Genomic DNA, 57,671 nt, shown 5'->3' with positions numbered 1-57,671 from the left:
TCGCTTCACGCAGATCTTTTGCGCCTTCCAGCTCCAGTCTTAAATCAGATTGCAACATCTCCTCGACATCTTCACCGATGCCCAGTCTTCCGAGATCCTGCAGATTGGGAATGCCTTCGAGAAACAAAATCCGCTCGATGTATTTATCGGCGTGTTTCATTTCATCGATGGACTCATGATATTCAACATCATTGAGGCGCATCAGGCCCCAGTTTTTGAACATCCTGGCATGAAGAAAGTACTGATTTATTGCGACAAGCTCATTTCCCAATAATTTATTGAGATAACTTATGATTTTGACATCACCTTTCATTATATAGTCCCTCCGCTTCCACTTATTGAAGCGTAGTTCGGGCTATATAGATGTCAAAGAAAACCCGGAGCGCTTAAGCGATCTCCTGGTACTCAGGCATGCGGGTTAATTCATCTTCCATAATCTCGCGGGCGGCACGGACACACTTACCGCATTGATTTCCCACAGGAATGAATTTGCGCAGTTGCTGAAAAGATTGAGGATGAAATTGACGTACGGCCTGACGAATTTTTTTATCGTTTACACCATTACACAAACAAACGTACATACCGACTCCCGTTCAATTTATGATCAAAAGTGTAAATGAGAATAGTTATAATTACAATAGACTATTGGTGAAATACCGGCAGTGAAGCACGTTTTAATCAAGCGACAACATTGCTGTCGTCGTAAATGGCAGGCAGCAAAAAGGGCGCCTGAGCGCCCTTTTTAATTCAGAACTAATAAATTAGCCCAGAACTTTAGCTACAACGCCCGCACCAACAGTACGGCCGCCTTCACGGATTGCGAAACGCAGACCATCGTCCATCGCGATCGGGTGAATCAGGGTAACAACCATTTTGATGTTGTCGCCCGGCATTACCATCTCTACGCCTTCCGGCAGTTCGATGGTACCAGTCACGTCAGTTGTACGGAAGTAGAACTGCGGACGGTAGCCTTTGAAGAACGGAGTATGACGGCCGCCTTCATCTTTGGACAGGATGTACACTTCAGATTCGAATTTGGTGTGCGGCTTGATGGAACCCGGCTTAGCCAGTACCTGACCACGTTCGATTTCTTCACGTTTGATACCACGCAGCAGAACACCAACGTTCTCACCAGCACGGCCTTCGTCCAGCAGTTTGCGGAACATTTCTACGCCAGTACAGGTAGACTTAGCAGTCTCTTTGATACCAACGATTTCAACTTCTTCGCCAACTTTAACGATACCGCGCTCTACACGACCGGTAACAACAGTACCACGGCCGGAGATGGAGAATACGTCTTCGATCGGCAGCAGGAACGGCTTGTCAATCGCACGCTCTGGTTCCGGGATGTAAGAATCCAGGTAGCCAGCCAGCTCAACGATCTTAGCTTCCCACTCTGCTTCGCCTTCCAGCGCTTTCAGAGCAGAACCACGGATGATCGGAGTGTCGTCGCCCGGGAAGTCGTACTGAGACAGCAGCTCACGCACTTCCATCTCAACCAGTTCCAGCAGCTCTTCGTCATCAACCATGTCGCATTTGTTCAGGAACACGATGATGTAAGGAACGCCTACCTGACGACCCAGCAGGATGTGCTCACGAGTCTGCGGCATCGGGCCGTCAGTCGCAGCAACAACCAGGATCGCGCCGTCCATCTGAGCAGCACCGGTGATCATGTTTTTAACATAGTCGGCGTGGCCCGGGCAGTCTACGTGTGCGTAGTGGCGAGTCGGGGTGTCATATTCAACGTGGGAAGTGTTGATGGTGATACCACGAGCTTTTTCTTCTGGTGCGTTATCGATCTGGTCGAATGCACGAGCAGAACCACCGTAGGTTTTAGCCAGAACGGTAGTGATTGCAGCGGTCAGAGTAGTTTTACCATGGTCAACGTGGCCGATAGTACCGACGTTGACGTGCGGTTTTGTACGTTCAAATTTTTCTTTAGACACGGCTATATTCCTTACTATAGTGCTCTCCCCATCAGGAGAGAGCACGGGATTTTGGTTTTAACCCTACGGCTTATTTACCACGGGCTTCAATTACGGCCTGAGCAACGTTGTTCGGCGCGTCATCATACTTCAGGAACTCCATGGAGTAAGAAGCACGACCTTTGGTCAGAGAACGCAGCTGAGTTGCATATCCGAACATTTCAGACAGCGGAACTTCAGCATGAATCTGTACGCCAGTAGCGTTAGATTCCTGGCCTTTCAGCTGACCACGACGACGGCTAAGGTCACCGATGACATCACCAGTGTTCTCTTCCGGAGTCTCTACTTCAACCTTCATGATTGGCTCAAGCAGAACTGGTTTCGCTTTCTTAAAGCCATCTTTAAAGGCAATAGAAGCAGCCAGTTTAAACGCCAGCTCAGAGGAGTCAACGTCATGGTAAGAACCGAAGTGCAGACGCACACCGAGATCAACTACCGGGTAACCTGCCAGCGGACCAGCTTTCAGCTGTTCCTGGATGCCTTTATCAACGGCCGGGATGTATTCGCCAGGAATTACACCACCTTTGATGTCGTTGATGAACTCGTATCCTTTCGGATTTGAGCCCGGCTCCAGTGGGTACATGTCGATCACAACGTGACCATACTGACCGCGACCACCAGACTGCTTAGCATGTTTACCTTCGATATCGGTAACTTTAGAGCGAATCGCTTCGCGGTAAGCAACCTGAGGTTTACCGACGTTCGCTTCAACGTTGAATTCACGCTTCATACGGTCAACGATGATGTCGAGGTGCAGTTCACCCATACCGGCGATAATGGTCTGGTTAGATTCTTCGTCAGTCCATACGCGGAATGACGGGTCTTCTTTAGCCAGACGACCCAGAGCCAGACCCATTTTTTCCTGGTCAGCTTTGGTTTTCGGTTCAACAGCGATGGAGATTACCGGTTCCGGGAATTCCATACGCTCCAGAATGATCGGCGCATCTGGGTTACACAGGGTGTCACCAGTAGTTACGTCTTTCAGACCGATAGCTGCGGCGATATCGCCCGCGCGAACTTCTTTGATCTCTTCACGTTTGTTAGCGTGCATCTGTACGATACGACCGAAACGCTCACGTGCGGATTTCACGGAGTTCAGGATGGTATCACCAGAGTTAACCACACCGGAGTACACACGGAAGAAGGTCAGGTTACCCACGAACGGGTCGGTAGCAATTTTAAATGCCAGAGCAGCAAACGGCTCGTCATCGCTAGCGTGACGCTCAGCCGGAGTGTCTTTACCGTCGTCCAGAATACCGTTGATCGCAGGTACATCAACCGGGGATGGCAGGTAATCAATTACCGCATCCAGCATCGCCTGAACACCTTTGTTCTTGAACGCAGAACCACAGGTTACCAGGATGATTTCGTTGTTCAGAACGCGCTGACGCAGAGCTTTCTTGATCTCTTCTTCAGTCAGTTCTTCACCACCCAGGTATTTCTCCATCAGCTCTTCTGAAGCTTCTGCAGCGGACTCGATCAGGTTCTGGTGCCATTCATCAGCCAGATCCTGCATGTCAGCCGGAATATCTTCATAAGTGAAGGTAACGCCTGCGTCTTCTTCGTTCCAGTTGATGGCTTTCATTTTCACCAGGTCAACAACACCGGTGAAACCTTCTTCAGCACCAATTGCCAGCTGCAGCGGAACCGGAGTCGCGCCCAGACGGGATTTGATCTGACCAACAACTTTCAGGAAGTTCGCGCCCATGCGGTCCATTTTGTTAACGAACGCAATACGCGGAACTTTATATTTGTTTGCCTGACGCCATACGGTTTCAGACTGTGGCTGAACACCACCAACTGCGCAGTAAACCATTACTGCACCATCAAGCACACGCATGGAACGTTCTACTTCGATGGTGAAGTCAACGTGCCCCGGGGTGTCGATGATGTTAACGCGATGCGGTTCATACTGCTTAGCCATACCAGACCAGAATGCAGTAGTCGCTGCGGAGGTGATAGTAATACCACGCTCCTGCTCCTGCTCCATCCAGTCCATGGTTGCTGCGCCGTCATGAACTTCACCGATTTTGTGGTTTACACCGGTGTAGAACAGAATACGTTCGGTAGTAGTGGTTTTACCGGCGTCGATGTGCGCACTGATACCGATGTTACGGTAGCGTGCGATGGGTGTTGTACGAGCCATTTGATTCCTCGTTTGTTTCTTTAGGCGTTCAGTTAAGTTATCCAGTACGGGCGACTTACCTGAAGCGCCCGCCTGGTGACTATGACTCCGAAGGGATTACCAACGGTAGTGTGCGAACGCCTTGTTGGCTTCTGCCATACGGTGAACGTCTTCACGTTTCTTAACTGCAGTACCTTTGTTGTCTGCAGCGTCAGAAAGTTCGTTCGCCAGACGCAGAGCCATGGATTTATCACCACGTTTACGAGCAGCTTCTACGATCCAACGCATTGCCAGGGCATTACGACGAACCGGACGGACTTCAACTGGAACCTGATAAGTAGAACCACCTACGCGGCGGGACTTAACTTCGACGGTCGGACGGACGTTGTCCAGAGCGACTTCGAAAGCTTCCAGTTCATTTTTACCAGAACGCTGAGCCAGGGTCTCCAGCGCGCTGTATACGATTGCTTCTGCAGTAGATTTTTTACCATCTACCATCAGGATGTTGACAAATTTTGCCAGCAGTTCTGATCCGAACTTAGGATCTGGAAGGATTTTACGCTGACCAATGACGCGACGACGTGGCATGGAAATACTCCGTTGTTAATTCAGGATTGTCCAAAACTCAAAGAGTTTAGTTTGACATTAATATAAAACGTTTGGCCTTACTTAACGGAGAACCATTAAGCCTTAGGACGCTTCACGCCATACTTGGAGCGAGCTTGCTTACGGTCTTTAACGCCGGAGCAGTCAAGCGCACCACGAACGGTGTGGTAACGAACACCCGGAAGGTCTTTAACACGACCGCCACGGATCAGGATCACGGAGTGTTCCTGCAGGTTGTGACCTTCACCACCGATGTAGGAGGTGACTTCGAAACCGTTAGTCAGACGAACACGGCAAACTTTACGCAGTGCGGAGTTCGGTTTTTTAGGAGTGGTGGTATATACACGAGTACATACGCCACGTTTCTGCGGGCAGGCTTCCAGTGCAGGCACGTTGCTCTTTGCAACTTTGCGTGCGCGTGGTTTGCGTACCAGCTGGTTAATTGTTGCCATTAAATAGCTCCTGGTTTTAGCTTTTGCTTCGTAAACACGTAATAAATCGCCTCATATAATATGAGGACGCAGAATTTTAGGGCGGTGCCGAAAAGGTGTCAAGAAATATACAACAATCCCGTCATTACCAGGCCAATTGCCCGGGATGTTTGATCGACATTCTGACGAAATCAGTATAGCCAACCCTGACGACACTGTCTGAAATTTGACCAGTCAGCCCGCGGGCATCGATGTCATCTTGCAGAACATGAATGGTTATGGGGGCAGACTGCAACATTTCAAGGAAGCGGCTACCGGCGATGGCGGCAGTGACGCCATCCGATAACAGCAGCAGGTCATCCCCGGCGTTCATCAGACGGAGCATGGTGGCGATATCGGCATGCCAGGGAGAAACGCTTAAGGTGTGGAGCATCAGAACCTCAAAACCGCAGAATCACGTTGAAATCATCGAGCCGGGCGCGTAGCGCCTCGGGTTCCAGCCATTCAACATCGACAATCCACGGTGTAGCTGCATCAAGACCACGGTCACGGACGGAAGCCGCACATATCCAGCAGGCGTCGATGTCATACAAAGACAGCAGCTTAAAGGTGGCGATATAGTCGCGGGCAAGCACCGCTGACGGGGTTTGCCCCGGCAACAGCTGAAAGACACCGTCGCCAACAAAGAAAACGCCCAGCTCATCGGTGAGTGCAGAGGTCGCCAGCAGTGCATCCAGACCTTCCCTGCCGGAAGCCGTGCCGTGCGGCGCGGAAGAAAAAACAAAGGCCACGCGTTTCATCAGAACTGCACCATCCGATCGCAGGTTAAAGACGCTTCGGCCAGCGCGCCCAGGCCGCTCAACGTAAACCCTGGCTGCAGATTATGGCCCGGCAAGCCAAGCTGCTGAGCTTCCCGCTCATCGGTTACGCCACGGCGCAGTGCAGCCGCAACACAAATGTGCAAAGCAACCGCATGTTCGTCATGCAGGCGTTGCCACGCGCGCACCAGGTCAAACTCATCGCTGGCAGGCGCCGTCAGCTGGTTAGCGTTATAGACACCTTCACGATAGAAAAAAATGCAGGCCAGTTCATGACCCTCTTGCAGAACCGCCTGAGCAAACTGCCAGGCACTGCTAGCCTGTTGTGTACCGTAGGCCGGGCCTGTCACCGTAATGGCAAAACGCATTACTTATCCAGCCCCTGGAAATCGCCACTCTTAAACTGGCGAATGTAGAGGTAGACCGTATGTTTGGAAATATTGAGCCGATCGGCGACCTGGTTAATGGCATCTTTGATATCAAAGATCCCTTTCTCGTAGAGGTTCAGGACAATCTGGCGGTTTTTGGCATTGTTGGACACATTGCGGTCCGCATTGACTTCCTCAATCGTGAACTCAAGCGTTTGTGCGACCAGGTCATCAACAGACGATGCAAAGTTCACCTGCGAGTTCACCTCCGGCGTTTCCGGCGGAATAAAGGTGCTCATGATTTGGGAGAACGGAACATCGAGGTTCATGTTGATGCACAGCAGACCAATGACCCGATGCTCGCGGTTGCGGATAGCAATCGTGACCGACTTCATCAGGACGCCGCTTTTGGCCCGCGTAAAGTAACATTTGGAAACGCTGCTGTCGGCACCCGTCATATCGTGCAGCATCCGCAGCGCGAGGTCGGTAATAGGCGAGCCGATTTGGCGACCGGTATGTTCACCGTTGGCGATGCGGATAGCGGAGCATTTCAAATCCTGTAGGGAATGCAGCACGATCTCACAATGGGAACCAATGAGCATCGCTAACCCGTCCACCACCGCTTCATAGGATTTGAGGATATCGAAGTCGGTCTGGTCGAAAGGACGTTGATCCAGCAGGTCAAGCTCACTGGTTTCGTTGGTTAAAAGCGACCTGGACATGAAAAAAAGCACTCCTTTTCAGGAGCCTGTCATTTTTTACACCAAATCATTCAAGGTGCGTTGCGGCACAAGTCCAGGACAAATTCATCAGCAACGAATTTGACCAGCCAGAAGCTGGCTCAGTAAGAGGCACGACGTCTCTTATGATTCCCGGAGCTGACTCCGATGGTCACCGATATTAGCGGGTGCGGCCAACGTAGATGCAGCTTGAAGGATGAAGTGTAGCTCGTCAGGGCAGGCTCATCATCATTATTAAGCTATCTAAAGTAATACAGCGCTTGAGGCACTTTCCAGTTTTAATTATATCCGCCCCAAATAAAAAAGCCGCCGCCTTTGAGGGCGGCGGCTTAAACCAGATTACTTCTTGGCGTCTGCAGCCGGTGCTGCTGCTGCTGCGTCAGCCGCTGCTTCAGGCTTGGCATCGGCTTTCGGTGCTGGCTTGATATCCAGCAGTTCTACGTCAAATACCAGGGTGGAGTTGGCCGGAATACCCGGTACGCCTGTTTTGCCGTAAGCCAGATCCGGTGGGATGACCAGCTGGATTTTACCGCCTTTCTTGATATTTTTCAGGCCTTCAGTCCAGCCCGGGATCACGCCGTCCAGACGGAAGGAGAGCGGCTCACCACGGGTGTAAGAGTTATCGAACTCTTTACCGTCGATCAGCGTACCTTTGTAGTTCACGACAACGGTGTCGCTGTCTTTCGGTGCGTCACCGGTACCTTCTTTCTCAACTTTGTACAGCAGGCCAGATTTAGAGGTTTTTACACCCTTCTCTTTGGCGAAGGTGTCACGATAGGCTTTGCCTTTCGCGTCGTTTTCAGTCGCGTCTTTTTCCATTTTCTGCTGTGCAGCAGTTTTTACGCGAGTTTCGAAAGTCTGCAGTGTCTGCTCGATCTCTTGATCGGACAGTTTACTCTTGTTGGCAAACGCATCCTGAACACCGGCGATCAGCTGATCTTTATCCAGCTTGATGCCCAGTTTTTCTTGTTCTTTCAGGGAGTTTTCCATGTAACGTCCCAGCGATGCACCCAGCGCATAAGCAGATTTTTGATCGTCATTTTTAAATGCCGCTTTGCTTTCCGTCGCAGGTGCCGCCTTCGCAGCAGTATCAGCCGCAAAGGTCAGCGGTGCATTCAGGGCGACAGCCATTGTGGTCGCCAGCAGCGTTACTTTAAACAGTGATTTCATCCATTTCTCCAGGGCCGGGGCATCTCACCCCAGGGTTATCGTAAAATGCAAAAGGGGTACTATAGAACGTTGCAGGATAAATCTACATACAGTCGTTCCTGAATATCACCCGTTTTAAGACTATTTTTGTATAAATTAGTTTCCTGCCTTACGCCAGGTTGCTGCACAACTGATGAAAATTCAGTAGAATCCGCCCGCGAAATCCGACAAAAGGGGTAACTCATGCACGATAATACACTGGAGACTCGCCTGGCGGAGTTGGAAAGCCGGCTGGCATTTCAGGAAATCACCCTTGAAGACCTCAACAAGACCGTTACCGCCCATGAGATCGAGATGGCGAAAATGCGCGAGCATATGCGTCTGATGGTCGAAAAACTGAAAGCCACCCAGTCATCGCACATCGCGTCACAGGCCGAAGAAACGCCTCCTCCACATTATTGAGACGTAAAAAAAGCGGGTTTCCCCGCTTTCTGTATCCGGTAGCAGCTATGCTACCGGATTGAATACCTTTAGAATTTCAAGCCACTATCTCGCGACATAGCGGTAACCTGAGAACACCCGACGTACCGGCGTTAACAGCGCGCCTGCGCTTGAAAGACGTCAGGTATTAGTGGCAGCCGCAACCACCGTTACCGCAACCACCTTTGCCATGTTCATGACCGTGGTCGTGGCCGTGACCGCCGCAGCAACCATCATGATCGTGGTCATGATCGTGGCCGTGAGCACCGTGTACGTGACCGTGTTCCAGCTCTTCCGCCGTCGCTTCGCGAATCGCAACCACTTCAACGTTGAACTTCAGGTTCTGACCCGCCAGCATGTGGTTACCATCAACCACAACGTGCTCGTCATCAACTTCGGTGATTTCAACCGGTACCGGACCCTGGTCGGTTTCAGCCAGGAAACGCATGCCGACCTGCAGTTCATCAACGCCCATGAAGACGTCTTTAGGAACACGCTGAACCAGGTTTTCGTCGTACTGGCCGTACGCGTCGTTCGCGCCGACTTCTACGTCAAATTTGTCGCCCACTTCATGACCATCCAGCGCATTTTCCAGGCCGGAGATCAGGGAACCGTGACCATGCAGGTAGTCCAGCGGCGCGCTCACCGGAGACTCATCAACCAACACACCGTCTTCTGTACGTACCTGATAGGCCAGGCTGACCACCAGGTCTTTTGCTACTTTCATGATTGCTCCTGAGCATGGGAAGAATAGTGGCGCAGATTGTAACGGAATTCTGCAGCCGTGTACCCTCTAGCTTAAAAAAAGGCGAGCGATAACGCTAGTCCGGATGAAAAATGCCAATCACTTGTTCATCTTTGCGGACATGCTCTTTTGCCTCTTTATCCGCCTCACGCATCTGGTGCCCACACTTAACACACTCAACAATATCGACATTATTTTCACGCCACATCGCCAGTGAATCCTGAGCCTGGCACGTCGGACATTTTGCGCCAGCAATAAAACGTTTACGTACCGCCATCTTTTTATGACCCTTTATTCAAACTCATCCCAGCCATCAAGCTGTCTGCTCTCTTTCTGCATCTCGCGCTGGAAAATCTCCTCCAGCTCCCGGCGCGCTTCCCGCACGCGTGATATCTGCAGCGTATCAGTATTTACCGGCATTAACTCGCGCAGCATTCGCATATCCAGACGACGAAAGTGCAGTTGCGCACGTTGTGCCTGGTGCGGGTGCATGCCGACGGTAATCAGCGCTTTGCGCCCCAACTCCAGGGCGCTGGAAAAAGTCTCACGCGAAAACTGCACCACGCCGGCCTGCAGCAATTCATGGGCCTCAACGCGGCCCCGCGCCCGCGCCAGGATATTGAGATGCGGGAAATGCTGCTGGCACATCTCCACCAGCTTCATAGTATCTTCCGGCTCATTGCAGGTGATCACGATCGATTGTGCCGCCTCGGCCCCTGCCGAGCGCAGCAACTCCAGCTGAGTAGCATCACCAAAATAGACCTTGTACCCATATTTGCGCATCAGATTAACCGCGCTGATATCGCGCTCCAGTACGGTAATACGCATTTTATTGGCCATCAGTAAGCGGCCGATCACCTGCCCGAAACGGCCAAAGCCGACGATAATGACCTGCGGTTTATCATCCTCAACCCACGGCGCCTCATCTTCTTCTTCCGACTGATTAAAACGCCGGGAGAGCACGCTATCTATCAGGGTCATCAGGAGCGGCGTGGTCATCATCGACAATGTAACCGTCACCAGCAGCAGCGCCATCTGATCGTTTTCAAACAGTCGGAGTGAAGCCGGCAGCGAGAACAGTACAAAAGCAAACTCTCCACCCTGGCTCAGCACCCCGGCAAACTGCATTCGTTCCGAGCTGCGCAAGCCATACACTCTTGCCAGGATATACAGCACCAGGCTTTTTACCGCCACCAGCACCGCGACGCTTGCCGCCACCCACAGCAAATGGGTGTACAGCACGCCAAGATTCAGCGCCATCCCCACGGAGATAAAAAACAGACCGAGCAGAAGTCCCTTAAACGGCTCGATAGCAATCTCCAGCTCGTGGCGATATTCGCTTTCGGCCAGCAGCACGCCGGCAATAAAGGTACCGAGCGCCATCGACAGGCCAAGGGCGTCCATAAACAGAGCCGACCCCAGCACCAGCAACAGCGTTGCAGCGGTGAATACTTCGCGCACACCGGAGCCGGCGATAAAGCGGAAAACCGGCCTCAGCAAAAAGCGGCCGCCAATCAGCATGCCGCCGAAAGCCAGCACCTTCATCCCGATCGTGACCCAGTCAAAATGGTCATCGCCGGGACCCGCCAGCAGCGGTACCAGGGCCAGCGCCGGGATCACCGCCAGATCCTGAAACAGCAGGACGGAAAACCCCAGTTGCCCGGATTCGCTCCGGCTCATTCCCTTCTCACGCATCAACTGTAGCGCCATCGCCGTGGACGACATCGCCAGCCCAATACCGCCGACCACCGCCGCCTGCCAGGAGAAGCCGGTCAGCACCAGCAGGCCGCCGAGAATACCCGCGCTGAGCAGCACCTGCGCCGCCCCCACGCCAAAGATCGAACTGCGCAAGCGCCACAGCTTAGACGGATTCAGTTCCAGCCCGATGATAAACATCAGGAACACCACGCCCAGCTCGGAGAAATGGAGGATCTCATCGACATCACTGATGAATCCCAGCCCCCACGGGCCAATCGCAATTCCGGCCAGCAGATAGCCTAAGACTGCACCGATACCGAGCCTGGCGGCCAGCGGTACCGCAACCACGGCAGCAAACAGAAATAAGACGCCGGCTAACAGCAGATCAGCTCCCGCCATAAATTCCTCCTGCCGTAATGGGATTGGCCAGCCAGTCACGGTAGGCGCGGGCATGACTTTTCAGATCGTCGGGCGATTGCCGGCGAGCCCAGTAGACAATAATCGGACTCATCCAGTGCATGCGACACATGCCGGCCGTCAGCTCAAAGGGCCGCAGAATATCGTTCATCGGATAGCGGTTTGCATCACGTCGGTAGGCACTTTCTGGCTCACCGGTGGTGATCACGCTGCGCCAGTACTTTCCCGCGAGCTGATTTCCTCCGGCACCGCTGGCAAAGCCGCGGCTCAGAACCCTGTCCAGCCACTCTTTCAGTAAGGCCGGGCAGCTCCAGGTGTATAACGGATGCTGGAACACAATCACCTCATGTTGGCGCAGGAGTTCCTGCTCATGGGCAATATCGATAAAAAAATCGGGGTAGTGCGCATAAAGATCGTGCACGGTGACATTAGGCAACTGTAAAGCCGGTTCAAGCAAAACCCGGTTGGCCACGGAATCCTGGGATTCTGGGTGGGCATACAGCAGCAAAACCTTCGCTGTCTGAGACATCATTCCCCTCCCGAATGTCTTTTGGCGGCCTCTAACATGGCTGCGTCCTGACGCAACCAGAATGACTTTGTCTATCGTCTTCGTTTTGGGCTACCATTGCGGCCCGGTGGAGCTATTTGCTACCACATTACATTATCATAATGACAAACTAACATAGTCAGAACATACGGCGCCTTATGATTGTTTTCTCCTCGTTACAAATTCGTCGCGGCGTACGAGTCCTGCTGGACAACGCCACTGCCACCATCAACCCTGGCCAGAAAGTCGGTCTGGTGGGCAAAAACGGCTGCGGGAAATCCACGCTGCTATCGCTTTTGAAAAACGAGATTAGCGCCGACGGCGGCAGTATGACCTTCCCGGGCAGCTGGCAGCTGGCGTGGGTTAATCAGGAAACCCCGGCACTTCCGCAGCCCGCTATTGATTATGTTATCGATGGCGATCGCGAATATCGCCAGCTTGAAGCGGATTTACATCACGCCAACGAGCAGAACGACGGCCACGCTATCGCCACGGTGCACGGCAAGCTGGATGCCATCGATGCCTGGACCATTCGCTCCCGCGCCGCCAGCCTGCTGCACGGGCTGGGGTTCAGCAACGAACAACTCGAAAGCCCGGTCAGCGACTTTTCCGGCGGCTGGCGTATGCGTCTGAACCTGGCGCAGGCGCTGATTTGCCGTTCCGATTTACTGCTGCTCGATGAACCGACCAACCACCTTGACCTCGACGCGGTCATCTGGCTGGAAAAATGGCTCAAAGGCTATCCGGGCACGCTGATTCTGATCTCTCACGACCGCGACTTCCTCGATCCGATCGTCGATAAAATCATTCATATCGAACAGCAAACCATGTTCGAATACACCGGCAACTACAGCTCGTTTGAAATCCAGCGCGCGACCCGCCTGTCGCAGCAGCAGTCGATGTACGAAAGCCAGCAGCTGCGCGTCGCGCATCTGCAGAGCTATATCGACCGTTTTCGTGCCAAGGCCACTAAAGCCAAGCAGGCACAGAGCCGTATCAAGATGCTGGAGCGTATGGAGCTGATCGCCCCGGCCCACGTCGATAACCCGTTCCACTTCAGCTTCCGCGCCCCGGAAAGCCTGCCCAATCCCCTGTTGAAAATGGAGAAGGTCAGCGCCGGATACGGCGAGCGGATTATTCTGGACTCCATCAAACTCAACCTGGTGCCGGGTTCCCGTATCGGCCTGTTAGGCCGTAATGGCGCCGGTAAATCGACGCTGATTAAGCTGCTGGCCGGTGAACTCCAGCCGCTGCACGGTGAGATTGGCCTCGCCAAAGGTATTAAGCTTGGCTACTTTGCCCAGCATCAGTTGGAGTTCCTGCGCGCGGATGAATCGCCATTGCAGCACCTGGCTCGTCTGGCGCCACAGGAGCTGGAGCAGAAGCTGCGCGATTATCTCGGCGGGTTTGGTTTCCAGAGCGACAAGGTCAACGAAGAGACCCAGCGTTTCTCCGGCGGTGAAAAAGCGCGACTGGTGCTGGCACTCATCGTCTGGCAGCGCCCGAACCTGCTGCTGCTCGATGAACCCACCAACCACCTTGATCTCGATATGCGCCAGGCCTTAACCGAAGCGCTGATTGATTTCGAAGGCGCACTGGTGGTGGTATCGCACGATCGCCATCTGATCCGCTCGACCACTGACGATCTCTATCTGGTGCACGACGGCAAAGTTGAGCCGTTTGATGGCGACCTGGAGGATTATCAGCAGTGGCTCAGCGACTCGCAAAAGCAGGAAAGCCAGAGCACTGAAGCACCGAAAGAGGCCGGTAACAGCGCCCAGGCCCGCAAAGATCAAAAACGGCGGGAAGCCGAACTGCGTACGCTGACTCAACCGCTGCGCAAAGAGATCACCCGCCTCGAAAAAGAGATGGAGAAGCTCAACACACAACTTGCCCAGGCGGAAGAGCTGCTGGGCGACAGCGAGCTGTATGACATCTCTCGCAAAGCGGAGTTAACCGCCTGCCTGCAGCAGCAGGCCAGTGCGAAGTCGGGTCTGGAAGAGTGTGAAATGGCCTGGCTGGAGGCGCAAGAGCAGTTGGAGCAAATGCTGCAGGAAGGCTAAAGCCGGGTATGCTAATAACAGAGGCGAAAATCCAGCGATGTGGTTTTATGGGAACGCATCGTGCTTCGCCTCTGTTAAAAACCGCATAACTCACCTGCAAGAGGAACTGCCATGGTTAAAAAAATGCTCCTTTCCCTCTCACTGCTGTGCGCCCTGACCCATACAGCCTTTGCCGCCTACACCGAGAGCGAATTAAAAAACAAAGAAAACGTCATCGCATTTTATAATAAAGCGTTGAACGATAAAGACTTTGAGGCCGCCAGCCCCTATCTCGGCCAGCAGTATATCCAGCACAACCCCGGTGCAAAGGATGGGCCTGAAGGCTTTCGCCAGTTTATCGCCTTCCTGAAAGATAAATACCCGGACTCCCGCAGCGAGATTAAACGGACGATCGTCGATGGCGACTACGTTGTCCTGCACGTCGCCACCACCGGACGCGAACCCGGAGTCACCCGCGCCATCGTGGATATTTTCCGCCTCGATGCACAGCACAAAATCGTGGAACACTGGGACGTTATTCAGACTGTTCCGGAAAAAACGGCCAGCGGCAACGGCATGTTTTAAATCCGTCACTCAGCCATCTGTAGTGCAAGGTGGCTGTTTTTCCTGCGTTATTCTCTGACCTCCCCTACACCTTGCTCTGTTTCCCCTCGTCATAACACTTGCGAATGTGTCTTGTTTAACCAATTTATTTACTTTACTGTAAAGTAAATAAATTGATGTGGATGCCGTAACATGACGCTGTACAAAAGGTGGGGTTATCTGTTGTTTTTCATGTTGTTATCGGCATTCAGCGCCGGAAATTCTGCGTCCGCACACCTTATTATCGCGCCGGTAGCGATCAAAATATCCGCCATCTGTCCGGCGCCCGCCGCCTGGACGCGCAGCGGCCTGCAACAGCGGTTATTCAACCGTCAAAGTACGCTGGCAACGCTGCATCAACTGCGGGAAAAGTTGCAGCAAAACTCACTCAGTATCCAGGTCTATGACCGCCTGTGGACAGCATATCAGTGGAACCTGATGTTGCTTGAACTCAATCCACTCTGCGTCAACTACGCACGACGCGCCCTTTACTGTCCTGAAGCCTACCCCTCGCTTCTCCGGAAACTTTATCCCGCTGACTGACGAAAGGTTTGTGAATATGCTGGCACATTTTTTTGTTTCCCGACCCGTTTTTGCCGCCGTCATGGCAATTTGCATCATGGCGGCCGGTGCGCTCGCCCTGTTTACGCTACCCGTTGAACAATATCCCGATATCGCACCGCCTGGCGTCACTGTGACGGCAAACTACCCTGGCGCCTCTGCTGAAACGATCGAAGAAAGCGTCACTCAGGTGCTGGAACAGCAAATTAAGGGCATCGATGGTTTGCTCTATTTCTCCTCCAGCAGCAGCTCTGCCGGACAGGCACGCATCAGCCTCAGCTTTGCCCAGAATATCGATCCGGATATGGCGCAGGTCCAGGTCCAGAACGCCGTCAACCAGGCATTAACCCGTTTACCGCAGGAAGTACAACAGCAGGGGATCACGGTGACCAAATCGCAGGGAGACAGCCTGATGGTGGTCGCCCTGTACGATACAACCGGCCAGCTTACCAATATTGATATCAACGACTTCCTGGTCAGCACCTTGCAGGATCCGCTCAGCCGCGTCGATGGCGTCGGAGAAACCACGGTGTTCGGCGCCCAGTACGCCATGCGCATCTGGCTGAACCCGCACAAGCTCAACAGTTTCGGGCTGATGCCTTCTGATGTACGCGCCGCCATTGAGGCGCAAAACACGCAGGTGACCAGCGGGGAAATCGGCACGCTGCCGACGCTGGAGGGACAATACCTCAACGCGACCGTCACAATGCAGTCGCGGCTGGAAACGCCGGAACAGTTTGAAAACATCACGATTCGGACCAACCGCGATGGGTCCACGATCTATCTGCGCGACGTTGCTCGCGTCGAGGTCGGCGCCGAAAACTATCAGAACCTGACCACCCTGAATGGCTACCCGGCCGCCGGGATCTCCATCCAACTGGCCTCAGGGGCAAACGCGCTCAGTACTGCCGAAAATGTACGCGCTGAAGTCGAAAGATTAAGCCCTCAGTTCCCTGCCGGCATGGTGGCGGCCTACCCACGCGACAGTACGCCGTTCGTCACCGTCTCGATTGAAGGCGTGGTGCAAACCCTTATCGAAGCCATCATTCTGGTGGTGATCGTCATGTACTTGTTCCTGCAAAACTGGCGTGCGACGTTGATCCCAACGGTCACCGTCCCGGTCGTCCTGCTTGGCACCTTTGGCATCCTCAGCGTGCTCGGCTACAACATCAATACCCTGACGCTGTTCGCCATGGTTCTGGCGATAGGTCTGCTGGTCGATGATGCCATCGTGGTGGTCGAAAACGTCGAGCGGGTAATGGCTGAAGAGGGACTCGGCCCGGTAGAGGCGACGCTACGCTCGATGAATGAGGTCACCGGAGCGCTGATCGGTATCGCGATGGTGCTGTCGGCCGTCTTTGTTCCCATGGCCTTTTTTGGCGGCTCCGTTGGCATCATCTACCGGCAGTTTACCGCCACGATCGTGACCGCCATGAGCCTGTCCGCGCTGATAGCAATGACGCTGACCCCGACCTTGTGCGCGCATTTGCTCAAGCCCGGTCACGCGAAGCAAGGCCGCTTTTTCCGCTGGTTTAACCACGGTGTCGAAAAAAGCCAAAACCGCTATCTCATTCTTCTACAGCGCATCACTCGCCGGCCCTTACGTAACTGCCTGCTCACTCTCCTGCTGATCCTGTTGATGCTCTGGCAGTATCAACGCCTGCCAACCGGCTTCCTGCCGGAGGAGGATCAGGGGTCAGTCGTCATTCAGTTTACGCTGCCGTCCGGCTCGCCGATGTCGATGACCGAGCAGGCGGGAAAAGAGATCTCAAACTATTTTATGACCGAAGAGAAAGACAACCTGAACGTCATTTTTATGGTCACCGGGCGTAATAACGCCGGCAGCGGGCAAAACGTCGGTATGGCGTTTGTCGAGTTAAAACGCTGGGACGAACGCCAGGGGACGGAAAACAGCGCCCAGTCGATTATTGCTCGCGCCAATCAGTACTTCAGGGCCTCGACCAACGCGACGATTAGCGTTTCCGCCCCGCCGGCCGTTCGCGGGCTTGGGCAGTCCAGCGGCTTTGAGCTGTGGCTGCAGGACCAGTCGCCGCAAGGGTATGACGCGCTACTGGCGGCGCAAAAAAACCTGCTGTCGATGGCAACAGCCAACAGCAATCTCGATGCAGTGAGGCTCAACAGCCTTGATGAAAAATCCCAGCTGCACATTGAGGTGGATCGTCAAAAGGCCGAATCCCAGGGGCTGGCGCAGGCTGACATCAACGAGACCATCGCCGCCGCCTGGGGGGGCGCTTACGTTAACGATTTTGTCGACCGCGGACGTATCAAACGTGTTTATATGCAAGGCGATGCCCCGTGGCGCTCCAGCCCCGAAAGTCTCGCCGCCTGGTTTGTACGCGGCAGTGAAGACAACATGGCCTCTTTCAACAGCTTCGCGTCGATGCAATGGACCACCGGGCCACAGATGCTGCAGCGATTTAACGGTCTGTCGGCGGTCCAGTTCCAGGGAAGCGCCGCCAGCGGTATCAGCTCCGGTAGCGCAATGAATGAGATGACCTCACTGGTGCAGGACCTGGATGGCTTCGGTCTGCAATGGAGCGGTTTGTCATACCAGGAACAGGCCTCATCGGGGCAGACGCTGTGGGTTTACCTTGCCTCCGCGATCTTTATTTTCCTCTGTCTTGCCGCGCTCTATGAAAGCTGGTCAATTCCGCTGGCCGTCATGTTGATCATTCCACCGGGCATATTGGGGGCCGTAAGCGCATCGACGCTGGCCGGTTTTGATAACGATATTTACTTTCAGGTCGGGATGCTGACCACCATGGGGCTGTCGGCTAAAAATGCCATCTTGATCGTTGAGTTCGCCCAGACGAGGCTGGCGGCAGGCCAAAAGCTGGTGGAAGCCACCCTTGAAGGCGCGCGCCTGCGTTTGCGGCCGATCATAATGACGTCGCTGGCATTTGTTGCTGGCGCCATCCCTCTGGTACTCTCTAGCGGAGCTGGCGCATCGAGCCGCACGGAAATCGGAACCGCGGTGATCGGCGGAATGCTTTCCGGGACACTCCTGACGCTGCTCCTGGTCCCGCTTTTTTTCATCCTGATCCAGCAGGGGATCCACTCCCTAAAAGGAAAACACAAAGGATAGCAATTGATGGCTAACCAACGCGGGCGTCCGATGACCGCACGCCCTCGCATTTTACATACCGCATGCGAACTGTTTTTAAAGCACGGGCTGGATGTCTCCCTCGACGCCATCGCCGCTGAAGCAGGAAGCTCCCGCCCCACGCTCTATAACCACTTCCCGGGTGGTAAAGATGCGCTGCTGCTGGAGAGCTTTACCTATTTAAACGGGAAAATGCAGCCGCCGCTGCGTCAGCTGCTGCAGGATAAGCAGCACGACCTGCCAGCGCTGCTGCTTGGTTTTGCCCGTGTCGTCCAGGCGCACTTTTACAGTGCGGAAAATATCCGTTTTCAGCGCCTGCTGATCCAGGTGCTGGTGCAAAAGCCCGAGCTGTACGCAGCACTCGAACAACGCCCGGCGGGCCGGGTGTTGACCGTACTGGTTGAGATACTCAGCACGCAAAATGCGCGCGGCACGCTGACCCTGACGGAACCCGAGGTTCAGGCCAGATTGTTCCTTGGGTCGGTGATGGGTTACCCGTTACCGGCGGCGCTGATCTCGCAGCAGGCCCTTGATCCCGCCCAGTTGGAGCCGCTCGCTAAGTCCGCCGTCACCACTTTCCTCAGCGCCTGGCATTACCACTCCTGAGCCGCCGGACAGACGCCTGCCGGGTGCGATAATTTCCGGCAGCGCGTACTCCAGTCATCACCCGGACGCAATTTCGTGTAACCTATAGAGCTGGCCGTAAGACCACATATTGGATAACCGGCGCACCTCGTGCGCGGTATAGTGTTGTATTAGTTTATTAATTGCTCTGGTGCTATGGTTGAAATCACCCCCACAGAAATGACGCCCCCTGAAGACGATTCGCGCGAGTTTCATCCGATGCGCGGCGTGGGCAATCGTCATCTGCAAACCATGCTTCCGCGTCTGATCCGCCGCAAACTGGGCTTCACCCCCTTCTGGCAACGCCTCGAGCTGCCGGACGGTGATTTTGTCGATCTGGCATGGAGCGAAGACCCCTCCCTGGCACGGCACAAACCGCGCCTGGTCGTTTTTCACGGCCTGGAAGGCAGCCTGCACAGCCCCTACGCCCACGGTCTGATTCATGCCGCCATGCAGCGCGGCTGGCTTGGCGTGGTGATGCATTTTCGCGGCTGTAGTGGTGAACCCAATCGCAATAACCGGATCTATCATTCTGGCGAAACCGAAGACGGCAGCTGGTTTCTGCACTGGCTGCAACGTGAATTTGGTACGGTCCCGACCGCCGCCGTTGGCTATTCACTGGGGGGGAACATGCTGGGCTGCCTGCTGGCAAAAGAAGGCGATAACGCCCCGCTGGACGCCGCGGTGATCGTCTCAGCCCCCTTCATGCTGGAAGCCTGCAGCTATCATATGGATAAAGGCTTTTCCCGGGTCTATCAGCGCTATCTGCTTAACCTGTTAAAGGCCAATGCGGCCCGTAAGCTGAAGGCCTACCCGGGTTCGCTGCCGGTCGATTTACGCCAGCTCAAAGGGATGCGCCGTATCCGCGAGTTTGACGATATGATCACCGCGAAAATCCACGGCTTCGCCGATGCGCTAGACTACTATCGCCAGTGCAGCGCGATGCCGCGATTAAGTGATATCACCACGCCGACGCTGATCATTCACGCGAAGGACGATCCTTTCATGGATCACCACTCTATCCCGCCGCAAGAACAGCTGCCGGCAAATGTCGAATATCAGCTGACCGAGCAAGGCGGGCACGTCGGGTTCGTTGGCGGCACGCTGCGTAAGCCGGAAATGTGGCTGGAACGACGCATTCCGGACTGGTTAACCCGTTGGTTGGGAGCATAAATATGATTATTCCCTGGCACGATCTGGATCCCGAAACGCTGGATAACCTGATCGAAAGCTTTGTATTGCGTGAAGGCACCGATTATGGTGAACATGAACGCTCGCTGGTGGATAAAGTCGCCGACGTCAAACAACAGTTAAAAAGCGGAGAAGCCGTGCTGGTGTGGTCTGAACTACACGAAACGGTCAACATTATGCCCCGCAAGCAGTTCCACGGCTAAGGCGGCACCACACCATCGTTTAATCTGGGAGTTGTTATGTCTGCCAAACATCCGGTGATTGCCGTCACGGGTTCCAGCGGTGCGGGAACCACGACCACCAGCCTCGCCTTTCGTAAAATTTTCGCACAGCTGAATCTGCGTTCTGCGGAAGTCGAAGGCGACAGCTTCCATCGCTACACCCGCCCGGAAATGGACATGGCGATCCGCAAAGCGCGCGATCAGGGCAAGCACATCAGCTACTTCGGCCCGGAAGCCAACGACTTCGGCCTGCTGGAAAATACCTTCCTTGAATACGGGCGCAACGGCAGCGGCCAGTCGCGAAAATACCTGCATACCTATGACGAAGCGGTCCCGTGGAATCAGGTTCCAGGTACCTTCACGCCGTGGCAGCCGCTCCCGGAACCAACCGACGTCCTGTTTTATGAAGGGCTGCATGGCGGCGTGGTCACCCCGCAGTACAACGTCGCGCAAAATGTCGACCTGCTGGTCGGGGTGGTGCCGATTGTCAATCTGGAATGGATCCAGAAGCTTATCCGGGATACCAGCGAGCGCGGCCATTCCCGTGAAGCGGTAATGGATTCCGTGGTGCGTTCGATGGAGGACTACATCAACTTCATCACCCCGCAGTTTTCCCGTACCCATATCAACTTCCAGCGAGTCCCCACCGTCGATACCTCGAACCCGTTTGCGGCGAAAGGCATCCCTTCACTGGATGAAAGCTTTGTGGTGATCCACTTCCGTAATCTGCAGGATATCGATTTCCCGTGGCTGCTCGCGATGCTGCAGGGATCGTTTATCTCGCATATCAATACGCTGGTGGTTCCGGGGGGCAAAATGGGTCTGGCGATGGAGCTGATCATGACGCCGCTGGTAGAGCGCCTGATGGAAGGCAGAAAGATCGACTAGCCATAAAAAACCCCGGACGCATAACGACCGGGGTTGTTCTCTGCTACCTGGCACTATCCTGCCGTCGGTTAGCCTTCAATGACTTCATAGGTGTGGGTGATGTTGACTGCTTTTTGCAGCATCAGCGCCACCGAGCAATATTTCTCTGCCGACAGATCCACCGCACGCGATACCGCCGCATCCTTCAGCTCTTTGCCGGTCACAATGAAATGCATGTTGATATGGGTAAACAGGCGCGGCGCCTCTTCCCGGCGTTCAGAGGTCAGCTTCACCTCACAGTTGGTCACATCGTGACGCCCTTTCTGCAAAATAGACACAACATCAATCGCGCTGCATCCGCCCGCCGCCATCAACACCATTTCCATCGGGCTTGGCGCTTTATCTCCGGAGTTGCCGTCCATCAGAATCTGGTGACCTGATGCGGACTCTCCGATGAAGGTTAACCCTTCAACCCATTTCACACGAGCTTGCATAAAATTTAACTCCGAGGTTGCAATTTTCCTGACAGATTACGCGCACATAACAATTCTCGCAACGGAAGGCGACCTACATCATGCTGAAGCGAGACACCAGGAGACATGCGGCAAAAGCTATGCTAAAACAGTCGGGATGCTACAGTATTACATTGATGTATTGCATGTATGCAGAGGAGTTCACATTACAGGCTGAAGAAAAATCACCAGCCATTTCCCAGGCATAGGGAAACAATACGATTGCATGCCCGGATGCCGTGTAGTGTCGGCACCCGGAGATAGCTTATAACAGAGGATAACCGCGCATGGTGCTTGGCAAACCGCAAACAGACCCTACCCTCGAATGGTTCTTGTCTCATTGCCATATTCATAAGTACCCATCGAAAAGCACGCTGATCCACCAGGGTGAAAAAGCAGAAACGTTGTACTACATCGTCAAAGGCTCTGTGGCTGTGCTCATCAAGGATGAAGAAGGTAAAGAGATGATCCTCTCTTACCTCAACCAGGGCGATTTCATCGGTGAATTAGGCTTGTTTGAAGAAGGCCAGGAGCGTAGCGCCTGGGTACGTGCAAAAACCGCATGTGAAGTGGCCGAAATCTCTTACAAAAAATTCCGTCAGCTGATCCAGGTTAACCCGGATATTCTGATGCGCTTGTCGTCGCAGATGGCTCGTCGTCTGCAGGTCACCTCCGAAAAAGTGGGTAACCTTGCCTTCCTCGACGTCACCGGTCGTATCGCTCAGACGCTGCTGAATCTGGCTAAACAGCCGGACGCCATGACCCACCCTGATGGTATGCAAATTAAAATTACCCGCCAGGAAATTGGTCAGATCGTCGGTTGCTCCCGCGAAACCGTCGGCCGTATTCTGAAGATGCTGGAAGATCAGAATCTGATCTCCGCACACGGTAAAACTATCGTCGTTTACGGTACGCGTTAAGTCGTTAAAACGGCGTGTTGCCCACGCAATACGCCGTTTTTGTCTCCCCCTGATGTGGCGCAGGCTGATTTACCACCCGGAAGTCAACTATGCACTGCGGCAAACGCTGGTGTTGTGTTTGCCTGTCGCGGTCGGTCTTCTCCTCGGCCATCTGCAACAGGGTCTGCTGTTCTCCTTAGTACCTGCCTGCTGTAACGTCGCCGGTCTGGACACCCCGCACAAACGCTTTTTCAAACGCCTGATCGTGGGCGGCTCGCTGTTTGCCGGCTGTAGTCTGGTGGTCCAGCTGCTGCTGCAACAGGAGATCCCGCTGCCCCTGATCCTTAGCGGCCTGGCGCTGCTGCTTGGCGTGACGGCAGAGATTAGCTCGCTCCATGCCAGACTCCTCCCGGCCTCGCTGATTGCGGCCATTTTTACCCTGAGCCTTGCCGGGAACATGCCCATCTGGGAGCCGCTGTTGATCTACGCCCTCGGCACCTTGTGGTACGGATTGTTTAGCTGGTTCTGGTTCTGGCTCTGGCGCGAACAGCCGCTACGTGAATCCCTGAGCCTGCTCTACCGGGAGCTGGCTAACTACTGCGAAGCGAAATACAGCCTGCTGACTCAGCATATCGACCCGGCGACATCGCTTCCACCGCTGCTCACTCGCCAGCAAAAGGTGGTGGACCTGATCACCCAGTGCTACCAGCAGATGCATATGCTGGCGGCGAACCAGCGCAACGATCACAAGCGCCTGCTGCGGGCGTTTCAGGTGGCGCTGGATCTACAGGAACATATCTCCGTCAGCCTGCATCAGCCTGAGGAAGTCCAGAAGCTGGTGGAGCGTAGCCACGCCGAGGCGGTGATCCGCTGGAACGCGCAAACCGTTGCCGCCCGTCTGCGGGTGCTGGCCGACGACATTCTGTACCATCGTTATCCGCAACGCTTTCATATGGATAAGCAGATTGGCGCGCTGGAGAAAATAGCCTGGCAGCACCCCGACAACCCGGTGGGGCAATTCTGTGCCTGGCACTTTAGCCGCATCGCCCGGGTGCTGCGCACCCAGCGCCCGCTGTATGCCCGCAACCTGATGGCAGATAAAGAACGCCGCCTGCCGCTGCTGCCGGCGCTAAAGCACTATCTCTCATGGAAATCGCCGGCGCTGCGCAATGCCGCGCGTATCTGCGTGATGCTCACCGCCGCCAGCCTGATGGGCAGCGCCCTGCATCTTCCCAAGCCCTACTGGATCTTAATGACGGTGCTTTTCGTCACCCAAAACGGCTACGGCGCGACGCGAGTGCGCATCGTTCATCGAGCGGCCGGCACCCTCGCCGGCCTCGCCATTGCCGGGCTGACGCTGCATTTTCACGTTCCTGATGGCTATACGCTGACCGCACTGCTGATCATTACGCTGCTGAGCTACCTGATTATTCGCAAGCACTACGGCTGGGCGATGGTCGGCTTTACCGTGACGGCGGTATATACCCTGCAGCTGCTGACACTTAACGGCGAGCAGTACATTGTCGCCAGGCTTATCGATACGCTTATCGGCTGCCTGATCGCCTTTGGCGGGATGGTCTGGCTGTGGCCACAGTGGCAGAGCGGGTTGCTACGTAAAAACGCCCACGACGCGCTGGAGTCCGATCAGGAGGCCCTCAGGCTGATCCTCAGCGACGATCACCAGGCTCCGGCGCTGGCCTATCGCCGCATGCGCGTCAATCAGGCACATAACTCGCTGTTTAACTCATTGAACCAGGCCATGCAGGAGCCAGGGTTTAACTCGCATTATCTGGAAGATATGAAGCTGTGGGTCACCCACAGCCAGTTTATTGTTGAGCACATCAACGCGATGACCACCCTGGCCCGCGAGCACAACATGCTGACGCCGGAGCTGGCCCGGCGCTATCTGGAATCCTGTGAGATTGCGCTTCAGCGCTGTCAGCAGCGGCTGGACACTGACGGTCCCGGCAGCGCTGACGACGTGAATATTATGGAGTCTCAGGACGTTGAAGTGAGTCGTGGCCCGCTAAGTACCATGGAGCAGCATCTGCAGCGGATCCTCGACCATCTGAACACCATGCACACCATCTCGTCGGTGGCATGGCGTCAGCGCCCACATCATGGCATCTGGCTGAGCGCGACTAAGCGCTAAGCACCTTCTGCACCGCCTGGGCAAAGCGCGCCATTCCTTCGGCAATATCCTGCTCATCGATCACCAGCGACGGCACAAAGCGCATGACGTCCGGCCCGGCGTTGAGCACCATGACGCCCGCATCCGCCGCGGCATACAGGAAATCGCGCGCCCGGCCTTGATGCTGCGGTTTGAGCTCTGCGCCAATCAGCAGCCCCATGCCGCGGATATCGCTAAACAGGTCGAAGCGAGCATCAATCTCCTGCAGATGTTGCACAAACAGCGCCCGCTTCGCGTTCACCCCTTCCAGCACATCAGGCGTGTTGATCAGGTCAAATGCCGCCCCGGCAACGGCGCAGGCCAGCGGGTTGCCGCCGTAGGTTGAACCGTGGGAGCCGGCGTGGAAGGCGCTGGCAATCTCGTTCGTGGTCAGCACGGCGCTGATCGGAAAACCGCCGCCCAGCGCTTTGGCGCTGGTGAGGATGTCCGGCGTCACGCCATAGTGCATGTACGCAAACAGCGAACCGGTACGCCCCATCCCGCACTGTACTTCATCAAACACCAGCAGCGCCTGATGCTCATCGCACAGTTCGCGCAGCCCTTTCAGAAACTCTGGCGTCGCCGCCATCACGCCACCTTCGCCCTGAATCGGCTCTACCACGATTGCGCAGGTGTGATCGTCCATCACCGCTTTAACCGCGTGCAGATCGTTAAACGGCACGTGGATAATATCGGCGGGTTTCGGGCCGAAACCATCAGAATACTTTGGCTGCCCGCCCACGGACACGGTAAACAGCGAGCGGCCATGGAAGGCGTTATGGAAAGCGATGATTTTAGTCTTATACGGACTGTGGCGGGTAATGGTGTAGTGACGCGCCAGCTTGAAGGCCGTTTCGTTAGCTTCCGTACCGGAGTTCATAAATACCACACGCTCGGCAAAGGTGGCGTCCACCAGCTTGCGACCAAGGCGCAACGCCGGTTCGTTGGTAAAGACGTTGCTGGTGTGCCACAGGGTTTCGCCCTGATGCTGCAGCGCCGCCACCAGCGCCGGATGACAATGACCTAACGCCGTCACCGCAATCCCACCGGCAAAATCAATGTACTCTTTACCCTGCTGATCCCATACGCGGCTACCTTTACCCTTTACCGGGATGAATTCCGCAGGTGCATAAATCGGCAGAATAACTTCATCGAATGTGGCGCGGGTAATTACCGGTTGCTCAGTTGCCATGTCATGCCATCCTTCTTCGTTACGCAATCATTATTGTGATAATCTAATCACAAAATATGCATAAAAAATCAATTAATGGCAACTGTATCGCCAAAATAATTCGGGTTGTGAGGTGAAGCGACTAAGCGCTGGCCAGAAGGGTGAGCCTCACCATCAATGAGGCTCATACATCCAGGCAACTTGAAGGATGAAAGGTATAAATCATCGATTGAGGAAGTTTGCCAGCAGCTGATGCCCCTGCTCGCTGAGAATACTCTCCGGGTGGAACTGTACCCCTTCGAGATCCCACTCGCGATGGCGAATCCCCATAATTTCACCGCTCTCGCTACGCGCCGTTACGTCAAAGCAGTCGGGAAGCGTTGCAGGATCAATCAGTAAAGAGTGATAGCGGGTGACCACCAGCGGATTATTCAGCCCCAGGAAAACCCCGGAGCCGTTGTGGCGGATGGGGGAGGTTTTGCCGTGCATGACGGTGGCGGCGCGTACGATAGTGGCCCCAAAGACCTGCGCAATCGCCTGATGGCCCAGGCAAACCCCCAGCAGCGGAACCCGACCGGCGTAGTGCGCGATAACCGCCAGCGAGATGCCGGACTCATTCGGCGTACAGGGCCCGGGCGAGATAACAATTTTCTCCGGCGCCAGCGCCGCAATCTCCTCAAGCGTCAACTCATCGTTGCGCCTGACCAGCACCTCCGCCCCCAGCTCGCAAAAATACTGGTACAGGTTCCAGGTGAAAGAATCATAGTTATCGATAAGCAGGATCATGATGGCTCCGGAAAAAACAAAACCGGGCTATTCTACTCAGATTATGGTGTTGCGCTTATCACTTTGCGAAACATCCGTGCAGAAGGGTCGGAATCGCCCTTTCCGCTGATACAGAACGGGCGATAAGGCGCGGGCGATAATTACCCGCGCGGGAAGAAAAGCTTACGGCAGGACTTTCGCGGAGAGGATGACGACCGGTTTAGACGGAACATTCTGGTACGGCCCGACGTTGTGGGTCTGCACCTGAGAAATCTTATCGGCCACGTCCATGCCTTTCACCACTTTACCGAAGACCGCGTAGCCAAAATCACGCTGTCCGTGGTCGAGGAAGGCATTGTCAGCGATATTAATGAAGAACTGGCTGGTCGCGCTGTCCTGGTCGGCAGTACGCGCCATCGCGATGGTGCCGCGGGTGTTGCGCAGGCCGTTATCGGCTTCGTTTTTAATCGGCGGATTCGGCTGCTTTTGCTGCATCTGTTCGTTAAAGCCACCGCCCTGCACCATGAAGCCCGGGATTACGCGGTGGAAAGTGGTGTTGTTATAGAAACCGCTGTTCACGTATTTCAGGAAGTTATCCACGGAAATCGGTGCTTTCTGGCTATTTAACTCCAGCTCAATATTTCCCGCGGAGGTCGTCAGCAATACATGAGGATCGCCCTTCGCAGCCATAGCCGGAGAGAAAGCTGAAATGGCGACAACGGCAACCACCGCCGCCAGAGTTGATTTGAACATGGGAATTCCTTAACGGAGCAGAATAAAAAGCGAGTGCTTTGATTCTAAAGAGCCTTTGCATCCTGGGCCAGCGTTTTACCTAATTTTACGTAGCTGAAATAGTTGTTACGACACACGCATTAACCAGCAGGACATGCAAACCCGATCAACATCACACTAATCAATGCAAAAAAGAGTGCATTACATAATAAACGTTTGCTTACATCACGCGAATGAATAAAATCTGTTCGCCATCGCGCAGTCAATGCGTTTTACATTTCTATTCACAGGCCAGTCATGACTAACAGCAACCGTATCAAGCTCACATGGATCAGCTTCTTCTCCTACGCCCTTACCGGTGCGTTGGTGATCGTCACCGGAATGGTGATGGGAAATATCGCCGATTATTTCCACCTGCCGGTTTCCAGTATGAGTAACACTTTTACTTTCCTCAACGCCGGTATCCTGATCTCTATCTTCCTGAACGCCTGGCTGATGGAAATTGTCCCGCTGAAAACTCAGCTCCGTTTTGGCTTTATCCTGATGGTACTGGCCGTGGCCGGGCTGATGACCAGCCACAGCCTGGCGCTGTTTTCCGCCTCGATGTTCGTCCTGGGTCTGGTTAGCGGGATTACCATGTCGATCGGTACTTTCCTGATTACCCACATGTATGAAGGCCGTCAGCGCGGCGCGCGCCTGCTGTTTACCGACTCCTTCTTCAGCATGGCGGGGATGATTTTCCCAATGGTCGCCGCCTTCCTGCTGGCCCGTAGCATCGAGTGGTACTGGGTATACGCCTGCATTGGTCTGGTCTACGTGGCGATCTTTGTGCTGACTTTCGGCTGTGAATTCCCGGTTCTTGGTAAAAAAGCACAGCAGGACAACCAGCCTGTGGTCAAAGAAAAGTGGGGCATCGGCGTGCTGTTCCTCGCTATCGCGGCGCTGTGCTATATCCTCGGCCAGCTGGGCTTTATCTCCTGGGTGCCTGAATACGCGAAGACTCTGGGCATGAGCCTGGCCGACGGTGGTCAACTGGTGAGTGACTTCTGGATGTCTTACATGATTGGTATGTGGTCATTCAGCTTTATCCTGCGCTTCTTCGACCTTCAGCGGATCCTCACCGTTCTGGCGGGCCTGGCAACGGTGCTGATGTATCTGTTCATCAACGGTTCGCCGGAGCACATGCCGTGGTTTATCCTGACCCTGGGCTTCTTCTCCAGCGCGATTTACACCTCGCTCATCACTCTGGGTTCACTGCAGACCAAAGTGGCGTCGCCGAAGCTGGTGAACTTCGTTCTGACCTGCGGCACCATCGGCACCATGCTGACCTTCGTCGTCACCGGCCCGATTGTGGCAGCCAGCGGCCCACTGGCTGCACTGCACACCGCTAACGGCCTCTACGCCGTGGTCTTTGTGATGTGCCTGATCCTCGGGTTCGTCTCCCGCCACCGCCAGCACAACATGGCAGCGGCGTCTCACTAAGCCTTTAAGCTGTCGGCCCCTTGGCATCCGCGAAGGGGCTGTTTCTGGTAAAGAACAACTCCTCTCCCCCTCGGTCAGTCTGGATCCAGGTCTGTGCCAGCTGCGTCGTGGCAATCACCCGCCCCTGACGAATCGACCAGCGGACCGGTACCTGACAACGCACCGCTTCAAAACCATTCTCCGCCGGTAGAATAATCAGGTTGGCCGGGTTCCCCGGGACAATGCCGTAATCCTGCAGACCGAAGGTGCGGGCGCTGTTGTCGGTGATAAGCTTCAGCCCGTCGTTAATCTGCTGATAACCCATCAGCTGACAGACATGTAACCCCATATGCAGCACCTGCAGCATGTTGGCGGTGCCGAGCGGATACCACGGGTCGAACACATCATCGTGACCAAAGCAGACGTTAATGCCCGCCGCTATCAGCTCCTTCACCCGGGTAATACCCCGGCGCTTCGGATAATCATCAAACCGTCCCTGGAGGTGAATGTTCACCAGCGGGTTAGCCACGAAGTTGATCCCCGAGAGCTTCAGCAGGCGGAACAGCCGTGAGGTATAGGCGCCGTTATAGGAGTGCATCGCGGTGGTATGGCTGGCGGTGACCCGCGGGCCAATCCCCTCTTTCAGCGCCAGAGCGGCAACGGTTTCGACAAACCGCGACTGCTCATCATCGATTTCATCGCAATGAATATCCAGCGGCCGCTGATACTGTTGCGCCAGACGGAACGCAATATGCAGCGATTCGACGCCATACTCGCGGGTAAACTCAAAGTGCGGAATGGCGCCCACCACATCGGCTCCGAGGCGCAGCGCCTCTTCCAGCAGGACCTCTCCATTGGGGTAGGATAAAATCCCCTCCTGGGGGAAGGCGACGATCTGCAAATCTACCCACGGCGCTACCTCCTGCTTCACTTCCAGCATCGCTTTTAGGGCGGTCAGCGTCGGGTCAGAAACGTCAACGTGGGTACGAACAAACTGGATCCCGTTGGCAATTTGCCACTTCAGGGTTTTCCACGCCCGGGCTTTCACATCCTCGTGGCTCAGCAACGCCTTGCGCTCGGCCCAGCGCTCAATACCCTCAAACAGCGTACCGGACTGGTTCCAGTTTGGCTCGCCGGCGGTTTGGGTGGTATCCAGGTGAATATGCGGTTCAATAAACGGCGGAATAGCCAGCCCTCCACGGGCGTTGAGCACTTCGTAACTTTCACTGCGCGCGTCACCCATCGGGGTGATATCGCCAAAACAGCCTTTATCTATCGCAATCTGCCATAACCCGTAGCGGTCCGGCAGACGTACGTTCTGAATTAACCAAAGCGGAACTGCTGTCATCGTGATGACTCCCGTTAATAATGCTGATTATTCACCCAGGCTATGAACATTTTCTCACCTCCAGTTTGTACACAAAAGCAACAGGAAGGAAAAGCCTGAGTTTTCCATAACTTATAAAAATCCATTAAAATCATGATCATACCCATTAAGTGGTAGGCGGGAGCGATCTTGATTTGTATCAATAAGTGCACTGGCTGAATCGTTAAGGTAGGCGGTAATAGAAAAGAAATCGAGGCAAAAATGAGCAAAGTCAGAATCGCTATTATCGGTAACGGCATGGTCGGCCATCGCTTTATCGAAGAGCTTCTTGATAAGGCGCCTGCCGGACAATTCGACATTACCGTGTTCTGTGAAGAACCCCGTATCGCTTACGACCGTGTCCACCTGTCGTCTTACTTCTCCCACCACACTGCGGAAGAACTTTCGCTGGTTCGTGAAGGATTTTACGAAAAACATGGCGTGAAGGTGTTGATCGGCGAACGTGCGATCACGATTAACCGTCAGGAGAAAGTCATTCACTCCAGCGCCGGACGCACCGTCTTTTATGACAAGCTGGTCATGGCAACAGGGTCTTATCCGTGGATCCCACCGATCAAAGGCGCGGAAACTCAGGACTGCTTCGTCTACCGTACTATTGAAGACCTCAACGCGATCGAATCCTGCGCCCGCCGCAGCAAACGCGGTGCGGTCATCGGCGGCGGCCTGCTGGGCCTCGAAGCCGCTGGCGCCCTGAAGAACCTCGGCGTCGAGACGCACGTGATTGAGTTTGCTCCGATGCTGATGGCCGAGCAGCTGGATAACATGGGCGGCGAACAGCTCAAGCGTAAAATCGAAAGCATGGGCGTGAAGGTCCATACCAGCAAAAACACCAAAGAGATCCTCCAGCAGGGCAGCGAAGCGCGCAAAACCATGCAGTTTGCCGATGGTAGCGAACTGCAGGTCGACTTTATCGTCTTCTCCACCGGTATTCGTCCCCGCGACAAGCTGGCGACCCAGTGCGGTCTGGCGGTCGCCCAACGTGGCGGCATCGTCGTGAATGATACCTGTCAGACCTCAGACCCGGATATCTATGCGATCGGCGAATGCGCCAGCTGGGACAACCGCGTCTATGGCCTGGTAGCCCCGGGCTATAAGATGGCGCAGGTGACCGTCGATCATCTGCTCGGCAACAGCAACGCCTTTACCGGCGCCGATCTCAGCGCCAAACTGAAACTGCTTGGCGTCGACGTTGGCGGCATCGGTGATGCGCATGGCCGCACGCCGGGCGCCCGTAGCTATGTCTATCTCGATGAAAGCAAAGAAGTCTATAAACGCCTGATCGTCAGCGAAGACAATAAAACCCTGCTTGGCGCGGTGCTGGTTGGCGATACCAGCGACTATGGCAACCTGCTGCAGCTGGTACTGAACGGTATTGAGCTGCCGGAAAACCCGGACTCGCTGATCCTGCCGGCCCATGCGGGCAGCGGCAAACCGTCGATTGGCGTCGATAAACTGCCGGACAGCGCGCAAATCTGTTCCTGCTTCGATGTCACCAAAGGCATGCTGGTTTCCGCCATCAACAAAGGCTGCCATACCGTGGCGACGCTGAAAGCTGAGACCAAAGCCGGTACCGGCTGCGGCGGCTGTATCCCGCTGGTCACGCAGGTGCTGAACGCCGAGCTGGCGAAACAGGGTATCGAAGTTAACCACAACCTGTGCGAACACTTCGCCTACTCCCGTCAGGAGCTGTTCCACCTGATCCGCGTCGAAGGCATTAAAACCTTCGAAGAGCTGCTGGCGAAACACGGTAAAGGGTACGGCTGTGAAGTGTGTAAGCCGACGGTCGGTTCCCTGCTGGCCTCCTGCTGGAATGAGTACATCCTCAAGCCGCAGCATACGCCGCTGCAGGATACCAACGATAACTTCCTCGCCAACATCCAGAAAGACGGTACTTATTCAGTGATCCCGCGCTCCGCCGGCGGTGAAATCACCCCGGAAGGCCTGGTCGCCGTCGGGCGCATTGCACGCGAATATAACCTCTACACCAAAATTACCGGTTCACAGCGCATCGGCCTGTTCGGCGCGCAAAAAGACGACCTGCCGGAAATCTGGCGCCAGCTGATTGAGGCGGGCTTCGAAACCGGCCACGCGTATGCCAAAGCGCTGCGTATGGCAAAAACCTGCGTCGGCAGTACCTGGTGCCGCTACGGCGTCGGCGACAGCGTGGGCTTCGGCGTCGAGCTGGAAAACCGCTACAAGGGCATCCGCACGCCGCACAAAATGAAGTTTGGCGTCTCCGGCTGTACCCGTGAATGTGCCGAAGCCCAGGGCAAAGACGTGGGGATTATCGCCACCGAAAAAGGCTGGAACCTGTATGTCTGCGGCAACGGCGGGATGAAACCGCGCCACGCCGATCTGCTGGCCGCCGACCTCGATCGTGAAACGCTGCTCAGCTATCTCGACCGTTTCATGATGTTCTACATCCGCACCGCCGATAAGCTGACCCGTACTGCACCATGGTTAGACAACATGGAAGGCGGGATCGACTACCTGCGCAGCGTGATCATCGACGACAAGCTGGGCCTGAACGAACATCTGGAAGAAGAGCTGGCGCGTCTGCGTGCCGCCTTCGCCTGCGAGTGGACCGAAACGGTCAACACCCCGGCGGCGCAAACCCGCTTCAAACACTTTATCAACAGCAACCAGCGCGACCCGAATGTGCAGGTCGTTGCGGAACGCGAGCAGCATCGCCCGGCCACGCCGTATGAGCGTATCCCGGTGACGCTGGTGGAGGAAAACGCATGAGCCAGTGGATAAACATCTGCAAGATTGACGAGATCCTGCCCGCAACCGGCGTCTGCGCGCTGCTGGGCCAGCAACAGGTCGCCCTGTTCCGGCCCTACCATGACGATCGGGTGTTTGCGATCAGCAATATCGACCCGTTCTTCAACGCCAGCGTACTGTCACGCGGCATCATTGCCGAGCACGAAGGCGAGCTGTGGGTTGCCAGCCCGCTGAAGAAGCAGCGCTTCCGCCTGCGCGACGGTCTGTGCATGGAAGATGAAAGCCACTCCATCGCCCACTTTGAGGCGCGAGTCAAAGACGGCAACGTGCAGCTGAAAGCATAACGCCCTGCGGTTCCCTCCCACCCGGAGGGAACCCTATTTTTTTCTTATGACCACTAAGCGGTAGACACCAGAAAAGTCGTGTATTCCGTCAACCCTCTGCTGTTATGCTACGACCGCTTACCCTCTCCCACTGCTTTTCTGCGAGGATGTTCCGTGGACCACTTACCTATTTTCTGTCAGCTGCGCGGTCGCGATTGTTTACTGGTCGGCGGCGGTGATGTTGCCGAACGCAAGGCGCGCCTGTTGCTGGATGCCGGCGCCAGGTTAACGGTCAACGCGCTGGCATTCTCGCCGCAGTTCCAGGCGTGGGCGGATTCGCAGATGCTGACGCTGGTGAAAGCGCCCTTTGACCCCGTGCTGCTTGACGCCTGCTGGCTGGCGATTGCCGCCACCGACAATGAAGATGTCAATCAACAGGTCAGCGACGCCGCAGAAGCCCGTCGGATATTCTGTAACGTGGTGGATGCGCCGCAGCAGGCCAGCTTTATTATGCCGTCGATCATCGACCGTTCGCCGCTGATGGTCGCCGTCTCCTCTGGCGGTACCTCGCCGGTGCTGGCGCGACTGCTGCGGGAAAAGCTGGAATCCCTGTTACCACTCCATTTAGGCCAGCTCGCGCACTATGCGGGCCAGCTACGTTCGCGGGTGAAAAAACAGTTTGCGACGGTTGGCGAACGTCGCCGTTTCTGGGAAAAGCTGTTTATCAACGATCGCCTCGCGCAATCGCTGGCCAACCAGGACCGTCAGGCCGTGGCGGATACCACCGAGCAGTTGCTTACGGAGCCACTGGATCATCGTGGTGAAGTGGTGCTGGTGGGCGCCGGGCCGGGCGATGCCGGGCTACTGACGCTGAAAGGGCTCCAGCAAATTCAGCAGGCCGACGTCGTAGTGTATGACCGCCTGGTCTCCGACGACATTATGAATCTGGTACGTCGCGACGCCGACCGGGTGTTCGTCGGCAAACGCGCGGGTTACCACTGCGTACCGCAGGAAGAGATTAACCAGATCCTGCTGCGCGAAGCCCAGAACGGGCGCCGCGTTGTGCGTCTGAAAGGTGGCGATCCCTTTATTTTCGGCCGCGGGGGTGAAGAGCTGGAAACCCTGTGCAACGCCGGGATCCCCTTCTCCGTGGTACCGGGGATCACCGCCGCTTCCGGCTGTTCCGCCTATTCCGGCATCCCGCTGACCCATCGCGATTACGCCCAGGGCGTGCGGCTTGTCACCGGGCACCTGAAAACCGACGGCGAGATGGACTGGGAAAATCTGGCTGCAGAGAAACAAACCCTGGTGTTTTATATGGGGCTGAGTCAGGCACCGGCCATCCGTGAAAAGCTCATTGCCCACGGTATGGCGGCAGAGATGCCGGTCGCCATTGTGGAAAACGGCACGGCGGTCAGCCAGAAGGTGGTCTCCGGGACGCTGGATCAGCTGGATCTTCTGGCACAGCAAATGGCCAGCCCGGCATTGATCATCGTGGGTCGCGTGGTCAGCCTGCGAGACAAACTGAACTGGTTCTCACATCATTGATTCAGGCTATGCCTGAATAGCAAAAGGGCGGGATAACCCGCCCTTTTCTGTTTGCCGAACGCTGACCGATTACGGCTTAGCGACAAAACCAATAGCGTCGTACACCGCTTTCAGGGTCTCAGACGCACGAGCGCTGGCCTTGTCGGCCCCGTCTCTCATCACCTGGTTCAGGAACGCTTCGTCGTTACGGAAGCGGTTATAACGCTCCTGCAGCTCCAGCAGCATGCCGGACACGGCATCGGCCACTTCGCCTTTCAGGTGACCATACATTTTGCCTTCAAAATGCTGTTCCAGCTCGGCGATGCTCTGCCCGGTTACCCCAGAGAGGATATCCAACAGGTTGGACACGCCGGCTTTATTCTGCTGGTCGTAGCGCACAACAGGCGGCTCGTCACCGTCGGTCATTGCACGTTTGATCTTCTTGACGACCGATTTCGGGTCTTCCAGCAGGCCGATCACGTTATTGCGGTTGTCGTCCGACTTAGACATTTTCTTGGTCGGCTCAAGCAGGGACATCACGCGAGCGCCAGATTTCGGAATAAACGGTTCAGGCACTTTAAACACGTCGCCGTAGATGGCGTTGAAGCGCTGGGCAATATCGCGGCTCAGCTCCAGATGTTGCTTCTGGTCTTCGCCGACCGGCACCTGGTTGGTCTGATACAGCAGAATGTCCGCCGCCATCAGCACCGGATAGTCGAACAGGCCGGCGTTAATGTTTTCTGAATAACGCGCCGATTTATCCTTGAACTGGGTCATACGGCTCAGTTCGCCGAAATAGGTGTAGCAGTTCAGCGCCCAGCCCAGCTGTGCGTGCTCCGGCACGTGTGACTGAACGAAGATGGTGCTTTTCTCAGGATCGATCCCGCAGGCCAGATAAAGCGCCAGCGTATCCAGCGTCGCTTTACGCAGTTTCTCCGGATCCTGACGCGCGGTGATAGCATGCAAATCCACGATGCAATAGATGCAGTGATAATCATCCTGCATGCTCACCCACTGACGCAGCGCACCCATGTAGTTGCCAATGGTCAATTCACCTGAGGGCTGTGCGCCACTAAAAACGATGGGCTTAGTCATTTTTCAATTCCTGAGTTTCACTGTTCGGTAGCCCGAAAGCGGGCAAGAGTTCATTAAATTGGTCGAAGATGTAGTCCGGTTCGCTGAGGGCAATCGACTCACCGTAGTTATAGCCGTAGGTCAGCCCGATGGAACAGCAGCCCGCCGCTTTTGCCGCCTGAATGTCATTGCGGGAATCCCCGACAAACAACAGCTCAGCTGGCGCCAGCGCCAGTTTCTGCGCTACCAACAGCAGCGGATCCGGATGCGGTTTTTTATTCTTCACATCATCGCCGCCAATAACGACGCTAAAGTATTTCGCGATGTCCAGCGCGTCGAGGATTGGCGCGACAAACGGCGTCGGCTTGTTGGTCACCAGCGCCAGCGGTAAACCTTTCGCGTGCAGGGCACCGAGGGTATCGGCAACCGCCGGGAACAGGAAACTGCCCTCTTCAGCGGCTTCGGCGTAGTAGCGGTCAAACAGCTTACGCAACACCATCAGTTGCTCTGCCTGCGGGATATCGTCATGATCGACAGACGGTTTACCCATTGCGGCACGCTGGGTGGCACGTTCCTGACGCGCCCAGTTGAGGGCCCGCTCCATCAGAACATCCGCGCCGTTGCCAATCCAGGTCACGACGCGTGGCTCACCGGCGACCGGTAACTCCAGCGCGTAAAGTGCGCTATCAACCGCGGCAGTCAACCCCGGCGCGCTGTCCACCAGCGTCCCGTCCAGGTCGAAGGCAATACCGCGAATGGCGTGTAATTTATCCATGACTAACCTTTGCTAATTCACTGCGCATTTGATCAATAACCTGCTGGTAGTCCGGCTGATCGAAAATCGCCGAGCCGGCAACAAACATGTCGGCACCCGCCGCTGCAATATCCGCGATATTGCTGACCTTGACGCCGCCGTCGACTTCCAGGCGAATGTCATAGCCCGAGGCATCAATACGCTGACGAACTTCGCGCAGTTTATCCAGCGTCTGTGGGATGAAAGACTGGCCGCCGAAACCTGGGTTGACGGACATCAGCAGGATAACGTCCAGCTTGTCCATCACGTAATCGAGGTAGCTCAGCGAAGTGGCCGGGTTAAACACCAGACCGGCTTTGCAGCCATGTTCTTTGATTAACTGCAGGGTACGGTCGACGTGCTCAGAGGCTTCCGGATGGAAGGTGATGATACTGGCGCCCGCCGCGGCGAAATCAGGAATGATGCGGTCAACCGGCTTCACCATCAGATGCACGTCGATCGGTGCGGTGATGCCATAGTTGCGCAGTGCTTTCAGCACCATAGGGCCGATGGTCAGATTCGGCACGTAGTGGTTGTCCATCACGTCAAAGTGCACAACATCGGCACCTGCAGCCAACGCTTTGGCGGTATCTTCACCCAGACGGGCAAAATCAGCCGACAGAATCGAAGGGGCAATCAAATACTGCTTCATCCGCATCTCCTTGAAATTATTTAGTCTTGGGCGGACGGTAAAGAGCAAGAAGCTCGTCCACCTTCTTTCGTGTACCACCGTTGCTGCTGATGCTGCGTCGCACTTTGACGACATGCAGCTTAGCCTGACGATACCATTCGCGCGTCAGCGCCGTATCGTGGTTGGAAATCAGAACCGGAACCCGCTGTTCGAGCAGATTCTCTGCCAGTTGCGCCAGGTGCGCCTGCTGTTCGGCATTAAAGCTGCTGGTGTGGTATGCCGTAAAATTGGCGGTCGAGGACAAAGGGGCATACGGCGGATCGCAATAGACCACCGAAGACCCGTCCGCGCGTGCCATGCTGTCGGCATACGACTCGCAGTAGAAGTACGCATTCTGCGCCTTCTGGGCAAAATGATACAGCTCGGCTTCCGGGAAATAGGGTTTCTTGTAACGGCCGAACGGGACGTTAAATTCACCGCGCAGGTTGTAACGACACAGGCCATTGTAACCGTGGCGGTTGAGGTACAGGAACAACACCGCACGGCGGAATGGGTCCTGGCTCAGGTTGAATTCAGTCCGGAACCGGTAGTACTGCTCTGCGGCGTTATTTTCCGGCGTAAACATGTCACGCGCTGCGGCCACGTACTCATCAGTCTGCAATTTGACGATGTTGTAGAGACCGATCAGATCGCTGTTGATGTCCGCGAGGATATAACGAGAAAAGTCGGTATTAAGAAATACCGACCCGGCGCCCACAAAGGGCTCAATCAGACAATCACCTTGCGGCAAATGCTTTTTAATATCGTCAAGCAGGGGGTATTTCCCCCCTGCCCATTTCAGAAAAGCGCGATTCTTTTTCATGCTGCCTAACTAATTACACATTCTCCGGCTGTGGAGAAAGCTCCGACAGCACCCTGCGCTTAAGACTACACCGCGCTTATTTCAGGTCAGCTTGTACCTGATGCAGCGGTTTCGCCCACGGGTTTTTCGCCTGCACGTCCGCTGGCAGAGTGGTTACAGCACGCTTCGCTTCGTCTTTCGAGGCGTAGATGCCGCTGACCAGTACATACCAGGGTTGACCGTTGCGGGTGGTCTCATAGACAACATATTTTTCCAGCTTCTCTTTCTTCGCCCAGCTATTCAGGTTGTTGTAGTTGGAGGAGGAGCTAAGTTGCAGAGTGTAGTTGCCAGACGGTGCCGCTTTCATGGAGCTGACATCACCCGCTGTTTTACCACCGGCAGCTGCTGCCGGAGCCGCTGTCGCCGCCGTTGTGGCTGCTGCAGTGGCCGCTGGCGCGGTCGCCGTGGCTGCCGGAGCAGGTTTAGTCTGTGCTGTCGCAACAGGCTTGCTCGGCTGGGTAACAGGCGCTTTCACCGGGGCGGTTGCCGCAGTGCTTTCTACACGCTTAGGCTGTACTGGCTTCGCTTCAACCGGCGCTTTCGCAACGGGCTTCGGCTCAATAACCGTATGCTTACGCTCTGCCGGACGCTGGGTGGCGGCAGTCTGACGTTCGGTTGTCGCCTGACGCGGCGCGGTGCCATTGCGTACCGGAGCAACGGTGGCAGGTTCGGTCGGCAGTGTGGAGTTAGCCACAGCGCTGTCAATCTGGCCCGGTTGCTGAGTCAGTGCATTGTTCAGATCGCCCTGAACTTCAACACGCTGCTGCCCTTGCGGCTCAGTGGTCGTCTGGCCTTGAGTCGGGTTAGCGGCGATTGGCGGCAGAGAGACGTCCTGCTGCTGAGTGGTACCCGCAGTCTGACCCTGAGAAGCAGACGGCTCCTGAGAGGCTGGCTGAGCATTACCAGACTGATCGTCTGACAGGTTGATGCTCTTTTCACCTGATGCGGTTTGTTCGCTGGAAGAGGACGGCGACTTCAGTGCAGAACCGATGCCAACAATCAGCAGCAGCAGCACGAGGATCCCCACCCCCATCATAATATACTGGCGAGACGCTGGCTTTGAGGGCGCTTTCTTACGCTTACGCGGACGGCGCTCTACCTGCTGCTCTTCCTGCTCTTCGTCTTCTTCAGACTCTACGTCCTCTTCATACTCTTCTTCATCGCGCTCGCGGCGTGCTTTACTGGCACGTGTTGGACGGCTGTCATCCGCATCAAGATCGACATCATCAAAATTGATCTGCGGATCGCTATCGCGCTCGGAAGATTGACGGGAACGACCAGTACGACGATCGCTGCGATCGGCTTTCAGATCGTCTTCTGGTTTTAATTCATCCATTTAACACCCCACTAAAAGGCTTATGCTCACGACTTTTGCATGTCACCTGAAATGATAACGCCGCGCAAGCGCGGCTAGACCTTCTTATTGTTGCGCTAGCTGAGTATCAGCAATCGCGCCAAGAACAACATCATGCGGCACTCCGCCGCGTACTTCGCTTTTCCCTATAGCGAGCGGAAGTACCAGCCGCATCTCACCGGCCAGCACTTTCTTATCACGCATCATGTGGGGCAGATACGCTTGCGCAGACATCTCCTGCGGTCCACGTACCGGCAAGCCCGCACGCTGCAACAGCGTAATGATACGCTGAGTGTCCTGTTTGCTGAACTGCCCTAATCGTTCGGACGTATGCGCGGCCATCACCATACCGGCAGCGACGGCTTCGCCGTGGAGCCAGTTACCGTAGCCCATTTCGGCCTCAATAGCATGACCAAAAGTATGTCCAAGATTGAGTAAAGCACGTAACCCGGTTTCGCGCTCGTCAGCAGCGACAACTTCGGCTTTCAGCTCACAACAACGACGAATGCAATACGCCATGGCTTTCTCGTCAAGGGCCATTAGCGCATCGATATTGTCTTCAAGCCAGCTGAAGAATTCAGGGTCAAGGATAATGCCATATTTGATGACTTCGGCCAGTCCGGATGAGAGCTCGCGGGCCGGCAACGTCTTGAGACAGTTGAGATCGACGACCACGGAAACCGGCTGCCAGAAGGCACCAATCATGTTTTTTCCGAGAGGATGATTGACGGCCGTTTTACCACCGACCGAGGAGTCCACCTGCGACAGCAGAGTGGTTGGAACCTGGATAAAGCGCACGCCGCGCTGATAGCTAGCCGCAGCAAAGCCGGTTAAATCACCGACTACACCACCACCGAGCGCCACCAGCGTCGTATCACGGCCATGCGGTTTTTGCAGCAGGGCGGTAAAGACGGTATCCATCACTGCCAGGCTTTTGTACTGCTCGCCGTCAGGGAGAATGACACTGTCAACCTTAACACCCGCCTGCTCCATCACGGAGCGAACGTTATCCAAATAAAGCGGCGCCAGAGTCTCATTGGTGACCAGCATTACCTGATCGCCTGATTTCAGTGGCTGGAAGGAAGCTGGATCGTTAAACAAACCAGCCGCGATGGTAATCGGGTAACTACGTTCCCCGAGAGTTACAGTAAGCCTCTCCATAACGCGACGTCCACCTCAGTTGCTTTTACTCTGACGCTCTTTATTAAGCCAGAATCAATTGCTTTCCAGCATATGAATAATCTGGTTTGCCACGACTTTTGCGCTTTGATCGTCGGTACGGATAGTGACGTCAGCAATCTCTTCATACAGTGGGTTGCGTTCGTCGGCCAACGCTTCAAGAACTTCGCGAGGCGGCGCTTCAACTTGTAAGAGAGGACGCTTTTTATCACGCTGCGTACGGGCAAGCTGTTTTTCGATCGTTGTTTCCAGGTACACCACCACGCCGCGGGCGGAGAGACGGTTACGCGTTTCACGGGATTTCACAGAGCCGCCGCCAGTCGCCAGCACAATTCCCTGCTTTTCCGTCAACTCATTGATGATCTTTTCTTCACGGTCGCGGAAGCCGTCTTCACCTTCGACATCGAAAACCCAGCCTACATCTGCGCCAGTGCGTTTCTCAATCTCTTGATCAGAATCGTAAAATTCCATATTGAGCTGTTGGGCTAACTGGCGCCCAATAGTGCTTTTGCCGGCACCCATAGGCCCAACCAGAAAGATATTGCGTTTCTCTGCCATTTTTTCGGTACTACTAAGACTATTCGTTAATGGTAAACCCGCTTCGCAACTACCCGGCGCAGCAGGACATGAACTGAAACCTCATATGCAATAGAGCGAGAGTCAGACTGAAAATTATCTCAATACTCAGGCAGGTTTGGCAACTGAATATACTCTTCAATATTCAAACTACCCTGCCGTCGGCTGCACTTTTTCGCCTCCAGGTGCATAGTTATCTATGTTTCTGGGGGTAAATCAGCTTGCCGCCTTGATGCATCCTGAGTGATCTTGTTTAAATCACCGGACAAAAAAGAAGATTGATGCCGTACCCGACTCTCAAATCGGTACCCCTTGTATGCTAAATCCGTCCTCACGTCAAACACCTGAAACGTGTTTAGCAATAAAAGGGCTTAATGCACTGCCAGAATTCGTGGGGTGATGAAGACCACCAGTTCACGTCGTTCCTTCCCTTTACCATCGTGACGAAACAGCTGACCAAGCAAGGGGATATCGCTAAGTAAGGGAATACCATCGCGGGCTGATTTCTTTTTTTGTGAAAATATGCCGCCCAGCGCCAGCGTTTCACCGCTTTTCACTTCGACCTGGGTTTCAATTTCTTGTTTGTCGATCGCCAGCACTTCGCCATTCTCCTGTTTCAGGGCCTGGCCCGGCGTATTTTCGCTAATCCGTAACTTCAGGCGCACACGGTTTTGCTGCAGAACCGTTGGCGTGACCTCCATGCCTAACACCGCTTCTTTAAACTCCACCGAAGTCGCGCCGTTTTCACCCCGGGAAACCTGATACGGGATCTCGCTCCCCTGTTTGATACTGGCAGGCTGCATGTGGGAAGCCAGCAAACGGGGGCTGGCGATGATTTCCACCAGCTGCTTTTGTTCCAGCGCCGAGAGCTCCAGTTCCAGCAACCGCCCGCTGATGCGACCGATGTTAAAACCGGCCCGTGTATCGGCATGACTTACCGCCTGCTGACTGCTCAAGGTCGTTAGCTTGCCGAAACCTGGCGTATTGCTGGCCTCGGCCAGACTCCATTTCACCCCCAGTTCACGCAGGCTGGTTTCACTCATGGAAACAATATGCGCAGCCAGTTCGACCTGACCAACCGGGAGATCCATCTCCTGCGCCCACGCTTTCAGGATCGCAAGATGGCGGGCATCATCGCGCATCAGCAGGCGATTGGTGCGTGTATCCACCGTCAGGCTGCCACGAGCGCTGAGTAATTTATCCCCGACCTTCGCCAGCTCCGCCGCGTCGGCATAGTGCAAAGTCATGCTGTGCCGTTGTAACGGCAAGCTAAGTAATCGCTTCTCACGTTCCGCCTCCTGCTGTGCCTGCCGGGCGTTTTTCCAGGCCAGCGTGTGCACATAGAGAACCGTGCCCTGCTGGCTAAGCGTCAGTCCGGCGCTATCGATAACCGACCGTAACGCCTGCTGCCAGGGAATATTTTTAAGATGCAGCGACAGCGAACCGCTGACGTCCGGCGCGATAATCAGGTTTTTTTGCCGCATTTCTGCCAGGGTTTGCAGCACCTGAGCAACCGGCACATCATCAACCATCAGAGAAACTGGCGGCTCATTTTTTGCCGCTCCGCTCGCGGTAAGCGCCATTGCTGGTAGCAGCAGAATCAGCAGGCTTATCCATCGCATCATTTATTCCGACCTCCTTTCGCTTCCACGCCCAATGCAGGGGTTCGCATCCTGGCCCGGTAGTGATTTCAATGCGTTCCGCCGTCAGCGCAGTGACTTGCCAGCCAGAAGGCAAGACGTCATCCACCCGTACGCGGCGCCATTTCCCTGCGCTGTCCTGCAGGTAACCCACGTTCTGCTGCGCAGTACCCACCGCGCCGCCGTAATGCCATTGCGCCAGCTGCGCCGTCTGGCAGCGGTCTTCCACTGGCTCAAACGGATCGCGTTCGGCAGCCAGCCCCGGCAACGGAAGCAGACACAACAGACACCACCCGTTAATCCGCATGCTCGGCCTCCAGCGCCAGCGTCATCTGCAACGATCCCTTGAGAGGATGAAGTGAAAACGCCGTGACGCGCATACTGCACTGCGCGAGCCACGAAAACAGAGGCGGTACCGCCTGCCAGCGGACATCCAGCACCAGTTCTCCCCCTCGCCCCACAGGACGCCAGGCCAGCAGTTTGCTGCCAGCACCGGGCAGATCCATCGGAGAAAAGCGCTGCGTGATGGGTTCTTCAACGCTATCCTGCTGCGCAGCGACCTGTAGCGGCATCAGCCGCAGCCACTGCTGGCGTATGCCGGGAGGCTCATGGCCTTCAACTGGCGCAGGTGGTAACGAGAACCAGAAATACCCCGCCACCAGCAATACCAGCACGATCGGCAGCGCCAGCTGGCCGCCGCGCCCGGTATAAAGCAGCCCGCTCCAGCGCTCAATGATGGCTCGCATCGGCGTGCTCTCCGGCAAGCGAAAAACTAAACTGCCAGTACCCCTGCTCACCGCGACGCGTTTCACCAGCCCTCGCGGGCCGGAACCCGGAAACCGCACTGAGAGCCTGCTCCAGCCCCGCTACGGCGTTCAGGTTCAAGGCCTGCCCGCTCAACGTCAGGGCATCACGCTGATACTCCAGCCGGGTTAACCAGACCTGTGATGGAAGCCGCGTGGCAATGGTCTGTAGACGCTGATGCCAGGCCTCGGTCAACGCTCGTCTGTGCTGCCGCTGGCGCCGTTGTTCCCACTGCTGTTGCCGCTCCAGCAGCAGGCTTTCGCGCTGGCTGAGGGCAGCAAGGAGCTGGTTGTCCGCCGCCATGCGTACCGCGACAGGTGCCTCGCCGGCGTCGCGTGCTGCCCGCTGAGCCACGGCGATCGTCAGCAGCGCCAGTACCAGCCCGATGGCATACAGCATCCCGATGCGCACTCGCTGACGGCGGCGCACGTCACGCCAGGGTAGAAAATTGACCAGGGCAGCCATGGTTAACGCCCGCCTAACGCCAGCCCGATCGCCACGGCAAAGCCATCGCCGCCCTCTGGCAACGGGGGTTGCAGGCGGTAAATGACGCTCCAGGGGTCAAAGCAGGGTTCATCGCCGGAACCAGCAGCGCAATGCTGGAGTGACTCGGCGTTGATCTGCCGGGCAAGCTGGGTAAATGAAGCGGTTTCAGTGCAGGACGAGCAGCCCCAACCCTCTTGCGTGGCCCACAACCAGTTCTGGCCATGACGCCACCCCAGACCGTGCGATCCTGAAGGCAGCCAGGGGAAATAGGCGCTGAGAGCACTGGCATCCGGCACAATCTCTGCCACTCTTAGCTTCAGACGCACCGCGAGCTGGCGCAGCAGGTCGATCTCCAGGCGTTGCGCCGCCGTCACCCGCCATTCAGTCAGTGCCGGTGCGGCCGAATAATCGATGCAGAGTGAGGCGACGGGCATTTCCAGTTGCTGTGCCATAACGCTGGTTATCCATTGCGCGCGTTCACTTTCGCTGAGGGACAGCTGTGTTCGCGGCAGCCGCTTTTGCAGGGTTCGGCTGGCCGGAAAGGCAATGCTGACCTGGTGTTGCAGCGGCAACTCTCGCCGCCAGTGCCGTAGCTGCTGTGCCAGCCCGACAACGTCAACCACCATTCCATGACGAACGGTGCCGGGTGTCAGCGGGATACGCCACCAGCGACATAACGCCCAACGTGAGCGCGCGTAACGCAGCGCCACAAGCACGATTTCGTCCTGCTGGATATGCATCCCTATTCGCCAGTTGCTGAAAGCCATGCTTACGATCTCCTTGTCCGCCATTACGGCTCGACTCTATCAATGCACCAGGCTTGCCTTTATACTACCGCGCGTTTGTTTATAAACTGCCCAAATCAAACTAAATGGGAAATCTCCGGTGAAGTTCGTAAAGTATCTATTGATCCTTGCAGTCTGTTGCGTACTGCTGGGAGCAGGCTCGATTTTTGGCCTTTATAAATATATTGAGCCGCAACTCCCCGATGTCGCGACCTTGAAGGATGTGCGTTTGCAGATCCCGATGCAGGTCTATAGCGCGGATGGCGAGCTGATCGCGCAATATGGCGAAAAACGTCGTATTCCTGTCACGTTGCGGCAAATGCCGCCTGAACTGATCAAAGCGTTTATTGCCACCGAAGACAGCCGTTTCTATGAGCACCACGGTGTTGACCCCGTCGGTATCTTCCGTGCCGCCAGCGTGGCCATGTTCTCCGGGCATGCTTCGCAAGGTGCCAGTACCATCACTCAGCAGCTTGCGCGTAACTTCTTCCTCAGTCCGGAGAAGACTCTGATGCGTAAGATCAAAGAAGCCTTCCTGGCGATCCGCATCGAGCAGTTGCTGAATAAAGATGAAATCCTTGAGCTGTACCTGAATAAAATCTATCTCGGCTACCGTGCCTACGGCGTTGGCGCCGCGGCGCAGGTCTACTTTGGTAAAAACGTCGATCAGCTGACGCTGAGTGAAATGGCGGTGATTGCCGGCCTGCCTAAAGCGCCGTCGACCTTTAACCCGCTCTATTCGATGGATCGCGCTACCGCACGTCGCAACGTGGTTCTGGCGCGTATGCTGAGTGAAGGCTATATCACCCAGACGCAGTACGACAGCGCACGTAGCGAAAGCATCGACGCTCGCTACCACGCACCGGAAATTGCCTTCTCCGCGCCTTATCTGAGTGAAATGGTCCGCCAGGAAATGGTCCGCCGCTACGGCGAGCAGGCCTATGAAGATGGCTACCGCGTTTACACCACCATTACCCGTAAAAATCAGCAATCGGCCCAGCAGGCAGTCCGCAATAATGTGCTGGATTACGATATGCGCCACGGCTACCGCGGCCCGGCAAATGTGCTGTGGAAAGTGGGTGAAACCCCGTGGGATAACGCTAAAATTCTGGCGGAGCTCAAACGACTGCCGGGATACGGGCCGCTGACGCCTGCGGTGATCACCGCGGCGAACCCGCAGGAAGCCGTTGCACTATTAAACAACGGTACCGCCGTCACGCTGAATATTGATGCCGTCCGCTGGGCGCGTCGCTTTATCTCCGATACCCAACAGGGCGCTACGCCACGTAAAGTGACCGACGTACTGCAGGCCGGGCAGCAGGTGTGGGTGCGCCAGGTGGGTGCTAACTGGGCGCTCTCACAGGTTCCGGACGTCAACTCGGCGCTGGTATCCATCAACCCGCAAAATGGCGCCATTATCGCGCTGGTTGGCGGTTTCGATTTCAATCAGAGCAAATTTAACCGCGCGACCCAGGCGCTGCGTCAGGTCGGCTCAAACATCAAGCCGTTCCTCTATACCGCGGCGATGGATAAGGGCCTGACCCTGGCAAGTATGCTCAACGACGTACCGATTTCCCGCTGGGACGCCGGCGCCGGTTCCGACTGGCAGCCGAAGAACTCCCCGCCGCAGTACGCCGGCCCGATCCGCCTGCGTCAGGGGCTGGGACAGTCGAAAAACGTGGTGATGGTACGCGCCATGCGCGCTATGGGCGTCGATTATGCCGCGGAATATCTGCAGCGCTTCGGCTTCCCGGCACAGAATATCGTACGTACCGAATCGCTGGCGCTGGGTTCCGCTTCCTTTACGCCGCTGCAGGTGGCCCGCGGTTACTCGGTGATGGCGAACGGCGGTTTCCTGGTGACGCCTTTCTTTATCAGCAAAATCGAGAACGACCAGGCCGGTGTGATCTTCGAAGAACGACCGAAGATTGCCTGCCCACAGTGCGATGTGCCGGTGATTTACGGTGACACACCGAAATCCAACGTGCTGGAAAACAAGGATGTCGAAGATGTCGCCACCTCTGACACCGCACAGAATATTCCGGTACCGCCGCAGCCACAGCTTGAACAGGCTAACCAGTCTCTGGTCGCGCAAACCGGCACGCAGGAATACGCGCCGCACGTGATTAACACCCCGCTGGCATTCCTGATTAAAAGCGCGCTGAACACCAACATTTTCGGCGAACCAGGCTGGATGGGTACCGGCTGGCGTGCCGGTCGCGACCTGCAACGCAAAGATATCGGCGGTAAAACCGGGACCACCAACAGCTCTAAAGACGCCTGGTTCTCGGGCTACGGTCCTGGCGTCGTCACGTCGGTATGGATTGGTTTCGACGATCACCGCCGCGACCTGGGGCGGACCACCGCTTCCGGGGCGATTAAAGATCAGATCTCCGGCTATGAAGGGGGGGCAAAAAGCGCCCAGCCGGCCTGGGATGACTTTATGAAACGGGTGCTGGAAGGCGTACCGGAAGAGCCACTAACTCCGCCACCTGGCGTGGTGACGGTGAATATCGACCGGAGCACCGGGCAGCTCGCGAGCGGGGGTAACAGCCGCGCCGAATACTTCATCGAAGGCACGCAGCCTACTCATCAGGCGGTGCATGAAGTGGGGACCACCATCACCGATGGCGGTGGCGAAACTCACGAATTGTTCTGACAAAAAAAGCGCCTGCGGGCGCTTTTTCTTTATCTCTGTGCTCGGATCGGCACCTGACTTTCGCGAACTACAACCGCCCCTGAGCCAGCAGCCATTCACGGACCAGGAACAACGCACTGACGTTGCGCGCTTCATTAAAGTCTTCTTCATCCAGCAGCGTCATCAGCTGCGATATCGGCCAGCGCACCTGCGGTAACGGCTCCGGCTCATCGCCCGGCAGCGATTCCGGATACAGGTCTTCCGCCACCAGAATATTCATCTTGCTGGAGAAATACGACGGCGCCATGCTCAGTTTTTTCAGGAACGTCAGCTGGTTGGCACCGAAACCGACTTCTTCTTTCAGTTCGCGGTTCGCCGCCTCCAGCACGGTTTCACCCGGATCAATCAACCCTTTGGAGAACCCCAGTTCATAGGATTCGGTGCCAACGGCATATTCACGAATCAGGATGAGGTGGTCATCAACAATCGGGACAATCATCACGGCTTCACGCGTAGAAGGACGCATGCGTTCATACACGCGACGCACACCGTTGCTGAACTCCAGATCCACACTTTCAACGTTAAAAAGACGCGAACGCGCTACTGTTTCAACATTAAGAATGGTGGGTTTTTGTAATGATTTGCTCATTGTTATCGATCTATGCTGTGATTCCAGAAGGCATTGTGCGATACGCGCCACGGTTTCGGCAATTCAATTCGCCACTAATTTACATAATTGCAACCTAAATAGCGGTAGGCGAACGCTGATTAAGATAAAAAAGTCAATAGTTTGAAATGTCTTTGAGAATTTACTGATTCCTGATTTTTTGCGTTTTTGATAAGCTACCAGGCAGCTGTATCGCATACTAATTTTTCCCGTATTTACACGACATCTGCCACGAGCAAACTGCAGGTTTGCGCAACGTGTTATGCAATCGACGAACCTGTAAGAAAAGAATAACTATGATGGGATGGGCATGGGCACCTTTCTGATTTCTGTCACAGCTCTGCTAATCTGCGCATTGCTCATCGGGTGGTGGTATCGCGTGCATGCCAGACGTCGCCGCCTCCCCCTGCTGCATGCCTTTAGTGACGCCGCGACGCGCAAGATCACGACGGATGAACAGCGGGCGGTAGAAAAATACCTCGAGGGCGTCAATCGCTCACAGCAGACGCCGGCATCCGGAGCCAGCGTGGCGCCGGCCGATCTCTCATTAACGCCTCAGAGCGATACCGTCTTTACCGTCACCCGCGCGATTACGCGCTACGGCATTACCACTGACGAATCGAACAAATGGCGCTATTTCCTCGACTCGGTAGAAGTTCATCTGCCACCGTTCTGGGAACAATATATCAATGACGAAAATAACATTGAGCTGATCCCTACCGAGAGCCTGCCGCTGGTCATTGCACTCAATGGTCATGCGCTCAGCGATTATCCGCAGGAGCATCGCAACTTCGCGCTTGAGCGGGTATCGGCCACCCAGGCCTCAATACGCGGGGAAGAGAGCGAGCAGATTGAGCTGCTGAACATTCGCCAGGAAAGCCAGGAAGAACACGCCCTGATTCGTCCTGACGGCCTTCGTGAAGCCGTCCTCATCGTCGCCTCGTTCCTGCTGTTTTACTTCAGCCTGATCAGCCCCTACGTGTTTACGCCGTGGTTGCTGGCTGGCGGCTTGCTGCTGCTGGCAGCAGGCCTGTGGGGGATCTATGCCCCGCCGCGTAAGACCTCGCTCCGGGAGATCCACTGCCTGCGCGGAATGCCAAAACGCTGGGGCCTGTTTGGCGAAAATGACCAGGAGCAGATCAACAACATCTCCCTGGGAATTATCGATCTGATTTACCCACGCCACTGGCAGCCCTGGATTGCCCAGGATCTCGGCCAGCAAACGGATATCGATATCTATCTGAGTCGCCATGTCGTTCGCCAGGGTCGCTTCCTGTCATTGCACGATGAGGTGAAACACTTCCCTCTGCAGTACTGGCTGCGCAGCGCGATTATCGCCAGCGGCGCGCTGCTGGTGGTGGTGATGCTGTGGGCCAGCGTGCCGCTGAATATGCCGTTTAAATTCACCCTCTCTTGGCTGAAGGGCGCGCAGACAATTGAAGCTACCACCGTCGCGCAAATGGAAAAGTCGCAGGTTCGCATCGGCGATACGCTCAGGTTGAAAGGCATTGGGATGTGTAATATCCACTCTCCCGACAGCTGGACGGCCAAAGAGAATTCGCCGTTTATGCCCTTCGATTGTTCACAGATCATCTGGAATGAAGCCCCGCCGCTGCCGCTGCCGGAGTCCGACATTGTCAGTAAAGCCACCGCGCTGATGCAGTCCGTTCAGCGCCAGCTGCATCCTGACCCGGACGATGATTCACGCGTCAGCCCGGCGCTGCGCTCGGCAATTCAGAAATCAGGCATGGTATTGCTGGACGACTTTGGCGATATCGTGATTAAAACCAATAGCCTGTGTTCGGCCAAAGATGACTGTACCCGGTTGAAAAATGCGCTGGTTAACCTTGGCAATACCCGTAACTGGGAAGCCCTGACCAAGCGCGCCAGTTCAGGCAAGCTGGATGGCGTCAACGTGCTGCTTCGCCCGGTCAGCGCCGAATCACTGGAGAACCTCGTCACCACCTCAACCGCGCCGTTTATCGTTCGCGAGACATCGCGTGCGGCACAGGCGCTGAACAGCCCGGCCCCTGGCGGCTTCGTGATCGCCAGCGATGAAGGCAGCGAGCTGGTCAATCAGCCGTGGCCCACCACCAGCCTGTATGACTATCCGGCCCATGAACAGTGGGGTGAACTGCAACGGTTGGCTGGCATGCTGATGCGTACGCCATTCCACGCCGAAGGGATCGTCACCAATCTGTTCACCGATGCCAACGGGACACAGCACATCAATCTGCATCGCATTCCTGACCGCTCCGGTCTGTGGCGCTATCTTGGCACCACCCTGCTGCTGCTGACGATGTTAGGCTGCATGTCGTGGCACGGCGTCCTGACGATTCGTCGCTACCAGCGCCATCGCCAGCGGATGGAAGATATTCAGAAATACTATGAAAGCTGCCTGAATCCGGTCCTCATCCCCTCGACGGATCATCAAGAGTAATTCCCGGCGCGATGGGTGTGATACCCTGTCGCGCATTTCCCCCCTCGCTGGAGACTCACCATGCACGTAGATATTGCCTGGCAGGAGGTCGATACCGTTCTGCTGGATATGGATGGCACGCTGCTCGACCTCGCCTTTGACAACTATTTCTGGCAAAAGCTGGTCCCGGAAACCTGGGGGGCCGCCCGCGGGCTCAGCCTGACAGAAGCCAAAGAGGCGATGCACCAGGAGTATCATGCGGTTCAGCATACGCTAAACTGGTACTGTCTTGATTACTGGAGCGAGCGTCTGAATTTGGATATTCGTGCGATGACCAGCGAGCAGGGGCCACGCGCTTCACTGCGTGAAGATACCGTGCCATTCCTTGATGCGCTCAAGGCCAGCGGCAAGCAGCGGATCCTGTTGACCAACGCCCATCCGCACAACCTGGCCGTTAAACTTAAGCATACCGGCCTCGATGCACACCTTGATTTATTGCTTTCCACCCACACATTTGGTTATCCGAAAGAGGATCAGCGCTTATGGCGTGCGGTCGAGGAAGAAACCGGCTTTGATGCGCGTAAAACGCTCTTTGTCGATGATAACGAGGCCATTCTGGATGCTGCCGCGCAGTTCGGTATTCGCTACTGTCTTGGCATCACCAATCCGGATTCCGGGCTGGCGGAAAAAAGCTATGCTCGCCACCCAGGGTTGAACGATTACCGGCGGCTGATCCCTTCCCTGACCCAACAGGAGAGGCCATGAAAGAAAAACCCGTCGATGCCGTCAGGCTGGACAAATGGCTGTGGGCGGCCCGCATCTATAAAACCCGTGCGCTGGCGCGCGAGATGATTGAAGGCGGTAAGGTGCACTACAACGGGCAGCGCAGTAAGCCTGGGAAAATCGTCGAGCCAGGCGCAATCCTGACCCTACGCCAGGGCAATGACGACCGCACGCTACTCGTCAAAGCGATCATGGAACAACGCCGGCCCGCCAGCGAAGCCGTCTCGTTGTATGAAGAGACAGCGGAGAGCATCGAAAAGCGCGAGAAAACGGCGCTGGCACGCAAAATGAATGCGCTGACCATGCCCCATCCCGACAGACGTCCGGACAAGAAAGAACGCCGCGACCTGATGAGATTTAAACACGGTGACAGTGAATAACCTTCTATATCCGTAGAAGCCACTGTGACCAGCAAGAGAGATAATTATGACTCAACACGATCAATTACATCGTTACCTGTTTGAAAACGTTGCCGTGCGCGGTGAACTGGTGACCGTATCAGAAACCCTGGCGCAGATTCTGGAGAATCACAGCTATCCGCAGCCGGTTAAAACCGTGCTGGCCGAGCTGCTGGTTGCCACCAGCCTGCTGACCGCAACGCTTAAATTTGCCGGTGATATTACCGTGCAGTTGCAGGGCGACGGGCCGCTGTCTCTGGCGGTGATTAACGGCACCAACCAGCAGCAGCTGCGCGGCGTCGCGCGCGTTCAGGGCGATATTCCGGAAGATGCGGATCTGAAAACGCTGGTCGGCAATGGTTATCTCGTCATTACTATCTCTCCGGATGAAGGCGAGCGCTATCAGGGCGTCGTCGGTCTGGAAGGCGACACCCTCGCGGCCTGTCTGGAAGATTATTTCCAGCGCTCTGAGCAGCTGCCGACCCGTCTGGTCATCCGTACCGGTGAACTTGAAGGTAAACCGATGGCGGGTGGCATGTTGCTGCAGGTGATGCCGGCACAGGATGCACAGGCGGCAGACTTCGAGCATCTGGCGACGCTGACGGAAACCATCAAAGCCGAAGAGCTGTTCACCCTGTCTGCGACCGACGTTCTGTGGCGCCTGTATCACGAAGAAGAAGTGACCGTTTACGATCCGCAGAACGTGGAATTTAAATGCACTTGTTCTCGCGAGCGCTGCGCCGGTGCGCTGAAAACGCTGCCGGATGAAGAGATCGACAGCATTCTGGCTGACGAAGGCGAAATTGATATGCACTGCGATTACTGCGGCAGTCATTACCTCTTCAATGCGATGGATATCGCCGAGATCCGCAATAACGCCTCTCCGGCCGACCCACAGGTTCACTGATTTTCTTCCCCCGCCAGCGGGCCCGGTGTCGGTTTTCTGCCGCCGCCGCCGCTGGCGTGAAATTTTCCTTCGCGAGATGAATCGATTTTCACTGAAAGAGTTACGTAACTTTCTTTCAAGAAAGCGATTACATTCACATTTCAGCAGTTTCTTTAATTACTTTTTAACCAATAAGAAACATCTATCACCACCCATCGCCATTTTCCTGAGATAATCACGCACGCTTCGTGACAGGAGTCACCGTGTTTTTCGTAAGTAAGGCGTTTGTCGAGATACGTAAATCTATGAGCCTGGTCGCGGTCTATACCCCTAAAGAACCCCTACAATTTGAAGCAGTATATCTTAATGGCTAAGGAGCAGTGACATGCGCGTTAATCATGGTTTAACCCCGCAGGATCTCAAGGCTTATGGTATCAACGACGTCCAGGATATCGTCCACAATCCAAGCTACGAAACATTGTATCAAGAGGAACTCGATCCCAATCTGGAAGGGTATGAGCGTGGTACCCTCACCAGTCTCGGTGCGATCGCTGTCGATACCGGTATTTTCACCGGTCGTTCGCCGAAAGATAAATATATCGTTCGCGATGACACAACCCGCGATACCGTCTGGTGGTCAGATAAAGGCAACGGTAAGAACGACAACAAACCGCTGTCTCAGGAAACCTGGCAGCATCTGAAAGGTCTGGTCACCGATCAGCTTTCGGGTAAACGCCTTTTCATCGTTGATGCGTTCTGTGGCGCCAACGCCGACACCCGCCTGAGCGTGCGTTTCATTACCGAAGTGGCCTGGCAGGCACACTTTGTCAAAAACATGTTTATCCGCCCAAGCGAAGAAGAACTGGCACAGTTTACGCCAGACTTTATCGTGATGAATGGCGCCAAATGCACCAACCCGCAGTGGCAAGAACAGGGTCTGAACTCTGAGAACTTCGTCGCCTTCAACCTGACCGAGCGCATTCAGCTGATCGGCGGGACCTGGTACGGCGGCGAGATGAAGAAAGGGATGTTCTCTATCATGAACTACCTGCTGCCGCTGCAGGGTATCGCATCGATGCACTGCTCCGCCAACGTCGGCGAAAAAGGAGATGTTGCGGTCTTCTTCGGGCTTTCCGGCACCGGCAAAACCACCCTGTCCACCGACCCGAAACGCCGCCTGATTGGCGATGACGAGCACGGCTGGGATGACGACGGCGTCTTCAACTTCGAAGGCGGGTGCTACGCCAAGACCATTAAACTGTCGGAAGCCGCCGAGCCGGATATCTATCACGCTATCCGCCGCGATGCGCTGCTGGAAAACGTCGTCGTGCGCGCTGACGGCACCATTGATTTCGATGATGGTTCGAAAACCGAGAACACCCGTGTCTCCTACCCGATCGATCATATCGAAAACATTGTTAAGCCGGTCTCTAAAGCTGGCCATGCCACCAAAGTCATCTTCCTGACCGCGGATGCCTTCGGCGTACTGCCGCCGGTATCGCGCCTGACCGCTGACCAGACCCAGTACCACTTCCTCTCCGGCTTTACCGCCAAGCTGGCGGGTACCGAGCGTGGTGTGACCGAACCAACGCCGACCTTCTCAGCCTGTTTCGGCGCGGCGTTCCTGTCGCTGCACCCGACGCAGTATGCGGAAGTGCTGGTAAAACGCATGCAGGCATCCGGCGCCCAGGCCTACCTGGTCAACACCGGCTGGAACGGCACCGGCAAACGTATCTCGATTAGAGATACCCGCGCCATTATCGACGCTATTCTCGACGGTTCGCTGGACGATGCAGAAACCTTCACCCTGCCGATGTTTGATCTGCAGATCCCGACCTCGCTGCCGGGTGTGGATACGCATATTCTCGACCCGCGTAATACCTACGCGTCGCCGGAGCAGTGGCAGGAGAAAGCCGAGCAGCTGGCGAAGCTGTTCGTTGAGAACTTTGAGAAGTACACCGATACGCCGGCAGGCGCAGCGCTGGTGGCCGCAGGCCCGAAACGCTAACCCTCAGTCGCTAGCGTGCTGCTATCGCGGCACGCTATCTCGGTGACAGGCAGCAAATAAAGAAAAAGCCGGGCGTTCGCCCGGCTTTTTACGTTTATCACTACTCACAGCCTGGGTAGATTAACTCTCTTTCCCTGGCTTCGTAGGCGCCTGTACGCGCTGGAACGGCACCGGCAGCCACGCACGAATCAACAAGCCACCGCGTTCACTGGAGCCAATCTCCAGGCGACCGTTATGGTTATCGATAATACGCTGCACAATCGCCAGCCCCAGTCCGGTTCCGCTGGTGCTTCGGGCGCTGTCGCCGCGAACAAACGGCTGGAACAGATGCTCGCGCTGCTCCGGTTTGATCCCCGGACCATCATCCTCAACCTGGAACCACGCGCTGTTGGCTTCGCTACCGCTGCTCACCTTAATCCAACCGTTGCCATAACGCGCGGCGTTAACCACCATATTGGCCAGCGCACGCTTGATCGACAGCGGATGGATCCGCAGGGGGATTTCGCCTGGCTGCAGGTTAGTCGCGATTTCCCGCTCGTAGCCGCTCTCTGCCGCGATAACCTCACCCAGCACCGAGTTCAGGTCCGCCAGCTCCATCGGCATCTCCTGACCGGTACGCAGGTAGTCGATGAACTGCTCGATGATGGCGTTACACTCTTCGATATCTTTGTTGATCGATTCGGCGAGGTAGCCGTCCTCTTCGCCCATCATCTCCGTCGCCAGACGAATACGCGTCAATGGCGTACGCAGATCGTGACTGACGCCGGCCATTAGCAGAGTACGGTCGTCCGCCAGCTGTTTGACGCCGGCGGCCATATGGTTAAAGGCCCGGGTCACCGATCGCACTTCAGAGGCACCGTACTCCCGCAGCGGTGGCGGAATAATGCCGCGTCCAACCTGCAACGCTGCATGCTCCAGGTCAACCAGGGGTCGGTTCTGAATACGGATAAACAGCCAGGCCCCGCCAATCGCCAGCAGCATAATCGCCAGGGTATAGCGGAACAGCGGCGAGAAGTCGCCCTGATGGATTTCCGTCAGCGGTACGCGCACCCAGATATTGGGTGACAGCCAGGTTTTCAACCACACCACGGGAGAGCTTTTATTCACCTCAACCCGCACTTCGGTTGGCCCACCTAGCTGGTGCGCCATCTGCTGACTTAAGAACTCATAATGCTGCGCCCAACGCAGACCTGCATCTTCCGCCGCTTCGTTGGAGTACAGCGAAATCCCCAGCTCGCGGTAAATCTCGCGCCGAAACGCCGGCGGCACCACCAGTTGGGTACCGTCCTCCAGCTGCAGCTTATCGGTCATCAGCATACGCACTTCGTATGCCAGTACCTTATTAAACTGCTGGAGGCTCGGCAGGATCGCAAAGTTCAGCACCACCAGATAGGTCGTCACCAGGCTGACAAACAGCAGAGTGACGATCAGCAACAGGGTGCGGGCAAACGAGCTTCGCGGCGAGAAGCGCAGGCGTTTCATGCCTTAGCGCCGTCCGGCACAAATACGTAGCCAAGCCCCCACACGGTCTGGATATAACGCGGGTGGGCCGGGTCTTCTTCCACCATGCGACGCAGGCGGGAGATTTGCACGTCGATGGAACGCTCCATCGCCGAGTATTCGCGACCACGGGCCAGGTTCATCAGCTTGTCACGGGAGAGCGGTTCGCGCGGATGGCTGACCAGCGCTTTCAGTACCGCGAACTCGCCGCTGGTGAGCGGCATTGGCTCATCTTCACGGAACATCTCACGGGTGCCGAGGTTCAGCTTGAACTTGCCGAAAGCGATTACCGCTTCTTCCTGCGACGGCGCGCCCGGCAGCTCATTCGCCTGACGACGGAGCACGGCACGGATACGGGCCAGCAGTTCACGCGGGTTAAATGGTTTCGGAATGTAGTCGTCAGCACCAATTTCGAGGCCCACGATACGGTCAACTTCTTCCCCTTTCGCCGTCACCATGATGATCGGCATCGGGTTGCTCTGGCTACGCAGACGACGGCAAATGGACAAGCCATCTTCGCCCGGCAGCATCAGATCAAGCACCATCAGGTGGAACGATTCGCGGGTTAACAGACGATCCATCTGTTCAGCGTTGGCGACGCTACGAACCTGGAAGCCTTGCTCGGTCAGATAACGTTCGAGCAGCGCACGCAGACGCATGTCATCATCGACAACAAGAATCTTATAATTCTCTTGCATTGTTTATACTCCCAAAGGTTCACTGCATTTGTCAGTGCGTATTCTCAAAAAAGCCCGGCTCGCCCACCAGCTAAATCTGGTATATATTCCAGGCTAAATTGTTACAAAGCATATTTAACAGCAGCTTAAGCATACATTTAATCATAAGACACATTATTTATCCTGTCGGTATTATTACGCACTACGAATTGTGCGCAACCGCACATCCCCACGTGCAATACCGGTAACCTGAAGGTAGATCGATGAATGAAAACGCCGCTGATCACCCGTGAAGGGTATGAAAAACTTAAAAAAGAAATGGACTACTTGTGGCGTGAAGAGCGTCCGGAAGTGACGAAGAAAGTCACCTGGGCTGCCAGCCTCGGTGACCGAAGCGAGAATGCGGATTACCAGTACAACAAGAAGCGTCTGCGCGAAATCGACCGCCGGGTACGCTAT

The 57,671-nt window shown here is 55.6% G+C and carries 57 protein-coding genes (2 of these 57 only partly in view); 22 read left to right on the top strand and 35 right to left on the bottom strand.

Features of this window, described 5'->3' with window-relative positions; translation table 11 throughout:
- From bfr to fkpA, 11 genes are all read right to left on the bottom strand, one after another.
- Positions 1-313: the 5' portion of a bacterioferritin gene (gene bfr / locus HF679_RS20620; protein ID WP_123753637.1), read on the bottom strand. It extends 164 nt beyond the left edge of the window; 313 of the gene's 477 nt are visible here — the first part of the coding sequence; the start codon lies at positions 311-313; the stop codon falls past the left edge of the window.
- 73 nt (positions 314-386) lie between these two features.
- On the bottom strand, positions 387-581 hold the full coding sequence (gene bfd, locus HF679_RS20615; RefSeq protein WP_004106366.1) for a bacterioferritin-associated ferredoxin: 195 nt from the start codon (positions 579-581) through the stop codon (positions 387-389).
- Between the two features lie 180 nt (positions 582-761).
- Positions 762-1,946 (bottom strand): elongation factor Tu, encoded by a 1,185-nt coding sequence (gene tuf / locus HF679_RS20610; RefSeq protein ID WP_187042350.1) that lies wholly within the window; start codon positions 1,944-1,946, stop codon positions 762-764.
- Between the two features lie 70 nt (positions 1,947-2,016).
- The gene (fusA, locus tag HF679_RS20605; RefSeq protein WP_123757371.1) at positions 2,017-4,131 is read right to left on the bottom strand and encodes an elongation factor G; all 2,115 of its coding nucleotides are present in this window, start codon (positions 4,129-4,131) and stop codon (positions 2,017-2,019) included.
- Positions 4,132-4,227: 96 nt separating this feature from the next.
- Positions 4,228-4,698: a 30S ribosomal protein S7 gene (gene rpsG / locus HF679_RS20600; RefSeq protein ID WP_004106370.1), complete on the bottom strand. Its 471-nt coding sequence runs from the start codon at positions 4,696-4,698 to the stop codon at positions 4,228-4,230.
- 95 nt (positions 4,699-4,793) lie between these two features.
- The gene (rpsL, locus tag HF679_RS20595; protein ID WP_002920115.1) at positions 4,794-5,168 is read right to left on the bottom strand and encodes a 30S ribosomal protein S12; all 375 of its coding nucleotides are present in this window, start codon (positions 5,166-5,168) and stop codon (positions 4,794-4,796) included.
- 124 nt (positions 5,169-5,292) lie between these two features.
- The gene (tusB, locus tag HF679_RS20590; RefSeq protein ID WP_123757370.1) at positions 5,293-5,580 is read right to left on the bottom strand and encodes a sulfurtransferase complex subunit TusB; all 288 of its coding nucleotides are present in this window, start codon (positions 5,578-5,580) and stop codon (positions 5,293-5,295) included.
- 7 nt (positions 5,581-5,587) lie between these two features.
- Positions 5,588-5,947, bottom strand: coding sequence for a sulfurtransferase complex subunit TusC (tusC, locus tag HF679_RS20585; RefSeq protein WP_154145018.1), 360 nt, complete (start codon positions 5,945-5,947; stop codon positions 5,588-5,590).
- Positions 5,947-6,333, bottom strand: coding sequence for a sulfurtransferase complex subunit TusD (gene tusD / locus HF679_RS20580; protein ID WP_123757368.1), 387 nt, complete (start codon positions 6,331-6,333; stop codon positions 5,947-5,949). Before tusD ends, tusC begins: the two co-directional genes overlap by 1 nt.
- A complete protein-coding gene (locus tag HF679_RS20575; RefSeq protein ID WP_004868391.1) occupies positions 6,333-7,055 on the bottom strand; it encodes a transcriptional regulator in 723 nt (240 codons plus the stop codon). Before HF679_RS20575 ends, tusD begins: the two co-directional genes overlap by 1 nt.
- Before the next feature lie 357 nt (positions 7,056-7,412).
- A complete protein-coding gene (gene fkpA / locus HF679_RS20570; RefSeq protein ID WP_123757367.1) occupies positions 7,413-8,243 on the bottom strand; it encodes an FKBP-type peptidyl-prolyl cis-trans isomerase in 831 nt (276 codons plus the stop codon).
- 222 nt (positions 8,244-8,465) lie between these two features.
- Between fkpA and HF679_RS20565 the strand changes: the two genes are divergently transcribed.
- Positions 8,466-8,684, top strand: coding sequence for a protein SlyX (locus tag HF679_RS20565; RefSeq protein WP_123757366.1), 219 nt, complete (start codon positions 8,466-8,468; stop codon positions 8,682-8,684).
- Between the two features lie 166 nt (positions 8,685-8,850).
- Here HF679_RS20565 and slyD read toward each other — a convergent pair whose 3' ends face one another.
- From slyD to kefG, 4 genes are all read right to left on the bottom strand, one after another.
- Complete coding sequence (gene slyD / locus HF679_RS20560; protein ID WP_187042349.1) at positions 8,851-9,429, bottom strand: peptidylprolyl isomerase; 579 nt, start codon at positions 9,427-9,429, stop codon at positions 8,851-8,853.
- Between the two features lie 94 nt (positions 9,430-9,523).
- Positions 9,524-9,724, bottom strand: coding sequence for a YheV family putative zinc ribbon protein (locus HF679_RS20555; RefSeq protein ID WP_123757364.1), 201 nt, complete (start codon positions 9,722-9,724; stop codon positions 9,524-9,526).
- 14 nt (positions 9,725-9,738) lie between these two features.
- Entirely contained in the window at positions 9,739-11,544 is a 1,806-nt protein-coding gene (gene kefB, locus HF679_RS20550) for a glutathione-regulated potassium-efflux system protein KefB (protein WP_123757363.1), read from the bottom strand.
- Positions 11,531-12,094, bottom strand: coding sequence for a glutathione-regulated potassium-efflux system ancillary protein KefG (gene kefG, locus HF679_RS20545; RefSeq protein ID WP_123757362.1), 564 nt, complete (start codon positions 12,092-12,094; stop codon positions 11,531-11,533). The genes kefB and kefG overlap by 14 nt, the downstream gene beginning before the upstream one ends.
- Positions 12,095-12,267: 173 nt before the next feature.
- On the opposite strand from kefG, the gene HF679_RS20540 reads away from it, so the two are divergent.
- The 8 genes from HF679_RS20540 (at position 12,268) to HF679_RS20505 (ending at position 21,363) form a co-directional block, all read left to right on the top strand.
- On the top strand, positions 12,268-14,172 hold the full coding sequence (locus tag HF679_RS20540) for an ABC transporter ATP-binding protein (protein ID WP_123757361.1): 1,905 nt from the start codon (positions 12,268-12,270) through the stop codon (positions 14,170-14,172).
- Between the two features lie 111 nt (positions 14,173-14,283).
- Positions 14,284-14,736, top strand: coding sequence for an ester cyclase (locus HF679_RS20535; protein WP_187042348.1), 453 nt, complete (start codon positions 14,284-14,286; stop codon positions 14,734-14,736).
- Between the two features lie 171 nt (positions 14,737-14,907).
- Entirely contained in the window at positions 14,908-15,297 is a 390-nt protein-coding gene (locus HF679_RS20530) for a hypothetical protein (protein WP_123757359.1), read from the top strand.
- 16 nt (positions 15,298-15,313) lie between these two features.
- Positions 15,314-18,421 (top strand): multidrug efflux RND transporter permease subunit, encoded by a 3,108-nt coding sequence (locus HF679_RS20525; RefSeq protein WP_187042347.1) that lies wholly within the window; start codon positions 15,314-15,316, stop codon positions 18,419-18,421.
- A gap of 6 nt (positions 18,422-18,427) precedes the next feature.
- Positions 18,428-19,045, top strand: coding sequence for a TetR/AcrR family transcriptional regulator (locus HF679_RS20520; RefSeq protein WP_123757357.1), 618 nt, complete (start codon positions 18,428-18,430; stop codon positions 19,043-19,045).
- Between the two features lie 174 nt (positions 19,046-19,219).
- A complete protein-coding gene (locus HF679_RS20515; RefSeq protein ID WP_154145010.1) occupies positions 19,220-20,236 on the top strand; it encodes a hydrolase in 1,017 nt (338 codons plus the stop codon).
- A gap of 2 nt (positions 20,237-20,238) precedes the next feature.
- Positions 20,239-20,457 carry a YheU family protein gene (locus HF679_RS20510; protein WP_123757355.1) on the top strand — a complete coding sequence of 73 codons (219 nt, stop codon included), beginning with the start codon at positions 20,239-20,241 and terminating at the stop codon, positions 20,455-20,457.
- Positions 20,458-20,493: 36 nt separating this feature from the next.
- Positions 20,494-21,363 (top strand): phosphoribulokinase, encoded by an 870-nt coding sequence (locus tag HF679_RS20505; protein ID WP_123757354.1) that lies wholly within the window; start codon positions 20,494-20,496, stop codon positions 21,361-21,363.
- A gap of 68 nt (positions 21,364-21,431) precedes the next feature.
- On the opposite strand, the gene HF679_RS20500 is transcribed toward HF679_RS20505, so the two are convergent.
- On the bottom strand, positions 21,432-21,836 hold the full coding sequence (locus HF679_RS20500) for an OsmC family protein (protein WP_123757353.1): 405 nt from the start codon (positions 21,834-21,836) through the stop codon (positions 21,432-21,434).
- Positions 21,837-22,141: 305 nt separating this feature from the next.
- Here HF679_RS20500 and crp point away from each other — a divergent pair, with 305 nt between their 5' ends.
- Positions 22,142-22,774: a cAMP-activated global transcriptional regulator CRP gene (gene crp / locus HF679_RS20495; protein ID WP_000242758.1), complete on the top strand. Its 633-nt coding sequence runs from the start codon at positions 22,142-22,144 to the stop codon at positions 22,772-22,774.
- A gap of 52 nt (positions 22,775-22,826) precedes the next feature.
- Complete coding sequence (locus HF679_RS20490; RefSeq protein WP_187042346.1) at positions 22,827-24,905, top strand: YccS/YhfK family putative transporter; 2,079 nt, start codon at positions 22,827-22,829, stop codon at positions 24,903-24,905.
- Here HF679_RS20490 and HF679_RS20485 read toward each other — a convergent pair.
- The 3 genes from HF679_RS20485 to ppiA all read right to left on the bottom strand — a co-directional run bounded on the left by HF679_RS20485 (position 24,895) and on the right by ppiA (position 27,612).
- Positions 24,895-26,115 (bottom strand): aspartate aminotransferase family protein, encoded by a 1,221-nt coding sequence (locus HF679_RS20485; protein ID WP_187042345.1) that lies wholly within the window; start codon positions 26,113-26,115, stop codon positions 24,895-24,897. The genes HF679_RS20490 and HF679_RS20485 overlap by 11 nt on opposite strands.
- Before the next feature lie 201 nt (positions 26,116-26,316).
- On the bottom strand, positions 26,317-26,880 hold the full coding sequence (pabA, locus tag HF679_RS20480; protein ID WP_187042344.1) for an aminodeoxychorismate synthase component 2: 564 nt from the start codon (positions 26,878-26,880) through the stop codon (positions 26,317-26,319).
- Between the two features lie 162 nt (positions 26,881-27,042).
- Positions 27,043-27,612 (bottom strand): peptidylprolyl isomerase A, encoded by a 570-nt coding sequence (gene ppiA / locus HF679_RS20475; RefSeq protein WP_123757349.1) that lies wholly within the window; start codon positions 27,610-27,612, stop codon positions 27,043-27,045.
- Positions 27,613-27,888: 276 nt separating this feature from the next.
- Between ppiA and tsgA the strand changes: the two genes are divergently transcribed.
- On the top strand, positions 27,889-29,073 hold the full coding sequence (gene tsgA, locus HF679_RS20470; protein ID WP_123757348.1) for an MFS transporter TsgA: 1,185 nt from the start codon (positions 27,889-27,891) through the stop codon (positions 29,071-29,073).
- Between the two features lie 4 nt (positions 29,074-29,077).
- Here tsgA and HF679_RS20465 read toward each other — a convergent pair whose 3' ends face one another.
- Complete coding sequence (locus tag HF679_RS20465) at positions 29,078-30,400, bottom strand: cytosine deaminase (protein ID WP_187042343.1); 1,323 nt, start codon at positions 30,398-30,400, stop codon at positions 29,078-29,080.
- Between the two features lie 240 nt (positions 30,401-30,640).
- Between HF679_RS20465 and nirB the strand changes: the two genes are divergently transcribed.
- The 3 genes from nirB (at position 30,641) to cysG (ending at position 35,034) form a co-directional block, all read left to right on the top strand.
- Positions 30,641-33,184, top strand: a complete 2,544-nt coding sequence (nirB, locus tag HF679_RS20460) for a nitrite reductase large subunit NirB (RefSeq protein ID WP_187042342.1) — start codon at positions 30,641-30,643, stop codon at positions 33,182-33,184.
- A complete protein-coding gene (gene nirD / locus HF679_RS20455) occupies positions 33,181-33,507 on the top strand; it encodes a nitrite reductase small subunit NirD (RefSeq protein ID WP_123757345.1) in 327 nt (108 codons plus the stop codon). The genes nirB and nirD overlap by 4 nt, the downstream gene beginning before the upstream one ends.
- A gap of 153 nt (positions 33,508-33,660) precedes the next feature.
- The gene (gene cysG / locus HF679_RS20450) at positions 33,661-35,034 is read left to right on the top strand and encodes a siroheme synthase CysG (RefSeq protein ID WP_123757344.1); all 1,374 of its coding nucleotides are present in this window, start codon (positions 33,661-33,663) and stop codon (positions 35,032-35,034) included.
- Between the two features lie 69 nt (positions 35,035-35,103).
- Here cysG and trpS read toward each other — a convergent pair whose 3' ends face one another.
- The 12 genes from trpS to HF679_RS20390 form a co-directional block, all read right to left on the bottom strand.
- Positions 35,104-36,108, bottom strand: a complete 1,005-nt coding sequence (gene trpS / locus HF679_RS20445; RefSeq protein WP_123757343.1) for a tryptophan--tRNA ligase — start codon at positions 36,106-36,108, stop codon at positions 35,104-35,106.
- Positions 36,101-36,862: a phosphoglycolate phosphatase gene (gph, locus tag HF679_RS20440; protein ID WP_123757342.1), complete on the bottom strand. Its 762-nt coding sequence runs from the start codon at positions 36,860-36,862 to the stop codon at positions 36,101-36,103. Before gph ends, trpS begins: the two co-directional genes overlap by 8 nt.
- A complete protein-coding gene (gene rpe / locus HF679_RS20435; protein WP_154145004.1) occupies positions 36,855-37,532 on the bottom strand; it encodes a ribulose-phosphate 3-epimerase in 678 nt (225 codons plus the stop codon). The genes gph and rpe overlap by 8 nt, the downstream gene beginning before the upstream one ends.
- A gap of 16 nt (positions 37,533-37,548) precedes the next feature.
- Entirely contained in the window at positions 37,549-38,373 is an 825-nt protein-coding gene (gene dam, locus HF679_RS20430; RefSeq protein WP_123757340.1) for an adenine-specific DNA-methyltransferase, read from the bottom strand.
- Between the two features lie 76 nt (positions 38,374-38,449).
- The gene (gene damX, locus HF679_RS20425; protein WP_123757339.1) at positions 38,450-39,748 is read right to left on the bottom strand and encodes a cell division protein DamX; all 1,299 of its coding nucleotides are present in this window, start codon (positions 39,746-39,748) and stop codon (positions 38,450-38,452) included.
- Between the two features lie 84 nt (positions 39,749-39,832).
- On the bottom strand, positions 39,833-40,927 hold the full coding sequence (gene aroB, locus HF679_RS20420; protein ID WP_174510131.1) for a 3-dehydroquinate synthase: 1,095 nt from the start codon (positions 40,925-40,927) through the stop codon (positions 39,833-39,835).
- Positions 40,928-40,981: 54 nt separating this feature from the next.
- Entirely contained in the window at positions 40,982-41,503 is a 522-nt protein-coding gene (aroK, locus tag HF679_RS20415; protein WP_004868452.1) for a shikimate kinase AroK, read from the bottom strand.
- A gap of 389 nt (positions 41,504-41,892) precedes the next feature.
- A complete protein-coding gene (gene hofQ / locus HF679_RS20410) occupies positions 41,893-43,146 on the bottom strand; it encodes a DNA uptake porin HofQ (RefSeq protein WP_123757337.1) in 1,254 nt (417 codons plus the stop codon).
- On the bottom strand, positions 43,070-43,468 hold the full coding sequence (locus HF679_RS20405) for a HofP DNA utilization family protein (protein WP_123757336.1): 399 nt from the start codon (positions 43,466-43,468) through the stop codon (positions 43,070-43,072). The genes hofQ and HF679_RS20405 overlap by 77 nt, the downstream gene beginning before the upstream one ends.
- A complete protein-coding gene (locus tag HF679_RS20400; protein WP_123757335.1) occupies positions 43,458-43,907 on the bottom strand; it encodes a hypothetical protein in 450 nt (149 codons plus the stop codon). Before HF679_RS20400 ends, HF679_RS20405 begins: the two co-directional genes overlap by 11 nt.
- Positions 43,891-44,430 (bottom strand): PilN domain-containing protein, encoded by a 540-nt coding sequence (locus HF679_RS20395; RefSeq protein WP_154145002.1) that lies wholly within the window; start codon positions 44,428-44,430, stop codon positions 43,891-43,893. The genes HF679_RS20400 and HF679_RS20395 overlap by 17 nt, the downstream gene beginning before the upstream one ends.
- Before the next feature lie 2 nt (positions 44,431-44,432).
- On the bottom strand, positions 44,433-45,218 hold the full coding sequence (locus tag HF679_RS20390; RefSeq protein ID WP_123757333.1) for a pilus assembly protein: 786 nt from the start codon (positions 45,216-45,218) through the stop codon (positions 44,433-44,435).
- Positions 45,219-45,336: 118 nt separating this feature from the next.
- Here HF679_RS20390 and mrcA point away from each other — a divergent pair, with 118 nt between their 5' ends.
- Complete coding sequence (gene mrcA / locus HF679_RS20385) at positions 45,337-47,895, top strand: peptidoglycan glycosyltransferase/peptidoglycan DD-transpeptidase MrcA (protein ID WP_187042341.1); 2,559 nt, start codon at positions 45,337-45,339, stop codon at positions 47,893-47,895.
- Between the two features lie 67 nt (positions 47,896-47,962).
- Here the strand turns inward: mrcA and nudE are convergent, their stop codons facing one another.
- Positions 47,963-48,523 carry an ADP compounds hydrolase NudE gene (nudE, locus tag HF679_RS20380; protein WP_123757331.1) on the bottom strand — a complete coding sequence of 187 codons (561 nt, stop codon included), beginning with the start codon at positions 48,521-48,523 and terminating at the stop codon, positions 47,963-47,965.
- 328 nt (positions 48,524-48,851) lie between these two features.
- Here nudE and HF679_RS20375 point away from each other — a divergent pair, with 328 nt between their 5' ends.
- The 5 genes from HF679_RS20375 (at position 48,852) to pckA (ending at position 55,035) form a co-directional block, all read left to right on the top strand.
- Positions 48,852-50,981 carry an intracellular growth attenuator family protein gene (locus tag HF679_RS20375; protein WP_123757330.1) on the top strand — a complete coding sequence of 710 codons (2,130 nt, stop codon included), beginning with the start codon at positions 48,852-48,854 and terminating at the stop codon, positions 50,979-50,981.
- A 60-nt stretch (positions 50,982-51,041) separates the two neighbouring features.
- Positions 51,042-51,725, top strand: a complete 684-nt coding sequence (gene yrfG, locus HF679_RS20370; RefSeq protein ID WP_123757329.1) for a GMP/IMP nucleotidase — start codon at positions 51,042-51,044, stop codon at positions 51,723-51,725.
- Positions 51,722-52,123 (top strand): ribosome-associated heat shock protein Hsp15, encoded by a 402-nt coding sequence (gene hslR / locus HF679_RS20365; protein WP_123757328.1) that lies wholly within the window; start codon positions 51,722-51,724, stop codon positions 52,121-52,123. Before yrfG ends, hslR begins: the two co-directional genes overlap by 4 nt.
- Before the next feature lie 40 nt (positions 52,124-52,163).
- Positions 52,164-53,048, top strand: a complete 885-nt coding sequence (hslO, locus tag HF679_RS20360) for an Hsp33 family molecular chaperone HslO (protein WP_174510152.1) — start codon at positions 52,164-52,166, stop codon at positions 53,046-53,048.
- Between the two features lie 364 nt (positions 53,049-53,412).
- Positions 53,413-55,035, top strand: coding sequence for a phosphoenolpyruvate carboxykinase (ATP) (gene pckA, locus HF679_RS20355; protein WP_123757326.1), 1,623 nt, complete (start codon positions 53,413-53,415; stop codon positions 55,033-55,035).
- 120 nt (positions 55,036-55,155) lie between these two features.
- Here pckA and envZ read toward each other — a convergent pair whose 3' ends face one another.
- Both envZ and ompR read right to left on the bottom strand, forming a co-directional pair.
- Positions 55,156-56,517, bottom strand: coding sequence for a two-component system sensor histidine kinase EnvZ (gene envZ, locus HF679_RS20350; protein ID WP_123757325.1), 1,362 nt, complete (start codon positions 56,515-56,517; stop codon positions 55,156-55,158).
- The gene (gene ompR / locus HF679_RS20345; RefSeq protein ID WP_006177890.1) at positions 56,514-57,233 is read right to left on the bottom strand and encodes a two-component system response regulator OmpR; all 720 of its coding nucleotides are present in this window, start codon (positions 57,231-57,233) and stop codon (positions 56,514-56,516) included. The genes envZ and ompR overlap by 4 nt, the downstream gene beginning before the upstream one ends.
- A 246-nt stretch (positions 57,234-57,479) precedes the next feature.
- Here ompR and greB point away from each other — a divergent pair, with 246 nt between their 5' ends.
- Positions 57,480-57,671, top strand: the 5' end (the start) of a protein-coding gene (greB, locus tag HF679_RS20340) for a transcription elongation factor GreB (protein WP_123757324.1). 282 nt of this gene lie beyond the right edge of the window; the window shows 192 of its 474 coding nt (coding positions 1-192); it begins with the start codon at positions 57,480-57,482; its stop codon lies beyond the right edge, outside the window.

This window comes from Enterobacter sp. JUb54, assembly GCF_014298075.1.
In the GTDB taxonomy this organism is placed as follows: Bacteria; Pseudomonadota; Gammaproteobacteria; order Enterobacterales; family Enterobacteriaceae; genus Klebsiella; species Klebsiella lignicola.
This window is presented reverse-complemented; position numbering and strand designations above follow the sequence as displayed.

Coding starts and splice junctions, on each gene's coding strand:
- tusD (WP_123757368.1), bottom strand. CDS start 6,333: ATGCGTTTTGCCATTACGGTGACAGGCCCGGCCTACGGTACACAACAG.
- hslR (WP_123757328.1), top strand. CDS start 51,722: ATGAAAGAAAAACCCGTCGATGCCGTCAGGCTGGACAAATGGCTGTGG.
- yrfG (WP_123757329.1), top strand. CDS start 51,042: ATGCACGTAGATATTGCCTGGCAGGAGGTCGATACCGTTCTGCTGGAT.
- trpS (WP_123757343.1), bottom strand. CDS start 36,108: ATGACTAAGCCCATCGTTTTTAGTGGCGCACAGCCCTCAGGTGAATTG.
- hofQ (WP_123757337.1), bottom strand. CDS start 43,146: ATGATGCGATGGATAAGCCTGCTGATTCTGCTGCTACCAGCAATGGCG.
- HF679_RS20465 (WP_187042343.1), bottom strand. CDS start 30,400: ATGACAGCAGTTCCGCTTTGGTTAATTCAGAACGTACGTCTGCCGGAC.
- HF679_RS20565 (WP_123757366.1), top strand. CDS start 8,466: ATGCACGATAATACACTGGAGACTCGCCTGGCGGAGTTGGAAAGCCGG.
- pabA (WP_187042344.1), bottom strand. CDS start 26,880: ATGATCCTGCTTATCGATAACTATGATTCTTTCACCTGGAACCTGTAC.
- nirD (WP_123757345.1), top strand. CDS start 33,181: ATGAGCCAGTGGATAAACATCTGCAAGATTGACGAGATCCTGCCCGCA.
- nirB (WP_187042342.1), top strand. CDS start 30,641: ATGAGCAAAGTCAGAATCGCTATTATCGGTAACGGCATGGTCGGCCAT.
- tsgA (WP_123757348.1), top strand. CDS start 27,889: ATGACTAACAGCAACCGTATCAAGCTCACATGGATCAGCTTCTTCTCC.
- aroK (WP_004868452.1), bottom strand. CDS start 41,503: ATGGCAGAGAAACGCAATATCTTTCTGGTTGGGCCTATGGGTGCCGGC.
- HF679_RS20515 (WP_154145010.1), top strand. CDS start 19,220: ATGGTTGAAATCACCCCCACAGAAATGACGCCCCCTGAAGACGATTCG.
- HF679_RS20555 (WP_123757364.1), bottom strand. CDS start 9,724: ATGGCGGTACGTAAACGTTTTATTGCTGGCGCAAAATGTCCGACGTGC.
- HF679_RS20575 (WP_004868391.1), bottom strand. CDS start 7,055: ATGTCCAGGTCGCTTTTAACCAACGAAACCAGTGAGCTTGACCTGCTG.
- rpsG (WP_004106370.1), bottom strand. CDS start 4,698: ATGCCACGTCGTCGCGTCATTGGTCAGCGTAAAATCCTTCCAGATCCT.
- envZ (WP_123757325.1), bottom strand. CDS start 56,517: ATGAAACGCCTGCGCTTCTCGCCGCGAAGCTCGTTTGCCCGCACCCTG.
- gph (WP_123757342.1), bottom strand. CDS start 36,862: ATGGATAAATTACACGCCATTCGCGGTATTGCCTTCGACCTGGACGGG.
- HF679_RS20535 (WP_187042348.1), top strand. CDS start 14,284: ATGGTTAAAAAAATGCTCCTTTCCCTCTCACTGCTGTGCGCCCTGACC.
- tusB (WP_123757370.1), bottom strand. CDS start 5,580: ATGCTCCACACCTTAAGCGTTTCTCCCTGGCATGCCGATATCGCCACC.
- slyD (WP_187042349.1), bottom strand. CDS start 9,429: ATGAAAGTAGCAAAAGACCTGGTGGTCAGCCTGGCCTATCAGGTACGT.
- HF679_RS20400 (WP_123757335.1), bottom strand. CDS start 43,907: ATGCGAGCCATCATTGAGCGCTGGAGCGGGCTGCTTTATACCGGGCGC.
- fkpA (WP_123757367.1), bottom strand. CDS start 8,243: ATGAAATCACTGTTTAAAGTAACGCTGCTGGCGACCACAATGGCTGTC.
- ompR (WP_006177890.1), bottom strand. CDS start 57,233: ATGCAAGAGAATTATAAGATTCTTGTTGTCGATGATGACATGCGTCTG.
- dam (WP_123757340.1), bottom strand. CDS start 38,373: ATGAAAAAGAATCGCGCTTTTCTGAAATGGGCAGGGGGGAAATACCCC.
- fusA (WP_123757371.1), bottom strand. CDS start 4,131: ATGGCTCGTACAACACCCATCGCACGCTACCGTAACATCGGTATCAGT.
- kefB (WP_123757363.1), bottom strand. CDS start 11,544: ATGGCGGGAGCTGATCTGCTGTTAGCCGGCGTCTTATTTCTGTTTGCT.
- HF679_RS20540 (WP_123757361.1), top strand. CDS start 12,268: ATGATTGTTTTCTCCTCGTTACAAATTCGTCGCGGCGTACGAGTCCTG.
- bfd (WP_004106366.1), bottom strand. CDS start 581: ATGTACGTTTGTTTGTGTAATGGTGTAAACGATAAAAAAATTCGTCAG.
- HF679_RS20520 (WP_123757357.1), top strand. CDS start 18,428: ATGGCTAACCAACGCGGGCGTCCGATGACCGCACGCCCTCGCATTTTA.
- HF679_RS20375 (WP_123757330.1), top strand. CDS start 48,852: ATGGGCACCTTTCTGATTTCTGTCACAGCTCTGCTAATCTGCGCATTG.
- HF679_RS20405 (WP_123757336.1), bottom strand. CDS start 43,468: ATGCGGATTAACGGGTGGTGTCTGTTGTGTCTGCTTCCGTTGCCGGGG.
- aroB (WP_174510131.1), bottom strand. CDS start 40,927: ATGGAGAGGCTTACTGTAACTCTCGGGGAACGTAGTTACCCGATTACC.
- HF679_RS20505 (WP_123757354.1), top strand. CDS start 20,494: ATGTCTGCCAAACATCCGGTGATTGCCGTCACGGGTTCCAGCGGTGCG.
- HF679_RS20510 (WP_123757355.1), top strand. CDS start 20,239: ATGATTATTCCCTGGCACGATCTGGATCCCGAAACGCTGGATAACCTG.
- kefG (WP_123757362.1), bottom strand. CDS start 12,094: ATGATGTCTCAGACAGCGAAGGTTTTGCTGCTGTATGCCCACCCAGAA.
- tusC (WP_154145018.1), bottom strand. CDS start 5,947: ATGAAACGCGTGGCCTTTGTTTTTTCTTCCGCGCCGCACGGCACGGCT.
- rpe (WP_154145004.1), bottom strand. CDS start 37,532: ATGAAGCAGTATTTGATTGCCCCTTCGATTCTGTCGGCTGATTTTGCC.
- HF679_RS20500 (WP_123757353.1), bottom strand. CDS start 21,836: ATGCAAGCTCGTGTGAAATGGGTTGAAGGGTTAACCTTCATCGGAGAG.
- damX (WP_123757339.1), bottom strand. CDS start 39,748: ATGGATGAATTAAAACCAGAAGACGATCTGAAAGCCGATCGCAGCGAT.
- HF679_RS20525 (WP_187042347.1), top strand. CDS start 15,314: ATGCTGGCACATTTTTTTGTTTCCCGACCCGTTTTTGCCGCCGTCATG.
- crp (WP_000242758.1), top strand. CDS start 22,142: ATGGTGCTTGGCAAACCGCAAACAGACCCTACCCTCGAATGGTTCTTG.
- HF679_RS20490 (WP_187042346.1), top strand. CDS start 22,827: ATGTGGCGCAGGCTGATTTACCACCCGGAAGTCAACTATGCACTGCGG.
- nudE (WP_123757331.1), bottom strand. CDS start 48,523: ATGAGCAAATCATTACAAAAACCCACCATTCTTAATGTTGAAACAGTA.
- HF679_RS20395 (WP_154145002.1), bottom strand. CDS start 44,430: ATGGCTGCCCTGGTCAATTTTCTACCCTGGCGTGACGTGCGCCGCCGT.
- HF679_RS20485 (WP_187042345.1), bottom strand. CDS start 26,115: ATGGCAACTGAGCAACCGGTAATTACCCGCGCCACATTCGATGAAGTT.
- HF679_RS20390 (WP_123757333.1), bottom strand. CDS start 45,218: ATGGCTTTCAGCAACTGGCGAATAGGGATGCATATCCAGCAGGACGAA.
- rpsL (WP_002920115.1), bottom strand. CDS start 5,168: ATGGCAACAATTAACCAGCTGGTACGCAAACCACGCGCACGCAAAGTT.
- HF679_RS20530 (WP_123757359.1), top strand. CDS start 14,908: ATGACGCTGTACAAAAGGTGGGGTTATCTGTTGTTTTTCATGTTGTTA.
- pckA (WP_123757326.1), top strand. CDS start 53,413: ATGCGCGTTAATCATGGTTTAACCCCGCAGGATCTCAAGGCTTATGGT.
- ppiA (WP_123757349.1), bottom strand. CDS start 27,612: ATGTTCAAATCAACTCTGGCGGCGGTGGTTGCCGTTGTCGCCATTTCA.